Annotated in this window: 56 protein-coding genes and 2 tRNA genes; 7 read left to right on the top strand and 51 right to left on the bottom strand. The window is 38.5% G+C overall.

From position 1 onward, the window contains the following. Window positions 1–70: 70 nt before the first annotated feature. The 22 genes from AC2VNP_RS21410 to AC2VNP_RS21305 all read right to left on the bottom strand — a co-directional run bounded on the left by AC2VNP_RS21410 (window position 71) and on the right by AC2VNP_RS21305 (window position 20,155). Entirely contained in the window at window positions 71–1,402 is a 1,332-nt protein-coding gene (locus AC2VNP_RS21410; RefSeq protein ID WP_486919368.1) for a recombinase family protein, read from the bottom strand. Next, entirely contained in the window at window positions 1,347–2,633 is a 1,287-nt protein-coding gene (locus AC2VNP_RS21405; protein WP_486919365.1) for a recombinase family protein, read from the bottom strand. Before AC2VNP_RS21405 ends, AC2VNP_RS21410 begins: the two co-directional genes overlap by 56 nt. A gap of 78 nt (window positions 2,634–2,711) precedes the next feature. After that, window positions 2,712–3,689, bottom strand: coding sequence for an N-acetylmuramoyl-L-alanine amidase (locus AC2VNP_RS21400; RefSeq protein ID WP_486919363.1), 978 nt, complete (start codon window positions 3,687–3,689; stop codon window positions 2,712–2,714). Then, window positions 3,673–4,101 (bottom strand): phage holin family protein, encoded by a 429-nt coding sequence (locus AC2VNP_RS21395; protein ID WP_486919366.1) that lies wholly within the window; start codon window positions 4,099–4,101, stop codon window positions 3,673–3,675. Before AC2VNP_RS21395 ends, AC2VNP_RS21400 begins: the two co-directional genes overlap by 17 nt. A 97-nt stretch (window positions 4,102–4,198) precedes the next feature. After that, entirely contained in the window at window positions 4,199–5,254 is a 1,056-nt protein-coding gene (locus AC2VNP_RS21390) for a hypothetical protein (RefSeq protein ID WP_486919362.1), read from the bottom strand. A gap of 4 nt (window positions 5,255–5,258) precedes the next feature. Continuing rightward, window positions 5,259–6,416 carry a hypothetical protein gene (locus AC2VNP_RS21385; protein ID WP_486919361.1) on the bottom strand — a complete coding sequence of 386 codons (1,158 nt, stop codon included), beginning with the start codon at window positions 6,414–6,416 and terminating at the stop codon, window positions 5,259–5,261. A 36-nt stretch (window positions 6,417–6,452) separates the two neighbouring features. Then, window positions 6,453–8,726, bottom strand: coding sequence for a phage tail protein (locus tag AC2VNP_RS21380; RefSeq protein WP_486919359.1), 2,274 nt, complete (start codon window positions 8,724–8,726; stop codon window positions 6,453–6,455). Window positions 8,727–8,964: 238 nt separating this feature from the next. Continuing rightward, entirely contained in the window at window positions 8,965–9,390 is a 426-nt protein-coding gene (locus tag AC2VNP_RS21375) for a hypothetical protein (RefSeq protein ID WP_486919358.1), read from the bottom strand. A gap of 26 nt (window positions 9,391–9,416) precedes the next feature. Continuing rightward, window positions 9,417–10,298 carry a major tail protein gene (locus AC2VNP_RS21370; protein ID WP_486919357.1) on the bottom strand — a complete coding sequence of 294 codons (882 nt, stop codon included), beginning with the start codon at window positions 10,296–10,298 and terminating at the stop codon, window positions 9,417–9,419. Next, window positions 10,298–10,642, bottom strand: coding sequence for a hypothetical protein (locus AC2VNP_RS21365; RefSeq protein WP_486919355.1), 345 nt, complete (start codon window positions 10,640–10,642; stop codon window positions 10,298–10,300). The genes AC2VNP_RS21370 and AC2VNP_RS21365 overlap by 1 nt, the downstream gene beginning before the upstream one ends. Continuing rightward, window positions 10,639–11,073, bottom strand: coding sequence for an HK97 gp10 family phage protein (locus AC2VNP_RS21360; protein ID WP_486919353.1), 435 nt, complete (start codon window positions 11,071–11,073; stop codon window positions 10,639–10,641). Before AC2VNP_RS21360 ends, AC2VNP_RS21365 begins: the two co-directional genes overlap by 4 nt. Window positions 11,074–11,077: 4 nt before the next feature. Beyond that, the gene (locus tag AC2VNP_RS21355; RefSeq protein WP_486919352.1) at window positions 11,078–11,413 is read right to left on the bottom strand and encodes a head-tail adaptor protein; all 336 of its coding nucleotides are present in this window, start codon (window positions 11,411–11,413) and stop codon (window positions 11,078–11,080) included. Next, window positions 11,410–11,721 (bottom strand): head-tail connector protein, encoded by a 312-nt coding sequence (locus AC2VNP_RS21350; RefSeq protein ID WP_486919351.1) that lies wholly within the window; start codon window positions 11,719–11,721, stop codon window positions 11,410–11,412. The genes AC2VNP_RS21355 and AC2VNP_RS21350 overlap by 4 nt, the downstream gene beginning before the upstream one ends. A 15-nt stretch (window positions 11,722–11,736) precedes the next feature. Beyond that, window positions 11,737–11,958 (bottom strand): head fiber protein, encoded by a 222-nt coding sequence (locus tag AC2VNP_RS21345; protein ID WP_486919350.1) that lies wholly within the window; start codon window positions 11,956–11,958, stop codon window positions 11,737–11,739. A gap of 16 nt (window positions 11,959–11,974) precedes the next feature. Beyond that, on the bottom strand, window positions 11,975–13,165 hold the full coding sequence (locus tag AC2VNP_RS21340) for a phage major capsid protein (RefSeq protein ID WP_486919349.1): 1,191 nt from the start codon (window positions 13,163–13,165) through the stop codon (window positions 11,975–11,977). Between the two features lie 14 nt (window positions 13,166–13,179). Next, complete coding sequence (locus tag AC2VNP_RS21335) at window positions 13,180–13,866, bottom strand: head maturation protease, ClpP-related (protein WP_486919347.1); 687 nt, start codon at window positions 13,864–13,866, stop codon at window positions 13,180–13,182. Window positions 13,867–13,869: 3 nt separating this feature from the next. Further along, window positions 13,870–15,093, bottom strand: a complete 1,224-nt coding sequence (locus AC2VNP_RS21330) for a phage portal protein (RefSeq protein WP_486919345.1) — start codon at window positions 15,091–15,093, stop codon at window positions 13,870–13,872. 166 nt (window positions 15,094–15,259) lie between these two features. Then, window positions 15,260–15,616, bottom strand: coding sequence for a type II toxin-antitoxin system RnlB family antitoxin (locus AC2VNP_RS21325; RefSeq protein WP_486919343.1), 357 nt, complete (start codon window positions 15,614–15,616; stop codon window positions 15,260–15,262). A gap of 26 nt (window positions 15,617–15,642) precedes the next feature. Next, the gene (locus tag AC2VNP_RS21320; RefSeq protein WP_486919341.1) at window positions 15,643–17,358 is read right to left on the bottom strand and encodes a ribonuclease H1 domain-containing protein; all 1,716 of its coding nucleotides are present in this window, start codon (window positions 17,356–17,358) and stop codon (window positions 15,643–15,645) included. A gap of 256 nt (window positions 17,359–17,614) precedes the next feature. Further along, window positions 17,615–19,204, bottom strand: a complete 1,590-nt coding sequence (locus AC2VNP_RS21315) for a terminase large subunit (protein WP_486919339.1) — start codon at window positions 19,202–19,204, stop codon at window positions 17,615–17,617. Continuing rightward, window positions 19,152–19,925: a phage terminase small subunit P27 family gene (locus AC2VNP_RS21310; RefSeq protein ID WP_486919337.1), complete on the bottom strand. Its 774-nt coding sequence runs from the start codon at window positions 19,923–19,925 to the stop codon at window positions 19,152–19,154. Before AC2VNP_RS21310 ends, AC2VNP_RS21315 begins: the two co-directional genes overlap by 53 nt. Then, window positions 19,925–20,155, bottom strand: a complete 231-nt coding sequence (locus tag AC2VNP_RS21305; protein WP_486919335.1) for a hypothetical protein — start codon at window positions 20,153–20,155, stop codon at window positions 19,925–19,927. The genes AC2VNP_RS21310 and AC2VNP_RS21305 overlap by 1 nt, the downstream gene beginning before the upstream one ends. 150 nt (window positions 20,156–20,305) lie before the next feature. Between AC2VNP_RS21305 and AC2VNP_RS21300 the strand changes: the two genes are divergently transcribed. From AC2VNP_RS21300 to AC2VNP_RS21290, 3 genes are read left to right on the top strand one after another with little or no spacing between them, the layout of a single operon-like run. After that, entirely contained in the window at window positions 20,306–21,547 is a 1,242-nt protein-coding gene (locus AC2VNP_RS21300; RefSeq protein WP_486919333.1) for a site-specific integrase, read from the top strand. Continuing rightward, the gene (locus AC2VNP_RS21295) at window positions 21,540–22,514 is read left to right on the top strand and encodes a tyrosine-type recombinase/integrase (protein ID WP_486919331.1); all 975 of its coding nucleotides are present in this window, start codon (window positions 21,540–21,542) and stop codon (window positions 22,512–22,514) included. Before AC2VNP_RS21300 ends, AC2VNP_RS21295 begins: the two co-directional genes overlap by 8 nt. Further along, window positions 22,501–23,484 (top strand): site-specific integrase, encoded by a 984-nt coding sequence (locus AC2VNP_RS21290; protein ID WP_486919329.1) that lies wholly within the window; start codon window positions 22,501–22,503, stop codon window positions 23,482–23,484. Before AC2VNP_RS21295 ends, AC2VNP_RS21290 begins: the two co-directional genes overlap by 14 nt. Before the next feature lie 56 nt (window positions 23,485–23,540). Here the strand turns inward: AC2VNP_RS21290 and AC2VNP_RS21285 are convergent, their stop codons facing one another. The 11 genes from AC2VNP_RS21285 to AC2VNP_RS21235 all read right to left on the bottom strand — a co-directional run bounded on the left by AC2VNP_RS21285 (window position 23,541) and on the right by AC2VNP_RS21235 (window position 31,640). Further along, complete coding sequence (locus tag AC2VNP_RS21285) at window positions 23,541–24,269, bottom strand: hypothetical protein (RefSeq protein ID WP_486919327.1); 729 nt, start codon at window positions 24,267–24,269, stop codon at window positions 23,541–23,543. Between the two features lie 126 nt (window positions 24,270–24,395). Further along, window positions 24,396–24,710: a hypothetical protein gene (locus AC2VNP_RS21280; RefSeq protein WP_486919325.1), complete on the bottom strand. Its 315-nt coding sequence runs from the start codon at window positions 24,708–24,710 to the stop codon at window positions 24,396–24,398. Between the two features lie 7 nt (window positions 24,711–24,717). Next, window positions 24,718–24,915, bottom strand: coding sequence for a hypothetical protein (locus tag AC2VNP_RS21275; RefSeq protein WP_486919323.1), 198 nt, complete (start codon window positions 24,913–24,915; stop codon window positions 24,718–24,720). A gap of 75 nt (window positions 24,916–24,990) precedes the next feature. Next, window positions 24,991–26,247 (bottom strand): site-specific DNA-methyltransferase, encoded by a 1,257-nt coding sequence (locus AC2VNP_RS21270; protein ID WP_486919321.1) that lies wholly within the window; start codon window positions 26,245–26,247, stop codon window positions 24,991–24,993. Beyond that, the gene (locus AC2VNP_RS21265; RefSeq protein ID WP_486919319.1) at window positions 26,237–26,500 is read right to left on the bottom strand and encodes a hypothetical protein; all 264 of its coding nucleotides are present in this window, start codon (window positions 26,498–26,500) and stop codon (window positions 26,237–26,239) included. The genes AC2VNP_RS21270 and AC2VNP_RS21265 overlap by 11 nt, the downstream gene beginning before the upstream one ends. Window positions 26,501–26,849: 349 nt before the next feature. After that, on the bottom strand, window positions 26,850–27,203 hold the full coding sequence (locus AC2VNP_RS21260) for an HNH endonuclease (RefSeq protein WP_486919318.1): 354 nt from the start codon (window positions 27,201–27,203) through the stop codon (window positions 26,850–26,852). 354 nt (window positions 27,204–27,557) lie between these two features. Then, window positions 27,558–27,986, bottom strand: a complete 429-nt coding sequence (locus tag AC2VNP_RS21255; RefSeq protein ID WP_486919316.1) for a DUF1492 domain-containing protein — start codon at window positions 27,984–27,986, stop codon at window positions 27,558–27,560. Between the two features lie 41 nt (window positions 27,987–28,027). Next, on the bottom strand, window positions 28,028–28,381 hold the full coding sequence (locus AC2VNP_RS21250) for a pathogenicity island protein (protein WP_486919314.1): 354 nt from the start codon (window positions 28,379–28,381) through the stop codon (window positions 28,028–28,030). Window positions 28,382–28,676: 295 nt separating this feature from the next. Beyond that, window positions 28,677–31,061, bottom strand: coding sequence for a virulence-associated E family protein (locus AC2VNP_RS21245; protein ID WP_486919312.1), 2,385 nt, complete (start codon window positions 31,059–31,061; stop codon window positions 28,677–28,679). 70 nt (window positions 31,062–31,131) lie between these two features. Beyond that, on the bottom strand, window positions 31,132–31,386 hold the full coding sequence (locus AC2VNP_RS21240; protein WP_486919311.1) for a hypothetical protein: 255 nt from the start codon (window positions 31,384–31,386) through the stop codon (window positions 31,132–31,134). 56 nt (window positions 31,387–31,442) lie between these two features. Then, complete coding sequence (locus tag AC2VNP_RS21235) at window positions 31,443–31,640, bottom strand: helix-turn-helix transcriptional regulator (protein ID WP_486919309.1); 198 nt, start codon at window positions 31,638–31,640, stop codon at window positions 31,443–31,445. A gap of 185 nt (window positions 31,641–31,825) precedes the next feature. On the opposite strand from AC2VNP_RS21235, the gene AC2VNP_RS21230 reads away from it, so the two are divergent. Then, window positions 31,826–32,446 (top strand): helix-turn-helix domain-containing protein, encoded by a 621-nt coding sequence (locus AC2VNP_RS21230; protein WP_486919307.1) that lies wholly within the window; start codon window positions 31,826–31,828, stop codon window positions 32,444–32,446. 123 nt (window positions 32,447–32,569) lie between these two features. Here the strand turns inward: AC2VNP_RS21230 and AC2VNP_RS21225 are convergent, their stop codons facing one another. The 8 genes from AC2VNP_RS21225 to rlmD form a co-directional block, all read right to left on the bottom strand. Next, complete coding sequence (locus tag AC2VNP_RS21225) at window positions 32,570–33,394, bottom strand: DUF3800 domain-containing protein (RefSeq protein WP_486919306.1); 825 nt, start codon at window positions 33,392–33,394, stop codon at window positions 32,570–32,572. Window positions 33,395–33,750: 356 nt separating this feature from the next. Continuing rightward, window positions 33,751–34,377, bottom strand: a complete 627-nt coding sequence (locus tag AC2VNP_RS21220; protein WP_486919304.1) for a hypothetical protein — start codon at window positions 34,375–34,377, stop codon at window positions 33,751–33,753. A 111-nt stretch (window positions 34,378–34,488) separates the two neighbouring features. Next, window positions 34,489–36,318 (bottom strand): hypothetical protein, encoded by a 1,830-nt coding sequence (locus AC2VNP_RS21215; RefSeq protein ID WP_486919303.1) that lies wholly within the window; start codon window positions 36,316–36,318, stop codon window positions 34,489–34,491. 29 nt (window positions 36,319–36,347) lie between these two features. Next, entirely contained in the window at window positions 36,348–36,560 is a 213-nt protein-coding gene (locus AC2VNP_RS21210) for a YdbC family protein (protein WP_486919301.1), read from the bottom strand. Between the two features lie 23 nt (window positions 36,561–36,583). Continuing rightward, window positions 36,584–39,553 (bottom strand): type I restriction endonuclease subunit R, encoded by a 2,970-nt coding sequence (locus AC2VNP_RS21205; RefSeq protein WP_486919299.1) that lies wholly within the window; start codon window positions 39,551–39,553, stop codon window positions 36,584–36,586. After that, a complete protein-coding gene (locus AC2VNP_RS21200; RefSeq protein WP_486919297.1) occupies window positions 39,553–40,947 on the bottom strand; it encodes a restriction endonuclease subunit S in 1,395 nt (464 codons plus the stop codon). Before AC2VNP_RS21200 ends, AC2VNP_RS21205 begins: the two co-directional genes overlap by 1 nt. Next, entirely contained in the window at window positions 40,947–43,079 is a 2,133-nt protein-coding gene (locus tag AC2VNP_RS21195; protein WP_486919295.1) for a type I restriction-modification system subunit M, read from the bottom strand. The genes AC2VNP_RS21200 and AC2VNP_RS21195 overlap by 1 nt, the downstream gene beginning before the upstream one ends. A 261-nt stretch (window positions 43,080–43,340) precedes the next feature. Continuing rightward, window positions 43,341–44,729, bottom strand: a complete 1,389-nt coding sequence (gene rlmD / locus AC2VNP_RS21190; protein ID WP_486919293.1) for a 23S rRNA (uracil(1939)-C(5))-methyltransferase RlmD — start codon at window positions 44,727–44,729, stop codon at window positions 43,341–43,343. Between the two features lie 386 nt (window positions 44,730–45,115). Here rlmD and AC2VNP_RS21185 point away from each other — a divergent pair, with 386 nt between their 5' ends. After that, on the top strand, window positions 45,116–45,475 hold the full coding sequence (locus AC2VNP_RS21185; protein WP_275119360.1) for a GAF domain-containing protein: 360 nt from the start codon (window positions 45,116–45,118) through the stop codon (window positions 45,473–45,475). A gap of 147 nt (window positions 45,476–45,622) precedes the next feature. Here the strand turns inward: AC2VNP_RS21185 and pdaA are convergent, their stop codons facing one another. From pdaA to AC2VNP_RS21155, 6 genes are all read right to left on the bottom strand, one after another. After that, window positions 45,623–46,456, bottom strand: a complete 834-nt coding sequence (gene pdaA / locus AC2VNP_RS21180) for a delta-lactam-biosynthetic de-N-acetylase (protein WP_486919291.1) — start codon at window positions 46,454–46,456, stop codon at window positions 45,623–45,625. 120 nt (window positions 46,457–46,576) lie between these two features. Further along, complete coding sequence (locus AC2VNP_RS21175; RefSeq protein WP_486919289.1) at window positions 46,577–47,335, bottom strand: hypothetical protein; 759 nt, start codon at window positions 47,333–47,335, stop codon at window positions 46,577–46,579. A 427-nt stretch (window positions 47,336–47,762) separates the two neighbouring features. Continuing rightward, entirely contained in the window at window positions 47,763–49,307 is a 1,545-nt protein-coding gene (locus AC2VNP_RS21170) for a fumarate hydratase (RefSeq protein ID WP_486919287.1), read from the bottom strand. A 99-nt stretch (window positions 49,308–49,406) separates the two neighbouring features. Then, a complete protein-coding gene (locus AC2VNP_RS21165; RefSeq protein ID WP_486919285.1) occupies window positions 49,407–50,321 on the bottom strand; it encodes a DMT family transporter in 915 nt (304 codons plus the stop codon). A 20-nt stretch (window positions 50,322–50,341) separates the two neighbouring features. Next, window positions 50,342–50,989, bottom strand: a complete 648-nt coding sequence (locus AC2VNP_RS21160) for a histidine phosphatase family protein (RefSeq protein WP_486919284.1) — start codon at window positions 50,987–50,989, stop codon at window positions 50,342–50,344. Between the two features lies 1 nt (window position 50,990). Further along, a complete protein-coding gene (locus tag AC2VNP_RS21155) occupies window positions 50,991–51,191 on the bottom strand; it encodes an SE1561 family protein (RefSeq protein WP_275119354.1) in 201 nt (66 codons plus the stop codon). Between the two features lie 181 nt (window positions 51,192–51,372). Here AC2VNP_RS21155 and yfkAB point away from each other — a divergent pair, with 181 nt between their 5' ends. Continuing rightward, a complete protein-coding gene (gene yfkAB / locus AC2VNP_RS21150; protein ID WP_486919282.1) occupies window positions 51,373–52,518 on the top strand; it encodes a radical SAM/CxCxxxxC motif protein YfkAB in 1,146 nt (381 codons plus the stop codon). Between the two features lie 64 nt (window positions 52,519–52,582). On the opposite strand, the gene AC2VNP_RS21145 is transcribed toward yfkAB, so the two are convergent. Together AC2VNP_RS21145 and AC2VNP_RS21140 are read right to left on the bottom strand one after the other, a co-directional pair. Continuing rightward, on the bottom strand, window positions 52,583–53,386 hold the full coding sequence (locus AC2VNP_RS21145; RefSeq protein ID WP_486919281.1) for a YfkD family protein: 804 nt from the start codon (window positions 53,384–53,386) through the stop codon (window positions 52,583–52,585). Window positions 53,387–53,490: 104 nt separating this feature from the next. Next, the gene (locus tag AC2VNP_RS21140) at window positions 53,491–54,093 is read right to left on the bottom strand and encodes a YczE/YyaS/YitT family protein (protein WP_486919279.1); all 603 of its coding nucleotides are present in this window, start codon (window positions 54,091–54,093) and stop codon (window positions 53,491–53,493) included. Between the two features lie 86 nt (window positions 54,094–54,179). On the opposite strand from AC2VNP_RS21140, the gene AC2VNP_RS21135 reads away from it, so the two are divergent. Then, a complete protein-coding gene (locus AC2VNP_RS21135; protein ID WP_486919278.1) occupies window positions 54,180–54,794 on the top strand; it encodes a DUF421 domain-containing protein in 615 nt (204 codons plus the stop codon). Between the two features lie 114 nt (window positions 54,795–54,908). Here the strand turns inward: AC2VNP_RS21135 and AC2VNP_RS21130 are convergent. Next, window positions 54,909–54,992, bottom strand: a tRNA-Leu gene (locus tag AC2VNP_RS21130). Window positions 54,993–55,005: 13 nt separating this feature from the next. Continuing rightward, a tRNA-Lys gene (locus tag AC2VNP_RS21125) sits at window positions 55,006–55,081 on the bottom strand. Between the last annotated feature and the right edge of the window lie 17 nt (window positions 55,082–55,098).

Genomic DNA, 55,098 nt, shown 5'->3' with positions numbered 1-55,098 from the left:
TTCTTTTAACACAACTTCCATAGAATCAACCCAAATAGCAGAATACAAACCCTTCAAGACCAATAATAATCTACTCAATCTCACATTCTATTTCCGTACCATCTAACAAACCCACAATAATCCTTTCACCTTCAAACACTGTCAGCTTTTCAATCAATTTAAAATATAACCCTAAATCAAATTCTGTTATTGGCTCTGCTTTTTCAATGAGCTTAATAAACTGTCTTACTCTATATTTTTGTAAATAATCTTTACTATCCATGTTCTGCTGCCATTTTTCTAAAAAATAATCTTTGTTTTCTATTATGGCATTAAACGTGTTGATAAAGGCTTGATATAAGACCTTGTCATCAATATGCTTGTTTTCGCAGCTTTTCTCTCCTTTGACACTGTACTTTTTATTGCATCTCCAAACGATTCTTCTAAGCCTTTCATCGGTAGAGTTCCAAACCTTTCTTCCAAATGGGCTACCACAATGCCCACAAATAACTCTACCTGCAAATGGATTGTCAACTGTTGCGTAATCAACCTTTGATATTCCATGCTTTTCTGCAAATGTTTTTCTTCTCTCTATTTCTAGCTGCACCGCTTCCCACATGTCTTTATCAATAATGGCCGGGTGATTGTCTTCCACATAGTACCTTGGAATTTGTCCAGTGTTGGCTACCCGTTTCTTTGTTAAGTAATCGACTGTGTAGGTCTTTTGCAAAAGGGCATCGCCTTTGTATTTTTCGTTTTTTAACATATTCCTAATGCTGCCTTCATACCATTTTGTTTTCCCGTTCCAGTTGGGAACCCCCTCTGCTTCAAGTTCCCTAGCAAGTCGATTTGGTCCTTTTCCATTCAAATAGTCGGTAAAAATTCTTTTAACAATTTTGGCCTGTTTTTCATTGATGATGAGGTTTCCATCTTCATCTTTATCGTATCCTAGAAATTTTGTATGGTTGAGTGCGACTTTACCTTGCTCAAATCTTCTTCTAATTCCCCAGGTAGAGTTCTCTGAAATGGAGCGGCTTTCATCTTGAGCCAGGCTCGAAAGGATACTGAGGAGCACTTCACCCTTTCCGTCCAAGGTATTTATGTTCTCTTTTTCAAAAATCACGCCAATCCCTAAATCTTTCAACTGCCTCACATAATTCAAGCAGTCTAATGTGTTCCTCGCAAACCTTGATATGGATTTGGTGATGATCATGTCTATTTTCCGGTCTAGACAGTCTACAATCATTTTATTAAATTGCTCTCGCTTTTTCGTGTTAGTGCCTGAAATCCCTTCATCTGCATAGATTCCTGCTAAAACGTAGTCGGGATGATTGCTGATATAATTTGTGTAATACTCCACTTGGGCCTCATAACTTGATAACTGTTCTAATTGGTCTGTCGACACTCGGCAATAGGCTGCCATTTTCTTTTTCTGGGGTTCTAGCTGTTCGATACTGTTCTTCTTGTTTGTGTTTGCGGGAATAACTGTAATGTTTTTTGCCATTCTTCATGACCTCCTTCACAACCGTTTCTTCCTTTATATTGAGCTCGCCAACAACTTCATCGTCAATTCTCGTTCCTGGACAAGCGTTTTTTCCGTTTTTAATATAGTTGCTGCATTGCCATACGATTTTTCTACAGGGGAGCTTACTATTCCATGTCCTGCGTTTCAAGGTCGAGCCACACTTGCTGCAATAAAGCATGCCTGTTAATGGATAGCGTTTTTGGTATTTATCCTCCTGACCCTTGATGTTCCCCTTAGCTTCAGCCCTAGCCCTTAGTTCTTTCTGAACGTCATCCCACATTCCTTTTGGGATGATAGCTGGATGGTGATCTTCGATGTAATAGCTATCAACTTGTCCATTGTTTCGGATGGTTCCTTTCTTTAAATGGTCAGGAGTAAAGTATTTCTGCAGGATTACTGCCCCTTTATACTTTTCATTTTTAAGAATATTGAGGATTGTACTTTCTTGCCATTTGCCACCGGCAACTGTCGGAAACCATTCTGCATTTAATTCCTTTGCTATCGTAAATGCACCTTTCCCTTTTAGATACTCGGTAAATATTCTTCTAACAATTTCTGCTTCGTCTTGATTGATAACCAATTGGCCATTTTCATCTTTGTCGTAACCAAGAAACCGATTGGTGTTTATGAGCAATTCCCCTCGTTCAAATTTCTTCTTAATTCTCCATTTGATATTTTCACTGATATTTTTACTTTCTTCTTGTGCAAAAGAAGAGAGGACGGTTAGCATAATCTCCCCGTCCCCCGATAATGTGTTTATACATTCTTTTTCAAATCTTACTTCTACGCCTAACTCTTTAAGCTCTCTTACTTTTTGCAAGACCACGGTTGTGTTTCTGGCAAACCTTGATATAGATTTCGTAATAATAATATCGATAGCACCCTGCTCTGCGAGTTCTAGCATTCTTTTAAACTCTGGCCGGTTTTCAGTGGTTCCACTAATCCCATGGTCTGCAAAGACCCCTACAAACTCGAATTTTGGGTTGGTACCAATTAACCTTTCATAATAAGCAATTTGGTTTTGCAGTGATTCTCCTTGCTTTTCATGATCAGTTGAAACGCGAGCATAAGCACATACTCTTTTCTTTGTTTTTTTTTGAACAGTTGGCTCAATAATTCTAACTCGCATAAATGGCTCTCCTTTCTATCAATTTGGTACTACCATATATCACTCTGAAGCCATGAATAGTCAAGTTAATAGAGGGCATTAGTCAAACTTGATATAACCATCAAATCCCGCAGTTTTAAGCTTTTTTATCAAAGCTTCTGCATTATTTTTATTCGTGAATGCTCCCACCTGCACCCGGTAATATTTCTGTTTCTCTTGAGGACTAGTTGGTGAAGAACTAATTGTCCTCAGAGCCCCTTTTTCAATCCACGTCATAATTCCAGCCGATTCTTTTCCGCTTCCCTTATCCACTTTCCTACCTAACAACACACATTCCTTACCACCTCTAACAACAGGATTTCCATTGGACACTGCCTGCGTCACTTTGTGATAGGAATTCCTTTTAACCCAGTCTGGAATGCTTGGCCCACCGGGATAGTAGGTATTTGCTGATGCTTTCACTTCCACAACATCTCCTACTTTAAGTGAAGCAGAGGTTTCTGGCAGCCCACTTGAATTATTTAATGCGGATCTCACTGCGGCACGAAAAGTTTCTGTACTTTCTTTGTGCTTCACAAACCAATGCATAACATCCGCATGATTACTCGCAATGCCTCTTCTACTACCTTCTGAATGGCAAATGATATCCCTCTCAGTTAGCCCATACTTTTGACAGAGCATCACACAAAGTTCAACTGAATTCTGCCAAGCCTTTCTAAAATAAGCTTCTTGCTTCGAAACATTATAGCCGACCATATTTGACCCACCAGAATAAGAGAAGCCACCTGGTTCACAGATTTCAATGCCAATGTGAGTATTGTTCGCTGAACCACCGGCATGCCACCCACGATGGTCCCAAGGAAGGTACTGCCACACTTCTTTATTATCAACAAATGCATGAACACAAACTTGCCGATTGATTTCACCTGCTTGATACGATTTGTTCCAGCGATTAAACCAAGCTGCAGCCATCACACCTGGAGTAGCTGTTGAATGAATCATAATCCCTTTAGGGCTAATTTTTCTCCCAGCCTTATAACAATCGTTCCTTGTCATATACTTAGTTTTTAGGTTCATTCTTCTCATCTCCTTTTGCTTTTCCGTTTAGTTGTGATAAAACATCTTTAAGCTTTTGAGGTACTGGAAGTCCTATTTTTGAGGAATTTTCGATAATACTGATTCCTTCATTCGACATATAAAAAAAGATGACCGCAGTACGTATCGCACTACCGTCACCAATTATCCGAGTGTCAATAATATGAGCAACACCGACAAGAATGAAAATAAGTATCTTTTTAAAGATGCCTCTTGCACCAATTTCGCTCGAAAGTTCCCGATTAATAATTGCAACCATAATCCCTGTGATGTAATCAACAACCACAAAGGTAATAAGAGCATATAAAAAGCCGTCAAAACCACCAAGAAACCACCCTAACCAACCACCGACTGCTGCAATCGCAATCTGCACATATATCCATAGTTCTTTAATTGCCACGTTACCTCCCCACTCTCTTTTAAGTTATATCTATAAAAAAGACGCCTCTGACCAAGTGGGTCACAAAGCGACTGAGTTTTCTATTCATATTTTAATAAGGAGCATAATAAACAAAGCCATTCACCTTCACATAAAATCCATCACCCGGTACATAAATGGCACCACCGAAAGTATCATAGGTAGTTGTCGTGAACCCCGGTTGTTCTACTCCTTCCCAAGTTACGCCATCATCTGATACATAAAGCGTACTTTCATTAAACAGTGCAAACTTCCCCCAAGCTTCCATCCAGATGATATTCTGTGGGTTAGCGATACGGTTATCAGCAAGATCACCAACATGGGAAAGGTTCGTTTCTGTTAATTGGGTCGCACTATCATTCAACACACAAAGCCTTACATGGTAAGTGTTATTCACATATCGCCATCTCATCACAAACAGTTTTCCATTAACGGAACGGATGAACATATAGCGGCTATTGTAACTATCTTCGGGTACTGTTGTGTTCCATAATGTCGGACTAGAGGAACTGGATGCTGCAATGGAACGATCTCCACCAACCACACCGACGAATTGCCCTTTATGGGTAGTCATATATCTAAAAATTGGAACACCGCTACCACTGGCTAAAGGCCACTCTGTTCTTTCAGTTAGTGAATCAAAACTATAATAAATTGGGGTTTGATTGTACCACCAACTCACAACTCCACTGCCACTTTCAACATCATAAGCACCCGTCGTCATCGCATTTTGAGCCCCAACACAGTACCCAGCATTATGCCAAGTGATGCCATCAAAGGAAGCGATGATGTTTGCAAAACCTGTGATTTTCGCTAGGAAAACACCTCCACCTGCATAAAGAATTTCAGGCTCTCCATGTGCCCACCATGATACATCTACCACTGTCCATTGCCTCGTGGTTTTGTTGTAATAGGACATATATGGTGTTTTTGCATAATACACAGCAATTTGTACATTCCCGTTGTCGTGGACGTTTATTTGTCTTTCGCTTCCATATTGACTGTAACCAAAATCGTAATAATATTTCCTTTGCCAGTTCAAGGTAGGGATAGGTAAAACAATTTCACCTCTGCCACCAAAGGCAGTCCAGATCGCTAATGTATTATTGAAATTTCGATCATAACTCATGAAACTATCCTCCCTCTACCTTATCAATCGCAGTAATCCTTCCACTGCTATCTGTCGTATAGTTATAATTAGCAGTTGTACCATCCACATAAGTAATCTCAAACATTGAAGCATCCACTAACAACGAAGAAACTTCTTTTAAGAGTAATTCTGAAAATATATCTTCAAGCGTAATCGATGTAATTCTTCCATTACTGTCCGCAGTGTAACTGTATTGGGCATGATACTGATGTGTATCCCCTTTTTCCACTTCATAGGTGACATTAATAGAATTAGAATCGACGGTCAGGTTCTTTACAATGGTATAAGAAATGCTTAGTTGATTCACTTGATACTGAAGGCCATCGACAGAACTACCAACTTGAGTTAAAGAAGATTCTACTGTACTCACGGAACTTTCAATCCGATAAAACGTGTCAGAAATGCTCGGCCTATACCTTCCCACTTCCACACGAATGTTGTACCGGTAAAAAGGATTGTACTCTAGTGAAATAATCCTCGTCTTCACATTGATACCTAGCGGCTTAAATACAATATGTACATTGTCACCAACAGCTAGGTTCAAAAGCTTAAAGAAAGATATGTCATAAGAAGAGGCGTTTTCCCTCGAGTCATAAGAAACGGAAACATTCGTTACATTTTTTGTGTCCATCACAGATTTATGTTCATCACTCCCTCGGTGGCTTCGAATATTAATCTGGTAGCCATCATACTCTATCTCTCCACCTAATAGAGCAATAAACTGCATCAATGCGGCTCGTCTTCTAACCAATTGGTTGATTTTCATATTAATAGTATTCGTGAATTCAACCACACCGACAGAAAAAGGAGTCCCAACTAGCAGTAATCCGAGTCCTTCTGCTGGATCCCCGGAAAAATCAAAGTCATCAATTCTGTATCGGTCATCATTTAAGGTGTACGACACGTGTTCACAAGTTACTGAACAAATCGGAAGACTACCTTGAATGGATTTATTAATTTGAACAATTTCAAAGAACTGCTCGTTTATCTTCGCCACTTGTTTTGTTTTTAGGGCAAGGGCAGATTTGGCCAAAACCGTAAAAGATAGGATAAACTCACCTTCAAGGGTTTCTCGGATGTTCGCTGTCATTACCTTTTTCACAGTTTGGATTAGAGTGTTTCCTGCAAAAATCTCAATCATTACCTATCTGCCCTCCCTTCACAATCTGAGGTTCATCTATGTTCTAGCCACTCCTAAGTTCCTAATGGTGACAGTGTTTTGGTTCCATTGAAGCTGGGCAATAATTCGAGTTAATACCGTTCCGTCAATAGTTAAAGGAATGGTTACATCAAGTAGCGAACCATTCGCTCCTTTGGCTGTGGCACCAACTTCACTATTTAGATCAAGGTCAAAGTCAGTAGGGATAGCACCTTCCATGTCTTTTTCCACATCTCTCATAGCACTACTAAAACCTTCTCCAATCCCTTCACCCATGTTCTCACCTATGCCAGCAAAGACTCTTGAAGGGGAACGAATACCGAGGACTCCTTTCACATTGCTGACAATCCCACCGACAAATCCACCAATTTTATCTTTAATCCAACCAATCATGGAGGCAATCCCGTTCCAAAGACCACGAACAATTTCACGACCAATGGAACCTATTGATACAACAGCTTTGCCTAATCCTATGAGAAGAGCGGAAATGACCCGTGGCAGTTGAGCAACGAGTTGAGGAATAGCTTGAAGAATACCAGCTGCCAATTGAACAATTAGTCTCACTCCCATCTCGACAATCTTCGGTAAGTTCCCAGTAATAAAATTGATAAGCGTTATAATAATCGTCGGCAGTGCTTCAATCAGTTTTGGAAGTGCATTAATTAAACCTATTGCTAGACCTTCAATAATTTTAAAAGCAGCATCGAGCACCATATCCAAGTTGCTGATGATTGTATTTACAATGACCATAATCGTTTCTACGATGACTGGAATAAGTTCAGGGATGGCTTCTCCAATCCCTTCTGCCAATGTAACAACCATTACCAATGCCGCCTCTACTAATGAAGGTAGATTTTCGACGATGCCATTAACAAGAGCGAGGACCAGTTGAAGGGCTCCTTCGGTGACCTGAGGCAGTGCTTCGATAATGCCGCCCACCAAAGTCATAATGATGTTCGTTGCAGCAGTAATTAACGTCGGTAAATTCTCAATAATTCCGTTTACCAGAGCCATCACGAGGTCCGGGGCTACTTCTGCAATCGCTGAAATCAATCCTGTTACAACATCAAGTATTCGAGGAAGTATCACTCCAATCTGCTGAACGGTTTCTTCAGCTCCTTGTTTCAGCTTTTCTGAAGCATCTTCTTGTCCAGTGATAAGACCCGTTAAACCATCAAGGATCATCGTAAATCCCGGTAACAATTCTGAAGCAATGTTATTCTTTACAGCCTGGAATGTTCTTGTGAAGTTATCCATCGCATCGGTATATTCAACTGCTGCATTGACTGCATCTTCACTCATGACAAGACCGAGTTCATGAGCTTTTTGCCTTAGCTCATCCGTACCTTCTGCTGTCTGATTTAGTAGTGCTGATAATTCTACAGAAGAACTCCCGAGTAGATCATTGGCTACTGCTGCCCTTTCACTTTCATTCGTCATCCCTTGAAGACCACGAACGGTCATTTCAAAGATTTCTTCCCGGCTTTTCCCTTGAAGATCATCCATGGAAATACCTAACCGTTCAAACCTTTTAGCCGCAGAATCACTTCCGTTAATCGCATCATCGACAGTATTATTGAGCTTCTTCATACCGTTATCTAATGTATCGATACTGGCACCATTTTGGGATAAAACATAATCCCATTCTTGATATGCCTCTTTTGAAAAACCGACCCTTTGACTGGCTTTGTCAATTTCATCGCCGGCTGCGGCTGCATCGTTGGCCATATCATATAACTTCTTTCCAGCTGTAACTGCAGCCGTACCAATGGCAGCCATGGCGACACCAATTCCAACTGCTACTCCTTTTACAATGGAGCCTAGCTTTTCAAACTTCCCACCTGCATCATCTGCGGTATCTGCTGCGTCACTGATATCATCACCAAACTTCTCTGCTTCATCTCCAGCTTCATCAAAACCATCACTCGCTGCTTCTAACGCTCGGTTATTTTCCTCTAATTCACTTTCCATCCCATTCAAAGCAGCTTTCGCATTGTTCAACTGAATTTGCCAGGCTTGAGTCCGTCTATCATTTTCACCGAAGGAAGATGCCGCATTTGCTAGGGCTTTTTCCAGCATGCCAATTTTGTCTTTCTGGGCATCAATCTCTTTATTGAGTACAGAGTTTCTCGCAGTAACAGCCTGAACCGATTTATCCTGCTTATCAAATTGAGAGCTTACGAGTTTCATTTCACTGCCTAGTACTTTAAAGTTACGATTAATATCCCTTAAAGCGTTTTTAAACTCCTTCTCTCCCTCAACACCAATCTTTAGACCGAAATTATCAGACACATTTCCACCTCCTCTCTTTTAGGCATAAAAAATACACTCCTCTCAGAGTGTTAGAGCCATGTCGGAATTACATCGTCAATCCATGTATCTTGTTTCGGCTGTGCTATCCCAGTAAACTGTTTGTGACATTCCCATAGATCTAGTAAATAGCCCAAGGGCAAAAGCCAGACTTCTTCTTCCCTGCGATTTAAATGGGCCGTGCCGTAATAAATAAGTCGGATAAACAACTCTTCGTCATTTACCCGACTTCCACGTTTTTTGCTGGTTCACTCTCGATGTGCCTTTTTGTACCTTTCATCATGCTGACCATGATTGCGTTTTTGTACTCCGCTAATTCAAAAGGTGTTGTTAACAGCTCCACCTCATCTTCTTGCAACAACTCCTTTTTATCATCCTTGTTTCGAATGTTATGAATGAGAATGGACTGATTGGCGAGCAAAGTAACAAGCCAGACCACTTCATCTAATGCTAGTTCAAAATCTTTACTCTCCATTAACTTAGTACCAAGGTTTTCTAAACCGCCATACCGTTTAGCAATCTCTTTCGTTGCTTTCGTCGTAAGAATTAGCTTATATTTCTCTCCACCAATTTCAATCGCAGCACTTCTCTCATTTGCCACTTCATCTACATCAAGTGGTTTCGCTTCAATTTGTTCATTTGTCATTTTCCCTCACCCTCTCGTATAACCCTCTATGAAACTACGACTGTAGCAACATCCGATTTAACATCTGTTGCACCCACTGAACTAAGTACACAATAGTAATAATATGTTCCAGCAAGTAGGTCTGTTGGAAGATTAAAGCTCGCTGAAGTTTCTCCATTAATAACCGTTCCACCGACTGTGCTATCAGTCGTGTTTTCATACCACTGATAAGTGATTGGGTGACTTGTATTCACACTTGCTACAACAGAAAGACTACCTGAAATATCTCCCTCTACTACTTCCGTCAGTTCAGATGGCTGGGTCGTAATTGTGATTACTGGTTCTACTGGAGTAAAGTCAGGTTCATACACTTTGTTGAACCATTCTGTAATCGTTGATGTCGCTACACCTGAATCCCCTTCTGTTACTTCTGCTTTCCAAGGGTGCTTGCTTTCTCCATCTAGTTTGTTTCGTCTAAACACTGTCCCTTCAATGGTTGGACTGCTAAACGTAATCGATTCTCCTTTTGTTGCAAGACTAGTAGTTGGAATGCTGAAAATCACACGATACAGCCAGAAGTAGCGATATCTTCCATTCGATTTTTTCGCACGAAAACCGATAGCGACAGGCTTTCCTCCGTCTTCACTTCTTGAAACTACGACGTTATTACTATCAATCTTACATCCTGTTAAATCTTGAGCGGCCAGCGGACCAATGTCATCAATGCCCAGATTTAAAGTCCCACTTTGAAATTCCTTTACAATCTCTGACGCCCCATCATCGGCATATAGAATGGCTTCTATCAGCTCAACACTTAGTTCAGCTGTCATTGCCTTTGCTAGAACCTTTGGGGTTCCATAACTCTCAATGCCATTTTCATCTTCCGTAATGTTGGCATAATATAAACGATCGAGTCCTATGGTTGCCATTAATTTTCCTCCATTTCATATTCTTTCATTACGTCTAAAGCATAATGATGATATTTTGTTTCGTTTTCAAATCCGATGTATCGCCTATCAGTAATTGTGATCTCATTTTTTAGCAGTTTTTTCGTTAGCTGCTTTTTGATAGGCAAATAATTCTTTTTTGAAAACACAGATATTCTTACTTCTTCAATAACAGAATGAGCTTGATTATCCGCAAATAAATCAAACCTATCAGAGAGGGGCGTGAGGACCATATATTCATCTGGAGGTAAACCAGAAAAGTACCCTGTTTCAATAGGAATGGCCATAGGATGAATAATGGAATTTAACGCTGCTAATAGCTTCATAGTTTATCAATCTCCTTATCCAGTGCCTCTTTCATCGCTTCAATGCAAGCTTTTCTTGTCGCTGATTTTGTTGATTTTAGCCATGGTTTAGGTGGTTGACCCGCTTTCCCATACTCCATGACCGCTGCTTTTAAAGCGTTGGATACACCTTTGCTATCTTTGGTGGTTGGAATTCCAACACGCAGGTTCCAATTCCCCTTATAGTCCTGGACAGGCTTTGTCGTTTCTAAGGACGCAATCAGTTCACCCGTACTCTCAGAGGGATTTTTCGTTCCAACACCTATCCTTGCAGCCAGATTACTCTTTGCTTTTTTAACAACAGGTTCCGTACCTGCTTGCAGGACTTCAGGGACAATCCGGTCAAAATGATAATTCAGCTTAGACAGTTTTTCTAAAAAGTCATCAGGCATTTTAAAAGTTGCTCGTGCCATCCCCTCACCCCTTTGAACTTACAATATTCTCTGCTAACACTTCGAGATACATTCCTCTTTCCTTCAAGTTTTCAACGCTTAAAATGTTATATCGTTCCTCTTTGCAAACAATCTTCAAACTTGTTGTCACCGTAATGTCATGAGGTTTCCTAAAACGAAAAAGTGATGTAGCTGTTGAAAAACTTGCCCGATTCTTCCATGCCTCATTCCCGTGTCTGTCTTCTTTATAGGCACGGGTGGAAGCTAGGGTAAGTTCTTCTTCGGTTGTAAAACCATCTTCGTCTTTAATGGACTGTGTTTGAATGATGTCTATCATCGTTCTCATTTTTCCAAAGCTCATATAACCACTTCCCGGTTTAACCTAAGAAGCATATTAACAACTTTCCACACCTGCTGACTCGCCTCTACTTTATCTGCAAAAAAGCCACCAGTACTACCGTCTCGGCTTTCATAGAAATGAGACGATAGCATGATGACTGCTTGTTCTGTCGTTGGATGCATTGGATTTTCTTTATAATACCCGTCAGGCTTCTTCTGGTAGTTTTCTGCATAAGAAGTGGCAGCAGCAATGAAACTTAGTAGTAAATCATCATCCTCATTGTGCGTTAGAATTAAGTTGCTTTTCACCTTAACAAGTAATGATTCCATTGCCGCCCCTCCTTATTATTCATTTGCCATTAGGCCCGCTTCCTTGAGTTTTGCTAACAGAGCATTGAAATCAGCAACAAGTCCTTCCACATCGGTTGCTGTACTATCCTCTTGATTTACTGCTGGGCTTACTTCTATACCAGCAAAGGTCAGTTTTCCATCTTCGGATATTTCAAGCGTTCCTCCAATAACGGTTCGTTCTCCACCTTGTTCTGTATAATTCTTAACGTTAATCATTTCTTCTCACCTGCCTTTATTTTTGCTGAAGCACTTTAATTGCTTCAGGAAGGGTTAATTTTCCGTCTACACGTTGGCTTCCTTTAAATCCAACTTGCCCCGTTGCAGCGTACAATTCGTTTAAGCGTTGGAACGAACGGCCTTGTCGATCTGCAACCCAGTAGTAACCAAAGTCACCAAAAGCGATCGTCTTCGCCCCAGTAGCGACTGTTGGTACATACGCTGATGTTTTCACTGGACGATTTAAAATCGTATCTGGTTGTCCAGCTTGAATGGAAGGCTGCCATAAATATTGCCCGTTTCCGTCTTTTAGCTTCCGAATCAGTTTCACGGTCGCATCGTTCATGACAAAGACTGCATTTTTACGATATGGCGAGCGTAGAGAATAGAATAAGTCCATAATCTCATCAACAGAAATGGCCGTTGCAGAAGATGAAGTAATGCCAAGTTCTGCTCCACCTGTGGCATTAAAAATGCCAGTCGGCTTTCCGGTACCATCTCCTACGAAGAACGCTTCCTCTTCTTTGGCACCAATCCGTCTGGCAAATTCTTTTGCAATATACGCTTGTAAGTTGAACACACTGTCGTTTAATAGTTCTTCAGATACTTTAATCATGGTGGCTAGCTTATAAGCACCAATTGAAACTTGGCCAAAGCTGTCATCTGACTCTGGAATAAGCCCTTCTTCATCGACCCAAGAAGCCGTTCCTTTTGAAGCAACCACTGGGATTTTACGATCCCCAGAAGAAGTCGTAATGACTTTAGCTAAGGAACGAAAGATGTTTTCTTCTTCTAATGCTTCAATCAATGTACGTTCAAACTCGTCCGGTGCTAAATAACCGCCCTCAGAATCCGTACCAACCTTTAATGCGTTTTGAACGTCAAAGTTGCTTTTATTTCGCATCGACTTCCAGAAAGCATCTTTATACTCATCCGTTGCTCGTCCTGTTTTATGCTCACCAGTTCCAGTAGGTTTCGACGTAATCGGCTGGTTAATTGGCTTAGATAACTCAAAATCAATAGCATGTTGGCGTTCCAATCGGTCGATTTCCTTCCCAAGATTGACGACCTCTTCTTCCATCTTTTCATAAGTGGATGTATCTTCAGCTGAGAGTAGACCATCTTTTCCTCTTTTGGAATCAAGAAAAGCCTTAGCTCCTTCCCATGCTTTTGCTCTTTTTTCACGTAGATCTAATACTTTACTCATTCAAATCTCCTCCTTTAATATTTCAAGAGTTCTAATCTCTTGTCTAAGATTGTGATGGCGGTACCTTTTTTCTCCTCTTTTTGTGGCAGTTTGTGTAAGAACGAATTCACAACAGCCATTTTGCTATAGATGATCCCTTCCTCTGGTGATTCTGATTCATTTTTATTTACAAACATGACTTCATCAGCAAACCCCATTTCCACTGCCTTTTTGGAATTAAACCAACTTTCAGCATCCATTAAGTCAGAAAGCTCTGTCCTTGAAAGACCCGTCTTCAATTCATAAGCATTAATGATACTCTCTTTAACTTCACTCAGCATATTGATGGCTTTTTCCATTTCAGCAGTGTCTCCAAAGGCAATGGTCATCGGATTATGGATCATCATCATGGAAACAGGAGACATATGTACTTCTCCACCTGCCATGGCAATAACTGATGCAGCACTTGCAGCAACACCATCAATTTTCACAGTGACCTTGCCATTATAATCCATCAGCATGTTGTAGATCTGACTCGCCGCAAAAACGTCGCCACCTGGGGAGTTAATCCAGATAGTAATATCTCCGCATTCATCAATTAACTCAGATTTAAATTGCTTCGGTGTCACTTCGTCACCAAACCATGACTCTTCTGCAATCACTCCGTCAAGATGAAGCGTTCGACCACTCTCGTTCTTGACCCAGTTCCAAAATTTCTTCAAGGCTTATCCCTCCTCATATTTTTCTGTCCAAGCACCAGCCTTTGACATATCAACAAAGTTACCGTTCACTAAATATTTCGATCCACCCTGTTCTTCAGGGATTAAGTTCATCTCTTCTAGTTCTCGGATGTCATTCGCCGACATCACACCATTTTGACGCATGATCTGATAGAATTGAGCTCTTGAACCTGCATCTCCTCGAAGTCGTCCGTTGAGGTTAAACTTAATGAAATACTCACCCTTTTCAGATTCACTCAACAATGATTTCTTCATCGATTGCTCAATTCTTGTGACCCAAGGCATGATCGTATTATCGATAAAACTAATGGACTGATGTTCGATATTACTAAAGGTCGCTTTATCAAGGTTCGCAACAAGGTGAGGTGGAACTCTAAAAATTCGACAGATCTCTTCCGTTTGAAACTTTCTCGTTTCTAGGAATTGAGCCTGTTCTGGTGGAATACCGATGCTCTGAAACTTCATCCCTTCTTCAAGAACCGCAATCCTATGGGCATTACCGCTTCCCCGATAAACAGCATTCCAACTTTCTCTTATCTTTGCAGGGTCTTTCACCACCCCCGGATGTTCTAACACTCCACCAGGATTGGCTCCGTTAGCAAAAAACTTAGCTCCATATTCTTCAGTGGCTAGTGCCATTCCAATCGCATTCTTAGCCATAGCAATTGGTGAGTAACCCACAAGACCATCAAAACCTAGTCCCGGGATATGAAGAACCTCTTCACTTCTAAGAATGACTGTCCCACTGTCCTTTAAGTATTTATAATAAAGCTCACCTGTTGAAGTCCGGTCCACCGCCATCTTATCAGGAAGTAAGGGATAAAGAGAAAGCACATTTCCTCTACCATCCCTGATGATTTGAGCATAGGCATTTCCCCATAATAAAAGATGACTCATCAGTGTTTCCCTAAACACAAACGAAGTCATCTCGGAGTTCGGCTCATCATGGAGGATGTTATATAAATGGTGTTCTAGTGCTTTTTCTTTTCCGTTATCAGTGTATTTATATACGTGCAGCGGAAGACTCGCGATCGTTTCAGCTAAAATTCGAACACAAGCATATACTGCGGTAGTCTGCATAGCAGTTCTTTCATTAACCGCCTTTCCACTTGTTGTACCACCAAAGAAAAAACTGTAGGTACTTCCTAAAAAACTGTTCTTTGGGCTAGCCCTTGATTGAAATAATTTTGATATAACTGGTATCTTCATCAGCTTCACCTCCGAAATTGGCATAAAAAAAGCACCCACTTCTCAGTAGATGCGCGAATTTATTATATTCTTGTTCATATAAAAGGAGCAAGACATACAGTCTTACCCCTCCCGCAAATGGAATATTTGGATTAAGGCACTACCCAAGCCTTCCAACAGTTTTTTGCTAAATAGCATCACCGGTTGTAATTAGGTACTGAAGGGCTTTTGGTAGTACACTGTTTTTTACGAGCTGTTCATTTTCCTTAAAAAACGATAAGCTCTTTTGACGAATATTTTCGTCAACATAATCTGCAATTTTTATTGATTGTCTTTGGCAAGCATCATTTACAACATTGCATTCCACAAAACGGTTCTTTTTGTTTCCATGAATTAACATAAAGTCAACCAAAATCTTACCTTGCCCTATACTCACTGCACTGTCTAGCTTTGCTAAATCACTGAGGGAGCTACGAAAACTTGTCGCGATAAACAAGTAGTCATATGGGGCATTATTAAGTTGTATCACATCAAAATTAGCCATAGTAACCACCTTCTCCCTCAGTTATTTTATGCTATAAGATACGTATATGTTCGTTCAATCAGATCAATGACTTCATTTACAATTTGATCTGCTTCTAGTTTATCCTCTAAAATGCGAGTAGTAAATAATATTTGTTCTGAATGAAACAGTGTATGACGGTTTTTATTTAAATAATTGTAAACTTCCGTTATCGGAACTTCACTCTTTGGATTCTTCAAATTCTGTACAGTATGTTTTTTCAAGTGAAACACACCAGTCTTAGTGTCGTGCCCAAAGTGATGTCCATAGCTATGCCCAATTTCAACCTCTTCTATACTAAATAAGTACTTCAAGTAACCTTCCAGTGCACGTAAAGCAGGAAAGGCGTAACAAGAATAATCTTCGATTTCCATTTTTACTTTTTTAAGGGACACTGCCGGAGAAAGTATCTTGATTAGCGTATCGTCAATATTCTCAAACGCATTAGGCATAAGCTTATGAAGTTCTGTTCTAGTATCTGTGACTGTAATATCTACTTCGTAGAATGAATTATTTGCTTCAACAACATCATTGATACTAACTTCTGGGCAGTAAGATAATAAGGAAAGAGCTTCAGTATAAAGATAAGCAGGTTTCCCTTGCAAAACAACTTTACCTGTTTCGTATATGTTTACGTTTAATCGATCGCCCCTACCACTCACAAATTTGTACTGTTCATATTTAGGGTTTTCGTAGCTTTTTTGGTCTTTATCAATACCTTCTAGTCCACCTAAGAAGTTCACTAGTTTATTTGCCCATTCTTTGTTAATCCTAAACGTATGCGATTTAGAAACACCCGTATCTGTATATTCACTTTGCTCGATAATTCGGTCCCTAAGCACCGAGGAAAGTTCAACATTTTTCCCGATAGGAGTCATAGTAGTTGTTCCTTTATTTGTTCTGTAATAAAAATCCAAGGAACCTTGTTTATCATTTACGGAGAAGATGCATCGTTTAGCATTCCCAACTTTTTCAAAAGAGAGAAGTTGGAAATCCTCCCATTCACTTTCTCCAGCAGAACAAATAGCTTCTTCTAACTTATTTGGTTCTACAAAGATACCGATATTTTTTGGTTTTTCGGAGACACTATCTACTGAGTTCTCTACAGATTCTGTTTGCAAAAAAGCTTCTTTAGCCAATTTATCTGCCAAATCGTTAAATTCATCACCTGAGTGGCTTTTAACCTTAACAAATTTAACTTTCACATCATTTTTAATGCTGTCAAAATATTGTTTGTAAGCAATAGTGCCTGTTTTTTTTGCTTGCCATTCACCTGTACACCATTTAGAAATGCCTTCATAATCATGATGAATTGTCAGGCTCTTGGCTTCTTTTTCGACAGAAAAAGCCATGGCTCTTTCTGAACCCTTAATTTCTCCTGCTACATTCCTCATGGAAACTAGGTCAGGATCACTAAATTTTTCAGCAAAATGTGTTTGTTCCCCTTGGTAAAAAATAACTGCACCGTAAGAAAACTCAGAGCTTACTTCATTGAAGCTACCATCAACATAAGCTACAACTTCAGCTTCACTTTCGTTTGCCTTATCTTTTTCGGGATCGCCAGTTTCTTGTATACCAGTTAAATAGTTTTCTGCCTGTGCTTTACTCGTAAAGCTTTTATATTCTGCACCTGGGTATCCGTGTACATTTTGTTTGCATTCATCCCATGTAGTAAAGATCCCAGTTCTTTTGCCTTGTTTTACTGCATAGTATTTTTTAGCCACCTGTATCACCGCTCCTGTAAGTGCAAATTTCTTTGCAAGTTAATTAATGAAAAATTTGAAAAAGTGCCTTACAGAATGGAGATTTAAAGAAAAAACTATCTTTAACCAAATAAACAACCAGTTTCTAATCAAAAAAACTAGTTGCCCAGGCACATATGAAATATTAAACTATCTGTCTATTAATCTAAACTCTTATAATTATACGTTAGTTAGGGACAGTTTGCAATGAAAACAAATGCAATGACTGATTCTGAACTCATAGTATCAATATTCCCCTACCATCATAAACACTCTCACGATTTTCGTTCCGAATAGCACGATCCAAAGCCATAATCATTGCTACAGCACCATCAATTCGCTCTGTACTTTTCTCTTTATCAGGCTTTATGTTTCCAGCAGGGTCAGTTTTGACGAAAATGTTGTCCATCATCCATCTGAGAACCGGATTTCCACCATGAACAATCCTTTTTTCAAGGGTGATTTTCATTAATTCCTTTGAAGCTGGAGACATATCTTTATATCCTTGACCAAAAGGAACAACAGAAAAGCCCATTCCTTCTAAGTTCTGAACCATCTGCACTGCACCCCATCTATCAAAGGCAATTTCTTTAATGTTGTACTTTGTTCCTAGTTCTTCGATAAATTTTTCAATAAATCCATAATGAACTACGTTTCCTTCAGTGGTTTTGATATAGCCTTGCTGTTCCCAGATATCATAAGGAACATGGTCTCTCCTCACTCTTACCTTCAAGTTTTCATCTGGTATCCAGAAGTAAGGTAAAACTGTGAACTTTTCATCTTCTGTCCTCGGTGGAAAAACGAGCACAAAAGCTGTGATATCCGTTGTGCTCGAAAGGTCTAAGCCACCAAAACACTCTCTACCACGGAGCAAGTCCAAGTCAACCGGTTCATCGCAAGCGTCCCATTTCTCCATTTGCATCCAACGGGTTGATTGCTTTACCCATTGATTTAGTCGCAGTTGTCTAAAAATGTTCTCTTCCGCAGGGTTTTCCTTTGCACTTAAATAAGCATTTCTCACTTTTTCTATGTCAATGGTATGGCCAAGAGATGGATTGGCTTTGTACCAGTTTTTTTCGTCAGTCCAGTCATCGTCATCATCAATTCCGTAAATGGCAGGATAAAAAGTAGGGTCAATTTTTCTCCCTTCCAAAAGATCGACTGCCTTTTGGTGTACTTCATAACAAATCGAATTTCGATCTGTGCCTGCTGTAGTAATTAAAAAGAACAAAGGTTGCAAGCGAGCATCACCAGACCCCTTTGTCATAACATCGAATAAATCTCGGTTCGGTTGAGCATGTAGCTCATCAAACACAACGGCATGAACATTCAGACCATGCTTCGTATAAGCTTCTGCAGATAATACCTGATAAAAGCTATTTGTCGGTTTATAAACCAAACGCTTCATAGACATAACCGGTTTAAATCGTTTCTTCAATGCAGGTGACTGCTCTACCATTTCTACTGCAACATCAAATACAATTGATGCCTGTTGTCTATCAGAGGCACAGCCATACACTTCGGCTCCCCACTCCCCATCACCACAGGTCATAAGCAGTGCGAGTGCAGCTGCAAGCTCGCTTTTACCATTCTTCTTAGGAATTTCAACGTAAGCAGTATTATATTGTCGATATCCATTTTCTTTCACAGTTCCGAAAATGTCCCTCACAATTTGGTCTTGCCAAGGCAAAAGGTCAAAAGGAACCCCACGCCACTGCCCTTTCGTATGCTTTAAGCAGTTTATGAAGTTGACGGCATGCTGTGCTTTTTTCTCATCATACACCCTTACCACCTCCACCTTGAAAGAGCATAAACTCCATTGGATCATTCGCATCCGTTGGTTTGTCCGCCACAATTCTACTTCTCGATGAAGGAGTTAACCCAAACTGCTCACAGAAACGATTCATGATTTTGAGATAGCTCTGAGCAATGGACACCTGTGGCACCTGTTGCCAGTATCCTAAGGGGGTTTTTACAATCGTTCCATGCTTTGTGATAAATTCTTCTGCTTCTTTCCATCTTGCATAAGCTTGGCAGTATCCCGCAAAGGCTGCCATATCTACTTCTGTTAATATCCCTAGCTGTTCCAATTGTTTCACCATTCTCCGCCATTCTTTCTTTGCTTCAGGTTCTAACCAAGCTGGACATCTAGGTGCTTTCTTTTCCGGTTTCGGTTCATTTTGATTAAGGTCTCTCTTTCCAGGGTTACCTTCTAATGCTTTAATCGCTGTTGGTTTAGGTTTCCTTCCACGTTGGGCCACAGGCTCCACCTCCTTTCCGCTAGAACAAAATAAAGAGCCTACATTAAGATAGACTCCAAATATTGAATCGTATATTAAATATTGGCCATGAAGCCCTTTATAATTGTAATTCCCCTTCTTTATTTCCTCATGATCGGCTTTAACCGCCTCACCATAATCAGGTCTTTTCGTCTCTTTGTCTTTGCAATCCATGCATAGGCATTCCGTTGAATACATGGACATTATTCGCCCGCCTTTCAAGCTTCCACCACATCGGTCACAGTGTTTTTGAGTGAAAAATGTATCCATCAGTTACCTCCCAATGTGTACTTTTCTCGAGTCTTATCGATGAACTGCTGAAGGTGTCCGGCATTCTCTTCGAATTCCATGTCGCTGTTCCAGAAAAGGTCCAAGTCCTCAAGCAAATCCAAAATGGTTAGTACACTTTCCTTTGCATCAGCTTCGCCAAGCACTACCTCTTTTTCAATGATGGTAGCAATCAACCCTCGAATCATTGCCCGATAGGTTTCTCTATTCATTTGGATCACCTGCTTTTCTAAAGGCTCCGTTATGTGAAGCTTTACATAATGGAGCTTATGCGAAGTAAGTAATTATGCAAACAAAATCTTGATAACTGTATAAACGCGCTAATTCCCGGCTACAATCTTCGCATAAGGAGGGTTGTGCCTATGATTTCCAAAAATCAAAGTCTACAAGAGTTTTTGGTATCATTTGCCGATGAACTGCGGCGAATGCAGTACACTATTACAAACATCAGTGTTTTGACGAGCAAATGCCATGAACTTGAAACCTATGCATTGTCACAGGGAATCAATGAGTACTGTGTTAAATTAGGACAGAAATTTTTAAGTACTTGGTATCCGATTTCCGGTAAGTTTGAAACATATGCCGATGTTGATTTGCACACTAAAAATGCATACTGGACAGTTGGACTATTAAACGATTACTTGCTTCACGGTGTGTTCACAACGATGAGAAAAACTCGTGTGACCCCACTATGCGATGAGCACGAGAGAATCCTCTTCGCGTATCACAAATACCAGTTGGAAAACGGCTATGCTGACCAAAGCGCTAAACGATGCAGATACTCAATGAGAACTTTCCTGTTGTATCTCAGCGCTAATAAGGTCAATGTTTCTGATATCAGCGAACCCAATATTATTGGCTTTTTGTCAGCTTACATTGACAAAAGTAAATCGTATATTGAATCACAGATTATCGCATTAAAAAGGTTTGCTGTATTTGCGAGCGATACTGGGCTAACGAGCACCGATATTTCAACATATATACCTCCTTTGGCAAGGGTGGCGAGTCAGCGGATACCGTCAGTTTGGGAAAACTGCGATATCGACAAGCTGTTATTAAGCGTTGACCGTGGCAACCCGTTAGGGAAGCGAGATTATGCTATTCTTTTGCTTGCGGCAAAACTTGGCCTGCGCACTAGCGACATTAAGAGTCTGGAGTTTAAGGACATCAACTGGGAAGACAAGCGGATTGACATAGTTCAAAGGAAAACTCAAAAACCACTTTCCTTGCCTTTGCCCGACGATGTAGGTTGGGCTATCATCGACTACTTAAAATACGGTCGTCCCAAGTCCGAATTCCCACAGATATTTTTGCGACATGCTACTCCAATAGGTCCATTTGCTGCATCATCATCTTTGGGAGGCATTATCTCACGGTACAGAACCATCGCTGGGATAGATGTTGGAGATAATGTCCGAAAAGGCATGCATTCTTTACGTCACACATTCGCCACTCGTTTGCTCCGAGAAAAAGTACCGCTTGAAACGATAGCCGAGTTGCTCGGACACGTTGGAATGAGGAGCGTGGACATTTATCTTAGTGTAGAAACGGAAGCTCTACGCTGTTGTGCATTAAACCCCGACGGGGTGTTCAATTATGACTGATAAAATAAAAAAAATTAAATCATTGTATGAGCAGTACGATAATTATATTGCTTTCAAAAGAGCTTCTGGTATAAAAGCCAATAAGGAAGCACAAGTACTTCGCAGATTTGTTTTGTTTGCTGAACAATGGGAACCAGGTGTAACCACGGTGTCCAAAGAAATTGCTGAGCGTTGGGCGACCATATCACCCGAGGAAACCCCCGCAAATCAAATTCAGCGGAAAGGGATAGTGCAGCGTTTTGCCAATTATCTCTTATCTCACGGTACAGAGGCTTACGTATACCCAAAATACAGATACGAGCCGACAAAATTTGTACCGTACATATTTAACAATGAGGAATTAGCTCAATTTTTTACCGCTTGCGACAACACTCGAACACCAAATTTGATACGTAGCCACGTGGTCGAGTTGATTTTCCGTATGCTGTACTCTAGCGGTATGAGAGTATCGGAAGCAATAAATCTCAAAGTTCGTGATGTTGACCTTGAACAGGGCGTAATTCGCATAAATGACGCAAAGTTCGATAAGGAGAGGTTGCTGCCCATCCATGATGCGTTGCTAATACGAATAAAGAAGTATTCCAAAAAAGTCCTTACGTTTGTTGGAAATGACAGTCCATTTTTCCCCAACTCTCAAAAAGGACATTATAGTCCCGGCGGGATATACCATATGTTTCGTGAACGTCTGTGGGCGGCGGATATTTCCCACGGTGGCAAGGGCAACGGTCCTAGAGTTCACGATTTGCGGCACACATTTGCCGTGCACTGTTTGCGCCGCGCCGTACTGAACGGTGACGATTTAAGCGTAATGCTGAAATATTTGTCCGTGTATCTGGGGCACTCCGACACATCGTCTACCCAAGTGTACCTGCGCCTTACGGCGGATATGTACCCAGATATCGTCTGCAGGATGGAAAAGGATTTTGATGTTCTTCCAGATTTAGAGGTGCTGAATGAAACCTACTGATTTCGCAATACATCTCACCACCTATCTTTCGTCATACCTGCCCGGTCAACGTGGTATCAGCGCCAACACTATAAAATCTTATGGAGATACGTTCCGATTGTTGTTAATATACTGCCGTGACCAAGCTAACATCGCACCTGAGAGAATGACACTTCAGCTTTTTAACGATTTGCTGATAGCCGGATTTCTCAACTGGCTTGAAACAGATCGAGGTAACGCGGTTTCCACAAGAAATCAGAGGCTTGCTGCAATACACTCATTTTGCCGTTATCTACTGACCGAAGCACCTAATCATATGGCTCTTTTACAGAAGAATTTGAGTGTACCGTTTAAAAAGTACGTAAAACCTCAGATCGGATATCTATCTGCGGATGAGATGACAGAGATACTTACCCAGCCCGACTTGAAAAATGCTAACGGCCGGAGAGATCTCGCCATTCTTTCATTACTATATGACAGTGGTGCAAGAGTGAGCGAGTTGGTGAATCTGCGTGTCCGTGATGTCCGACTTGATGAGTATCCAACAGTTACGCTGAATGGGAAGGGGCAAAAAATACGCTATGTGCCCCTTATGAGCAAAACTGCGGACCTAATCAGAAAATATATCTCAGAAAATTATCTCAATAAACCGGAACGGTTGGATAATCCACTGTTTGTGAACCGACAGAAGCAGAAGCTCACTCGTGCAGGAGTTTCCTATATTTTGAAAAAATACGCTAGTGGACGCGATATTTCTCCGCATATACTTCGCCACACAAAAGCAATGCACTTGTTGCAATCAGGTGTGAACATCGTCTATATCCGTGACATTCTCGGACACTCAAGTATAGAAACCACGGATACCTACGCTCGTGCCGATGCTGAAATGAAGCGTAAAGCAATTGAGAAACTTACCGCTCAAGTAACGCCTGATATCCCAGACTGGCGTTCGGACAATTCTTTATTAGATTGGCTCAAGGATTTAAATTGAAATAATTATGCAAAGTTAATTGTGCTAAAACGTCATTAATTTGACTGTTTAGCGCATTAACTTCGCATTATATTTAACTTCGCATAAGCCCCGCTTCCTTCGAGGTTGGCAAGTAGCACCTTCCTTGTTGTTTTATACTCGCTCCCGTTCATCCCAAGGCGAATGAGCCAAGTTCGAAAGGCATATTTCGGATTGTCATCCTGTGCTTGCTTAAACGATGCTCGCTTTTGCTTCAGGGCACTTTTGTTGATAAATGCAATTAAATCTTGAAAGGCTGCAATCTGATCCGGGTTTAGGTTGGTTGCTTTTAATTTGATCGTGAAAGTTTCTTCTTCAAAATCAAAGGCTATGCCTGGGATCCTTTCTGTTCCAAGTTCATCGAGCGCTTTCTGAAACTCTTCAAAGGTACTTATCTCTTTGAAGCTTAAGTCCTCTGCAAAAGTGCCATCCATCAGCGGTTCGGTTAGCTTGAAGACTTTCATGATCAAGTGTTGTTTGCTAAAAAGCATGTTTACTAGATTGCGTAGCGTGGTTCCTGAGTGTCCTTCTAGCGGAAGCGTAACTTCTAAACCGTCAATCTCTAAGGGCTCATGCTCTTCTTTTGGCTCTATAATCTCTTCAAAAGTCTTTACTTCGCCTGCTGAAGTTGTGATTGTTCCTTGTCTGTCGATTGTGTAGGTTTCTTCAGGCATTTCAATTTCGTAGGCAAAGGTTGGAGCATTCAAATACTTCGGCTTTACTCCGAAAAACTCGCCTAGTTTCTTTACCATTTCTTTTCGGTTCATTTTAATTCCCTCCTGTGTTTTGGTGTAGTACATATATCACTCTAAACACAGGTAATAGCAAGTCATTCCGGCCAGATATTCGCATTTATTTTTAATGTAAAAAGCAAGACCCTCAAGGCCTGCCCATTAATCATTTTCAATCCCAACATACCTTGCATAAGTATAACCCTCGTTATTAACAAGAATCTTTTCACCGGTATCTTTGTTAATCACTCGAATGCAACGAACCTCTCTGTTTTCATTCACTCCACCATCTTCCTCGGTGATCCAAGGCTGGTCGTTGAAAAAGTCATTTGCAAAGGAATGAAATTCGTCGTCCTCCAATAGCACCTCTTTTATCACACAGTAACTTTGACCCTGCTGCCCGCTCTCTATCGCTTGTTCAGTCAATTCCTCCAACTCGGTCAGGTCGCCTATTTTTCTACCGAAGATTGCTCTCATGTACTTATCACTCCACTTCAACGTATTCCATCATAATTTGCAGGGCCTCATCATAGGAACCAGATAACATCACTCGCTCACTTACTTCCTTCGCTTCATCAGCTTTTCCGTTTTCCTTTAAGGCTCTGCTTATCCGACCGAGTATTGAAAAGATATTTCCATCTTCACCCACAAGTTTGCAAGTTGGCTTGGATTGTTCTTCCATTGCTACACCTCCAATCTATTAAGGTAGTAGCATATTGCCATACACGTCGAGGTATAGCAACTAGATTCATAGCTATTACTGTAGTAACTCCTCTTCTTCTACCGACTCTGGTTTTGGTACATCAGCAAAGGCAATCTTTTCGCCATTTCTCAGTAAAAACACTTCTTTATCCTTTCCAGCCTGTTCAATGTATCTTTTCACAATGACATCAGAATATTTTTCATCCAGTTCAATCGTGTAGCATATGCGATTGGTCTGTTCACAGGCAATAAGTGTAGAACCACTCCCACCAAAAGGATCGAGCACGATACAATTGCTCATGCTGCTGTTTTGGATCGGGTAAGCACACAGTCCAACTGGCTTCATTGTTGGGTGAAGGGCATTTTTAGAAGGTCTATCAAAATTCCAAATGGTACTTTGTTTTCGATCTCCATACCAGTTGTGCTTTCCATCCTTTAACCAACCAAATAAAACAGGTTCGTGCTTCCACTGGTAAGGACTACGGCCAAGAACCAGGCTTTGCTTTGCCCAAATACAAACACCAGACAAGTAAAATCCTGCATCTTTAAATGCCTTTCTGAAGTTGTATCCTTCCGTATCTGCGTGGAAAACATAAATGGATGCATCCTTCTCCATGCTTGCAGCCATGTTGCTAAACGCTTTGAATAAGAAGCTATAAAACTCTTGGTCTTTCATATAATCGTTTTTGATACTACCTGCTTGAGAAGAGTAATTTACATTGTATGGTGGGTCCGTTATCACTAGATTCGCCTTTTGCCCATTCATGAGTTCCTGGTATACATCAGGGTCTGTACTATCACCGCAGATTAACCTATGCCTTCCAAGCAACCACACATCGCCCTTATTTGTAATAGTAGGTTCAGCCAGCTCCTTTTCTACATCAAAATCATCTTCGTTAATATCTTTGTCATGGACTTCGTTAAATAGCTGATCAATTTCAGGTGGATCAAAACCTGTAAATCCAATATCGTAGTCCATTGATTGCAAGTCCTGAATCAAATCTGCTAATAACTCTTTGTTCCATTCACCACTTATTTTATTAAGAGCAATATTTAAGGCTTTTTCCTTTGTCTTATCAATATCGATAACAACACAATCAATCTCGGTATAGCCTAATGTCTTTAAGACAGAAGCTCGTTGATGCCCACCGATAACCGTCAAATCCTTATTAACGATAATTGGGTCTACATATCCGAACTCACTGATACTATTTTTTATTTTTTCAAATTCACTGTCTCCCGGTTTGAGCTTCTTCCTTGGGTTATAACTAGCTGGAACCAAGTCGTCTATTCTTAATTTTTTAAAGTTCATCTTCTTCACTCCAAAATCTTGATTTTATGTAACAGTCATGGCTGCAGAACTTTCGTTTCTTGTTCCCGTAAGTGCTAAACTCTTTTCCACAATGTGGACATGTATAGTGGTAGATTGCAGTTTCACTTTTGTTTCTCGCTTGCGGGTTTTCTTTCCACCATTTCCTGCGGCATTCATCAGAACAAAACTTCCTAGCTCGGCCACGCCCTTTTAACCGAAGGTCATATATAAGTTGCTTTTCTGCTTCCGTCATCTCTCATGCTCCTTTCTGCGTAAACAGTATTAAAAACAGCAATAAAAAAACGCCTGAATTAGCCATTTACTAAACTAATACGGACGTTTCATCGCCATTTCTTATTTAAGTGTTAAATGTCCCTCAAAACCAATAGCACCAAGGCTTTATCAGTGTTTTTATAACTTTTCCAATTGTACTATTTCGCAAATTAGAAAATAGCTCAAACCCTTATTCTTACTAAAGATTTTCACCTTGGACTGTCGGCAATGGATACCCCCCTTATTTAATTACGCGAAAATTCACGTGAAGGGGGCGCGCGGTCCCCAGCCAAAGGGTTGTAGAGATTTGACCTCCCCTAGGGGGGCCATCAAAAGGTGTACACCGGGTGCTGGTCTTCCGTTCTCGTCTTTCGGTCATGGCACTTCTTACATAAAGGTTGCCAGTTGCTTTCATCCCAGAACAATTGTTGATCTCCTCGATGAGGTGTAACATGATCCACAACCGTTGCAGGTGTTATCTTCCCTTTCTTTTCACAATGTTTACAAATGGGATAGGCGTTCAAGAATTGTTTTCGTGCTTTCCTCCATCTACTGTCATAACCACGCTCGCTTGCCCCAGCTCGATCGTCTGCATAAAGCTTCGTATGAAACTCACAATACGAGTGGTCCGTTAACAATGGACACCCTGGGTGCTTACATGGTTTCTTTGGTTTCATAGGCATCTATCTCAACTCCGTAATTTACTTTATAAATTAAGAAAGCCCAAGAAGATATTCCTTCAAGGGCTGTTGTTATGCTATTTCTACACCTTATACTTTAGCACACACACAACATGGCTTATAATGGCTTTTCATGGTTTCTTTTATAATTCATGATTTTTGATGCAGCATAAAGCCAAGGATTTTGATAAAAAAGGTATAGAAAAAGCCCCTATGATGAATAGGAGCTGGGTTATCAAGAATGTTGCGTTTCCTAAGATTCGTAACGATATAACTTAGGCATATGCTACAACATATGGAATTCTTGTAACTTCTATACCTTTACAGCTTAATACTACTACACTTTTCGAGTGACATTCAATGACATTTAGTGCCCTCTTTTATTTTTTCAATTTCTTTTAGTGCTTGCCCATGAAGTCTCAAGACAGTTCTTCTATCATATCCCATTGTTTCCGCAACATCTTCCCAGCTTTTCCCCGCAAGATACCTCAACTCTAGTAACAACTGATCGTGTAAACGACTCATCTTTCTAATCATTTTCATGATGTCAGTCTTTACATTTACCATGCATACAATATCTTCTTCAATTTCATATTCTAATTCCATCACTTTAACGATAGTACTTTCCATCATACTATTCTCCGTAGCTCCACTGCCCACATTTGTATGAGAATAGTTTGTCGTTACTTTCATGGACAAGCTCTTTAACGATTGAAGCTGCTCCAGTTTGTTCTCAATCACTTGATCTAACCACATGGCTTTTGACAAATATGCTTTTACATTCATTCCATTCAACCCTTTCTATTAATCATCATAGCTTTTCTTTACTAGATTTCTCTTGTTAATAACATGGGCATCCAATGATCCGTTTGGTAATCCTTTGCTTTAGCTGCTATAGGAAGTTTTATCACCTCACCATCAATCAAGTAATTTACATAACTAGCTGGTTGCAGGCAGATTTGATTCTCTTCCAGAACACTTGCTAAAAGATCAATGGCTTCTTCATTCCAGCCACCCCAAAATTGAATATTTGAATACATACTATGATAGATGGCTCTATTTCCTTTGTAGGAAAATTGGTGGTCATCAAAAATGCTCTCCAGTTCAATAAAACTGACATGATTATCATTTAATACTTTTGCAATAATCGATTTTTTCACTGCTTCACATGGTTGATTCATTTCAGCTGCTCCTTTCATTTTGCGCTTATCATCTAAGCCGGTTGCCTAAGTCTTTGAAAAAAGGGACAAACTATCTCTACAGGGGTAATTCCTATACTGTATAGCTAGTACATATACTCTAAATAACATCTACTATTCTTTATAAAAGAAATGACTTTAGGAAACTAAGTATCTTTAAAACCTTATAAATAACGGGTTTAAACGGGTTTCCTATCCGGTTGCCTAAGTTTTTTTAGGAAACCTTGGTTAACCGATCTGGGTTGCCTAAGTCCTGTCATTTTTGCCTTCTGGTTGCCTAAGAATTTTCTTGGGCTTCCCTTACATACGTGATTTGCACACCATAAATAGGATGCTTCATCTTACCTGACTTGTTCCCATCGTATCGTTTCCAACCACCTATTTTCACGAGTATCCCCTGAAGTTCAAAAGAGACGCTTCGTTTCAAATCTGATTTATCTTTACCGAAACATTCACACCAAATCTCTTGAAAGCATACTTTGGTTCGTTTCTTCGTTCCTACCGGTGGTGCAGCATCGAAGCCTGTATCACCTGCCAGGTAATTGCGTCGATCAAATAGTTTCATATCATCCCAGTTTTCCGGCAATAAAGTTTCTAAGTATTCTTTGACAAGGCCTTCTCGGTCATCTTCCTCCATAGCTTCTTGTTGGTAGCGATAAGCTAGCTCTGCCGACTCACCTTTAAGAATCAGCTTCTCGCCCTGCTTGTAATACACGATCGCCTCAGCCCAAATTTGATTGACTTCGGACTGTGTCAAATCTCCCCAAATACTTTTTTCCCCTTTGCTCACATGGACCGGCCAATACCTTCTGTTCCCGGTAACATCTCTTAAAATGCCTTTTTCTGAATTCGTCGTTCCTACAATAATGCACTGCCTTGGATGACTTTCTACGTAAACACCATAGCTATGTCTAAACTTATCATCGAGCCTAGTGATAAATGCTTTGACCAGTTCCAAATCGACCTTCCTTAAACCAGCTAATTCACCAAGCTCTAAAATCCAATAGCCCTGTAATTTTTCAGCAGATGCCTTGTCCCTCATATCCGATAAAGTCAAACTATCAGAAAACCAGTTCATCGCAAGTTTAGAGAAAAAAGTAGATTTACCTAATCCTTGATCACCAATCAAGATTAAAACATTGTCATATTTAATCCCCGGCTCATAAATTCTTGCTACTGCTGCACATAAGGTTTTTCGCATGACATCCCTTGTATAGCTGTTGTCCTCGGAACCAAAATAGTCGATAAGCAGTCGATCAATTCTTTTGGTACCGTCCCAAACAGGTAACCCTTGAAAATAATCTTTTATCGGATGAAAGGCTCTTTCCGAAGCTGTCGTTAAAAGGGCATCCTTAAACTTTGCTGGCGAATAGATGCCATACTTCTTATCCAAAACCACTTTCGCATTCGATAAGTCGGCATCATTCCAACCAGGCTTTACTTGTTTCCAAGTTGGCTCACCTTTAATATCCAACCGATGAGATAACTCGTTATAAGCAATAGGAGTAAAAAGCTCATCATGGCGAAGGATTTCTGTTATATTACTGAGCGTATCTTTGACACTACCATTCTTATTGACTTCTAACTTCAACTCCCAATTTTCATCGTCAAACTCGTCTTTCGCCTGTTCCATCCGTTCAAAAGCGAGTTGCTTTCTCACTTGCTCATCTTCTGAGCAAAGCTCCAACATTGCTCTATAAGATGGCCGACTTGTAGGTGGTGTCTCTTCTTTTGTCATCTCATCAAGCTCATGGAATTTATGAATGCGAACAAGATCAAAAGCATTTAACAATTTTCCACAAGCAGGATCTGTCGCGTGGTGGGAGTAGGCATACTTATCATCATAGATCATGACACCTGCTGATGAGTCAGCTGGTATATAGTCATAACGCCCTTCCATAACACTTGGGGTATAAAGATCTGATAAAAAGATTTCAATGACCCCAGTAATGCTGTAACTTCTACAAAAAGCTCCCAACATTCCACTCTTGGTTAATGGATCTTCTTGCTTTTTCACCTTTTTTTCAATCACCTTTGTCTGTCTGGAAGACACGGGCCAAGTAGAAGTATCCTTCCAATCTTTATAAAGCTGCAAAATGGTGTTCGGATCTAGAAATGGACCATCGATTTTCCTAAAGAAATACTCACCATCCGACGAAGTGCTTGGCCAATACATAAGGCGATTCGGTTCATAGGTTGTATCATCAAACAGTTCGATACCAATTTCCTTTGCAATCATTCTACTGATCGCTTGGTACTCATCAGGTGAAACTGACCGGGAAAGTGGGATGATAATCCTAAGCCTAGGCTTTTCAGACGTATGTTTATGGGTAGAATAAATGCAGCAAGCATAGTCTTGAAGCATGTCTATATTAGAAGCAATCGACTCCGCATCATCAGCATAATCCATATCAAGTGTAAGCATAGAGCGAGACAAAACATTTTCTTTCCTACGCCTTCCGTCTTTTAGTTCCCCAGCAACAAAGCCACCGACATCTTTGACATTGTCCTGTTGGTACTTTTTCATTTTGCGGTACTCTTCCTGTGTTTCACTGGTGACCGTAGTTTGGGAGAGCTTTTTTACAAACTCATCCCAAGATACCGCTTGTTGTTTCCAAACTTTATCTTTCCGACTGTTCCCCGTTGATATGATGAAGTTCATGGCGTCCTCCTTTTCTTGAAATAGTGGCAGGACTAATCAGATGATAGCAAACTAGTCCCACCACACTATGCTACATATCTTTTTTGTTATTCCAAGGTGAATCGGTAACGTGAACCTGGTCTGAAACAAACGTTGCTAGATTCGTATATTCACAAAGCGTATAGATGTACTCCGTATCACAACCAGCACTTTCAATGAGCTCTTTTACTGTTTGTACTACCTCTTCGTCTTTACTATGGGCGAGCAGCTTCAGTTGCTCTAGAACCCTTGCGATGATAACTTCTGTACCATATTTCTCGGTCAATAATGTTAATGTTTCATTCATTTTATTTGCCTCCATTTTTATAAAATTTCTCCCTTACTGCTTTCCCGTGTGTAGGCTTATTCTCCATTCTTCGGAAAAACATCATCGATATTAGCATCTAGTGCAGCCGCTATTTTTCGTGCATTCACTAAACCCGGTACTGAGTTGTTCGCAATCACATCGTATAGATAGGATTTTGAAAGTCCCGTCGCTTTTATGACATCGCTAATTTTGATGTTTTTCGATTCGATGACTTCACGTATTCTATTTTCCAATGACATCCCCTCTCTTTCTTAAAAATAATTGTACCATTTTACCGGACAAATGTAAAAGAAAAAGTTCGTATTAATGGACGAATATAATGAATTTACACTTTTATGTTGTGTTTTTATCATTTTAGGTTTACTTTATCGGACAAAAAGATATAATAGGGATAAGATGTGGTGGAAGGAGCGCTTTTATGTTAAGTGAAAATTTGAAAAAGATACGAAAAGAACGGAAATTAAGTTTGAGGGCTTTATCAGAAAAAGCAGAGGTATCAAAAAGCACGTTGAGTGATATCGAAAATCATAATGTGAAGAGCACAACAATGGGGACATTGGAAAAAATAGCTGAAGCACTTGAGGTATCCGTTAGTTATTTAATTGGAGAAACGATCGAACAAGTAATCAAAACAAGACTTGAAGAACTCGGAAAAACTTTAGAAGAATTTGCTCAACAGTCCGGATTAAGCGTCAATTATCTAGAAAAATTAAGTGATATTGTTCCTGATGAATGGGATTATCAAAACGCAAAAAAAATTGCAATTCACTTAAAACTTAACCCTGAAAATTTAATTACTGCATTGGCAAAACAAGAACCTCCCACGATAGACTACCCAAATACAAGAGCTACAGCTGAAGAAGATTTTGGTTCAGAGGACGACGAAAAAGGTGATGGTAAACCTACACCTTCTGTAGAGGAAGTATTCACACTAGCTGCACAATTCGTTGACTACGAAGAACCACTAACAGAATTAGATATTGAAAAAATGAAAGTGGCATTAAAAGTGGCATTAAGCCAAAGTAGTAACAAAGGATAAATTTTTTCGAGAAGAAAATGGATATAAAGAAGGTAACCCTTGGGCTATCTTCTTTATTCGCTTTAGAATTACTTTCTTGATTTACGAACCTGACACAGTGAAGTTAAATTATAAGGGCCCTTGTTAATCAAAAAAGGTTGAATTGTGCATTGCTATAAATGGTATTAGGTAATTGTTGAAGTCTAGCTCATTTAATTCATAAGTATTACTCCATTCATAATATTTAATATTTTTTAGGAAGCTATGGAAGTTACTATCCTTTAATAACTTTATTACTAATGAAACCTGTTCTCTATTTTTTCTACTATCTTCGCTATTATTAAAGCCTGAGTTTTTAATTATCGTCCTAATCATTCCTAATAATAAATCAATTGTCTCAAGACCAACCTGTTGCTGTTTTGGAACATATTGACTGCTTTTAATTTTATAATTTTCTCCCCTATAAATAGCTTGTACATTTAATTGCTTAGGTAATGTTTCAGCCAACTGAACTTCTTTTTTTCTATATTCCTCAGCATCCTCAATAAAAATATGTGTATTAACCTGCAAATGTGTACCGAATTTACGTAAAAGTCCATACACAATTCGTTCTGGTAATTTCATGTATATAGATGAAAAGAACAGACTTGGATCTACATCTGTAAAATCTCTTGCATTCATCTTAATAATCGTTTGATCATAATTAAACACATTCATTTTTATTAATTCTTGATAGTTCATCATTTGTTTGATTATTTTCCAAATAGCATTTCTTTCCCTACTGTCACCCTTATAATCAACCCAATGTAACTTTTTATTTCTAATAATTTGATTCAGATCTTCTATTTCGCTTCTAAGATAAATTTCTTCTGGAATAGCTAATGCACCCATTAAATGAGGACGATCGCTACTATTTTTTCCACTTTCATCAAAAAAGATGTTTAAATTAAAGACTGTTTGTCCATTCATATACTAATACCTCTTTACAAAAGTTATAAAATCATACATAATAGTAACTAACAAATAATATACTAATTACATAACTCATCGTGCCATTGAATTAACGATGCGTTAAGTTTTACTTAAAACTACTTGTGGAGCCCATGTATTTCCGCACGTAGTTTTTTTAGTTTATACTTAATGTTGATAAAACGAATGCAGATAAAGTGTAACAAACAATCTTCTGAAATTGCTGTGGATAAGCTGCCTCACAACCATTTTTGTGGACAAGTTTGTGGAGTAAGGTAGTTATTTTTGGATAAGTTCATTATGATTGTCATGAAAAAATAAGAGCGATCACTTGAAAGTGTGGATAAACTAAAAACTTAACCTTCTTTATTCAACCTCTCAAATTCTTCTTCAAAACACATAAACCAATAGCCCAATTCATCTTCCTTACAAATCGCATGCCTAACTTCATTTCTCCCATCTATTCCAAAATGATATGCCGATACTCTTTCAACTTGAACATCCTTATCAAAGTAACGATAAACCATTAGAGCATTCGATTTTTGAATTCTGTTCTTCTGTGTCACCATATTGTTGAGACATGCAATTCTTTCTTTCGATTCTATGTTTTGAATTCCAATAACATTATGAGGGATATAACCTTCTTCCGTTTCAGAAAACAGTTTTTCAATTGTATCCTCATCCTTGTTCCATTGGTTTTCCCGCTCCAAGTGCAACGCCAGATAAACATAGTTTTCACAGTCCACCCTGCTATCCCATTTCCACCAAGAAAGATCCATTGGTCTTGATCGGCCTTTTACTTTATCAAACTTCGAATCTTCAACAAAAGAATCAAATCCTAGCATTTCACCTAGATTTGCAAAATAATCAATCTCTCTCTTGGTAAACATAGAGCGATTATGTACGGTCGATAAGTTTAGACGCCTGTAATTTCGAACATATCCTTCAAAGAACTGAATTAAATCAAAATATTGCTTTTCCAAATCATCGCATCCTTAATATATAGATCTACCTTCCTTACGAACACAAAGATGTGATCCTTAAAGTGGGCCATTAAATTCATATGAAGCTTTGACATCAAAATTAATATATGTTCACTTTGTGATAGGTGTAAGCTCTGAATTCAAATAATGATAGTCTTGTTGAATCCAATAAGCGAAATGATGAATTGCTACTCCAGAAGATTTAAAAGCATTTAAGTGCTCTTCCGCCTTTTTCAGATTTCCAAGTGTAAAATTATACTTGGCGAGTCTAATATACATTTCAACAACTATTGGATATGATTTTAATTTTGATAGATTGTCTTCAGCCATCTGGACATGTTTTTTCATTATTTCTAATGGTTCTGTCCTAATTTTTGTGCCATCCATATTATCAAAGGCAAAACATTCATCAGCAATATCGAGATCTTGTATAATCATGTTAATTAGTAGACCATTCTTACTATAAATGTCTTTTACATCGCACATCGATTTATAAATACGATTAAATTCATAAGGTTTATCGTACTCTTTTAATACTCCTATTTTCTCCCTTTCGATATTGCATCTTTCATTAATTTCATACTCTTTCAAGGTTTGAATGTATTGTTCTAAATCCTTTAGAGCCTCTGTACTCATATAGCTCAATACTACATTCGGTATCATTTCAAAACGATGGGAAGGCGGAAAACGAATTTGTCTTAATGCTATATCGATTTCTTTTATACAAAAGTATCGTTCAGGCATTTCTAATCTAAAATATTCATCTAGGTTAGTATAAATCCGGTTCAGAACCTTAGTTATATCTATCTTGTTATTACAACGAAGCCGTAAATCACTTTTGTCGAAGAGCAATTGGTGTTTGGCGGATAGTCTCTTTCGGATTTCAATTTCTCCATGTTCGACTGCTTTTATCATATTCACTTTGTCAGAAGTTTGTCTTGCTACTTCCATCTGGAGGTTATAAAATTCTTGCAAATCTTTTATCACATTACTATCAATTAATTCGCTATATTCATCTAATCTTTGCTCACTTTCCTCCATCCTGTTTTGGCGAATACATAAATGGATTAAATTTTGATAAGACACATGGATCAAGGTTTTACTCTTTTGCTGTTTTGCAACATCACAACTTAATCGATAATAGTTTATAGCGTCTGTATAGTTTCCTTCTATAAACCTTAAGCGCCCGTAGTTATTATAAATCATCGCTTCTAATAACGGATCTTTACCCTCGACCATACTCAGTGCATTTTGAAAATGATTTGCAGCTTTATCTAAGTTCATCCAGTTTTCAGAAAGTATACCTCTAAGCATTTGATAATTGGGTTCATTCTTAACTTCAAGATTATCGAGTATATACTTTGCTTTATTTAAATCACCCAGCTCATATAAGATAAAGGCCTTTTTTCGTTGCAATATATTCTTTTCAGGATCGAATAGGTTCTTTTCGTCAACTTTATTGTATAGTTCAAGTGCTTCTCTTAATTTCCCTAATTCCCTCAAATGTTCGGCATGAAGCATGTCGTATTCATATTTTTCAAGGAAATCAATAAAGTAAAATGGTCTTTTATTAAAAAGGTCTTCTCGGTTCCAGCTATATTCTTGTTGTACTAATTTTTTTAAACGACCTAACTTAACCTTGGAATAACCGATCGGTTTCTTAATAGCTAAATATGAAACTGTACTATAAAATACTAAGAGGAACAACACAGCACACAAAACCAACCAATTATTTAGCCCTATTACACCAATTAATAATGCATTAAGTACTAATAGAAGTAGAATAATCAGCGTAATGTATCGACTTAAATATCTGGGGTGTCTGATTCGCTGAACTTTAATGGGTAATAAAGCCGATACGAAGAGTAGTGAAAGATTCGCTGCTAAACTTTCACCAAAGTGCTCTAGAAGAAAGTTAAATATACTAATAGCATCCCCCATGTGACACCCCCACAATTAATGTCTTACACTTACTTTTGTAAAAACTTTTTCAAACTTTCCATTTCCTCTTTTGACAAAGTAACACCTTTCCCCATCTTCTCATGGTTGGGGGCCCAGTCACGAATATCATACTTTGGTTCTCGCCCATTCCAGCTGATCATGTTTAACTCCTTTGTCCAGCCTTTTGGTGATTCGGATAAAACAGCGATGTGTTCTGTGATTTCAAATTTAAGATCAGCCAATATTTCCACTCCTATTTCAATAATTAAATTTCAGGTGGCTTTTCAGTAAAAGGGGTTCCTTCCGTATTATATGTTAAGGTAAACACCATATCGGATAGCCACTTCTTAAAAGAATCATTATCATTATACTGTTTGAAAATTTCCATGTTATCAGCCATCATGTTTATGACCGCTCGATTTAATGCTTTTTCACTTTCTATTCTAGCATTTTGTTTGTCTGAGTTTTTCATTGCATTTTGATAATCCTTATCCTTTGAAACAGTTTCTGGAATGACAGCAATTTGCTTTTTAACCTGTTCCTCGTCATTCCAATTGATATTTCCAAATAAATCATGGAAACTTGCTAAAATATTGCTGAGTAAATCTAACTCTACATCAGATCTTCCTCCACCAGCTGTTGTTGGTACCGGAGCAATTTCATATTCCTCTGTATCTTCTAATACAATCGACATTTTTGCTTGAGCTTCTGCCCGGTAACTATCTAAATCAATCGCTTCTAATATACCTTTTGACAAATCCTCTTCTTTAGGTGCAGGGAGTTTCGGAATTAATAAATTTAAAAAGATAGATAGCTTTTCCCAATCAGGGTTTCCATACGGTAAAATTGATGCCAAAAATCCGTAAGTTCTGGTAAAAGCCTTAGCTTTACTCTTAAAATCTACTTGTTCATCTTCATCTAAATGGTCAATATAGAATTGCGAACAAACATCTAAAATAGGATCAAGTTTATCTCTTTGGGCACCATTTAAAAATAACTCCACGATTGAATCTACGTTTTGTTCTGTAAATACTTGATATTTTCTAATATCACTCTCTAAGTCATTTAGTTTGTCAGGGTCCGTTTCATCAGATAGCACAGTCGTACGAAAGTATTTTGAAAATGCATCTTTTATCGTATCTGTATCATTCGCAAAATCTAAAACAAACACATCGGCCTTATCTGGGTGCGCTCTATTTAATCGTGATAATGTCTGCACTGCCTTAATGTCAGTCAAAACTTTATCAACATACATGGTGTGTAAGAGCGGCTCATCATATCCGGTTTGAAATTTATTAGCAACAACTAAGATTCTGTATGGATCTTTTTTTAATTTCTTTTCTATCTCATTACTAGGAAAATCATTTATAATACTTTCCGTTAACTTTTTACCACCAAATTCTTTTTCACCTGAAAAAGCAACGATTGCCTTATAAGCGCTTTTTCTCTTTTGCAAGTATTCAGTGATTGAATAATAATATTGAATTGCCCTTTCAATGCTGCTTGTAACGACCATTGCACGTGCCTTACCACCGACTTTACGTTTTGCAATAAGGTGGTCATGAAAATGGTCTACCATGATTTCAGCCTTTAATCCAATAGCTTTCTCATTCGATTCTACATATTTACGTAATTTCTTTTGTGCCTTTTTCTTATCAAACATCGGATCATCTTCAACAATTTTGGCAATTTTATAATAGCTATTAATTGGCGTATATTCTTTTAATACGTCCATAATGAAGCCTTCTTGAGTAGCTTGTTTCATAGTGTAAACATGGAACGGTCGATGTTTAACTTTACCTTCTTCCTCATAAGGAACACCAAACATCTCCAGTGTCTTATTTTTTGGCGTAGCTGTAAAAGCAAAGTAACTTGCATTTGTGAGCATTTTTCGGCCTTCTAAGATTTTAATAATCTTATCCTCAATCGTTTCTTCTTCGCCATCTTCGTAATTTTCCGATAAAGCCATATTCATTTTTGCAGACATGCTACCACTTTGACTAGAATGAGCTTCATCTATTATAATCGCAAATTTATTCTTCCTATGCTGGTTTCCAATTCCCTCTAAGATGTATGGGAACTTATGAACAATTGTTATAATAATTTTCTTTCCATCTTGTAATAACTTCTTTAGATCGCTAGAACTAGCAGCGTGACCAACTGTATTTGATACTTGCATAAAACTTTTGATTGTGTTTTTAATTTGCTTATCCAGATTAATACGATCTGTTACTACAATAACTGTATCAAAGATGTCATTTCCATCTCTTTTAAGAGATATTAACTGATGAGCCAGCCAAGCAATTGAGTTTGATTTACCACTTCCGGCACTATGTTGAATAAGATATTTTTGGCCTGTCCCTTTTTGTTCAGCATCTATTAAGAGTGCTTTTACGGCAGATAATTGATGGTACCTGGGGAAAATTTGCTTTCGCTTTACTTTCTTAGTCTCTTCGTCTTTCTCCACTACTATTTGTGCATAGTTTTCTATAATATTAGAGAGCTCATCTTTGGTTAAGATTTGTTTCCATAGATAATCTGTTTTGATACCATTAGGGTTTGGTGGATTTCCTGCTCCATCCTTATAACCTTTATTAAAGGGAAGGAACCAAGAAGGTTTTCCCTTTAATTCAGTACACATCTTTATTTCATTATCATCTACTGCAAAATGGACCATACACCGACCAAAGTAGAATAAAAGTTCCCGTGAACTTCGATCATTTTTATATTGCTGAACAGCATCATCTACATTTTGCTTAGTTAATCTATTTTTTAGCTCACACGTTATGATAGGAAGGCCATTAATGAAAACAGCAAAATCTAATGCTAATTTCGTGTTATCTTTGGAATACATAAGTTGTCTTGTAACACTGAATATATTTTTATTATAAAGCTCTACTGCTGTTTCATTTTGAAGTGAAGGTGTTAGGTAATACAAATCTAAAGTGACAGGATAGACTTTTACTCCATTTCTTAAAACCTCAATGACACCATTTTTGGTAATTTCCCCTTGTAAACGATTAAGAAATTTCACCTTATCCAAATCACTTTTGAAAACTCCTAACTTTTCTAGCTTGTCTGGTTGAGTGTCCTGTAAAAATCGAAATAAGCGAGTTTCATCTATAGCATAATCTTTGTTGTAATCTTGGTTGTTTCCAAGCTCATACCCATTATGATAAACGAGATGTTCAACAATTAGCGTTTCTAACCCTGACTCTTTCGTATTAGACGGCACTATACCTCACACTCCTCACTTTCCAAGACTTCATCATTGATTCTAACTTCTTCGATGTCATTTAACTCACTTTCAACAACTTCAATATTACGAATATCAATTTTACCTGTTACTACGTTTGAGATTAAACAAGTTCGGTATTCAGTTATTAACTCTATTTCTTTTTCTACTGTTGTAACACTTTTATCTATAATGTTTAACTGTTTTATTATATATTCAACTATTTCATGTTGTTCATTTATGTCTGGAACCCCAAGAGTAAAGTTTGAAATAAAATCGGAAGGAACACGCTTTTGTCCTGCAGCCCCTGTCATTACCTCGCTACCTAGAATCCTAAAATAACTAGTTCTTGTTATAAAATAAAGATATTTTGGTAATATATTTTTTAGAGCTCTCAAGACAATTAACTCTGTGGTTCCAAATCCAAATTCTGTTTCTAAATTATCTAAACAGGCACCCTTACCATTTTCAAAACATGGAGTTATTTTTGCAACAACTACATCATTTCTTTCAAAATATGAAAAGCCATCTTTTACGTCTTTGATAGCTCTTTTTTCTGTATTATCGACCTTACCGTATATCGATATTTTTTCCATAGGCAGAAATACAACCTTTTTATCAAGAGAAGTTTGTTTAAATAGTTTATTTTTACCAGGTCCTAATTTTGTAATTCTCCTAAGCTTGATGCAATTCCAATCGTCGGGTATATCCCCTAACCACTCTATACCCGACGGTTTCATCTTTATGTTCGGATTTAACCCTTTTGTTACTGCCTCGTTTACAATTGCTTGTTTTTGTTCTTTAAGAGTTGAAATAAGTTTTTTCTTTACCTTAATATATTTATTTATCTTCGCAAGCTGATAATCTAAATATTTTACAATTTGATTTTGCTCTTCAAGAGGGGGAAGTAATGATGGTATTTGTTTAAAGTCGTCCCAGTATAACCTATTACGGTCTGCAACAATTCCATGTGAATACTTATTTACTTCCTTCATGTAGGTAGGAGTACGAAACAGATATGAATAGTATTGACTGTTCACTTCTAATGATGGACTTGCAACTATATATGCTGGACTAATCAATCCATCGATAGGAGCAACTCCGACTGCACCTTGCCACATCCTCATCATATTATAAGCAATATCACCCTTAACGGCACGTTTATAATTTTCTTTATTGTTTAAAATTTGTTTTCGCTTCGATTTATCAAAATCTCTTACACGAACTCCGGTATTCAGAGACACCTCCAAAATTGGTAAATTGGGGAACCCTGTCTCATTACGTTGTGAAAAGATTTGATTATTCCTTAGGATTCTCCAATGTTTTGGAATTTGTCCAAAACATGTGTGTTTACTATCTTTATACTCTAAATAAGGGGAAAGTGATTTTAACATTACTCTTTCCTCCCAATTATCTGCTCTAATAATCCTTCAGTTTCATTCTCAAGTTTAAAAATATCTGCTTTAATTTCATCGAGTGTGCGTAGCTTTACTGGTTTGTAAAAATATTTTGCAAAGTTAATTTCATAACCTATGAGGGTTTTACTTTTATCAATCCAAGCATCTGGCGTAAAGGGTAAAACCTCATCTTTAAAAAATTGCTCTATTCCACCCTCATGTAATAAAGGTATAAATTCTGAATCTCTTTGATTGGCATCTGGCTCATACTCCACAACACACTTTTTTCCATCAATGGTTGCCTCAAATAAACCATTTATAAAGTTTGGCTTTACTTTTGTGGTTTTATAGATTTTCTTGAATACTTTTTCAGCTTTCCCATCCACTTCTGCTAGTTCACTTTTTAGTAGATTTAGCCTTTTAGCAGGTAACTTTACATTTGACCGCTCGGCTATAATTCTTACTTCTTTTATGAATATATTAAAATCAGTTATGGTATTATAATCGAGTTTCTCAGCTATTTTACTAATAACATTAAATAAAGGCGTTTCCTTTTTCTCCATGCAGTTTTTTTCAAAGGCTTCTAGATTTTCTTTTGATAAATCTACTTTTAAACGTAAAGGTCGTTCTACTGTTATCTTGTGGTAGCCAAACTCCTTATTATCAAATATTTTCGACTGCTCTGTTTCTTCAATTGAAAGTAACATGTCTGATATTTGCTCTCTTATCTTAGGAGTCAGTTCACAGTTCTTCTGTCCCAAATTCTTTCTTAGTGGGCTCTTTAAATCAGTAGCATCAATTAGTTGAACTTTTCCTTGTCTATGGGATGCCTTTCTATTAGTAACTACCCAAATGTAAGTAGCAATACCTGTGTTGTAGAACATATTTTCAGGTAAAGCTATAATCGACTCAAGCCAATCATTCTCGATAATATATCTTCTGAGGTTACTCTCACCTGAACCTGCATCCCCTGTAAATAATGAAGAACCATTATGAACTTCTACGATTCTACTTCCTAGTTCCGTATCATGCTTCATTTTGCTTATTTTGTTAGCTAAAAATAAAAGCTGTCCATCACTTGAACGAGGAATCATTTTAAAATCAGGTTCTCCTGCATGATTTACAATAAAGCGAGGGTCTGATATATCTGATTTTCCACCTAGTCGTTCCAAGTCTGTTTTCCAGCTCTTACCGTATGGTGGATTTGATAGCATAAAATCAAAGTTAGTTGCAGGGAACCCATCATTGGATAAGGTAGAACCGTATGCTACGTTATCATTTTGTACAGCCTCACCCTTAATAAGTAAATCAGCTTTCGTAATTGCATATGTTTCTGGGTTAATTTCTTGTCCATATAAATAAGTGGTAATACTTTTTCCATGTTCCTGTGCTAATTGATGTAATCTCTCATCAGCTATCGTTAACATTCCACCTGTTCCACAAGCTCCATCGTATACCAAATAAGGAGCATCTTTGATTTTATCCGCTATTGGTAAGAATGTTATATCAGCCATAAGCTCAACAACATCACGCGGCGTGAAGTGTTCTCCAGCTTCCTCATTGTTCTCTTCATTGAACTTACGGATTAACTCTTCAAATATTACACCCATCGTATGATTATCCAGACCTGGAAGTGTAATGTCCCCATTATCCTCAAGAACCGGTTTTGGACTTAAATTAATAGTCGGACTTACGAACTTTTCAATAACCGCACCTAAAATATCAGCTTCAACCATAGTATCTATTTGATTTCTAAATCTAAACTTTTCTAATATTTCTTGTACATTCGGAGAAAATCCATCTAAATAAGCAATAAAATCGTTTTTCAATTGTTGTTGTTTTGCTCTAGATTTTAGATCTTTTAATGTAAATGGTGATGAGTTGCAAAATGCTTGACCAGCAACATTACATAATGCATCTGTTTGATTAACAATTTCTGCTTCATCTAATTTTTTCTTCATATCTAATACTGCTTCTTTAGTAGGTTCTAAGACTGCATCGAGTCTACGAATAACTGTCATTGGCAAAATAACATCTCTGTATTTTCCCCTTACATAAACATCACGAAGGTAATCGTCTGCTATACCCCAGATGAAACTAACGATTTGATTGTATATTTGATTAGTCATATATTTTCCTCCAAAACTAGTATAATTCCATTATATCTTACCATATTATTTACAATAAAAGGTTTGGGATATAATCTACTCAATACCAATATTTTTAACTACTTATTCAAAACGATTTTACAAAACCATCATTTCTGTTAAATAATTTTCGCGTAAAAGTAAGACCCCCGGGGGTCTAAAAATCCCCCGAACCAATAGTCCGAGGGAACATAAAACACACTTCAATATTTAACTAAAACCGCTAAACCTATTGATACCAAGCTATTTTAACTCTATCAACGCCACGCACTCGACGTGCGATGTATGGGGAAACATATCCACTGGTTGCAAATACTTCAACTTAAATCCAGCTCTCGTAAGCTGATTAACGTCTTTCGCCAGTGTAGATGGATTACAGGAAACGTACACCATCTTCTTCGGTTTTACCTTGATAATCGTGCGTAACAACGCATCGTCACATCCTGTTCTTGGTGGATCGACGATGACGACGTCTGGTTTCCAGCCTTCTTTGACCCATTTTGGAAGAAGCTTTTCAGCTGGTCCAACGACGTAGTGAGCATTACTAATCCCCTGTTTTTTGGCGTTCGCGTTCGCATCATCGATAGCTTCCGCAATGACATCCATGCCTCTGACTTCACCTGCTTCTTTTGCAACCCACATCCCGATTGTCCCTACCCCGCAGTACGCATCAACGACTTTTTCTTGACCCGTAAGCTGTGCAGCTTTTTTTACTTCATCATATAGATTGACTGTTTGAACAGGATTGAGCTGGAAAAACGCCCTAGCTGATAGCTCAAAGGAGACGTCACCTAGTGTTTCTTGAATGACTTCTTCTCCAGCTAAGTGGATCGTCTCGTCACCAAAAATAATTGACGTTCTCTTCCCATTTACATTTTGAAGGATGGACGTGACTTCTGGTATTCTCCTCTTGATCTCCTCAAGAAGTAAGTCTTTTCTTGGAATTTCTTGTTGGGTTGTAATTAACACGAGTTGAATTTGACCAGTGGCAAATGCGACACGCGTTACAATTGTACGAATAATGCCCTTATGCTTTTTCTCATTATAGATCGAAATGTTTAAATCCTCTAATATCTTCTTTACTTGTTGTGTGACTGTATTCGTCATCGGATGCTGGATCATACAGTCGGATATATCGATTAATTGATGCGAATTCATTCCGTAAAGTCCTGCTAATACTTTTTCTTTATGCTTTCCAACTTGCAATTGACTTTTATTACGGTAATTCCACGGATCCTCCATTCCAATCGTATCCTGTAATGGTAACTTATCTGGGTGGATCTTCGTATGCCGCTCGAAAGCTTGTCTAACGATATCTTTCTTTTCCCGCAACTGCCCCTCATAGCTTAAATGCTGAAGCTGGCAGCCACCGCATTTATCGTAAACAGGACATGGTGGCTTCACTCGATCCACTGCTGGTTTTCTAATTTTTTTAATTTTTGCTTCTGCAAACTTTGGATTTACTTTCGTTACTTCAGCTACAACAACTTCACCAGGAAGAGCACCTGGAACGAAGACGATCTTTCTTTTATAAAAACCGACCCCTTCACCATTAATTCCAAGTCTCTTAATCGTCAGTGGGAATTGTTGACCTTTTTCAATCGTTACAGCTTCAGTTTTTTTATCTGTCATCTGGTTCACTCCGTCATTCATTAAAATCGTGTACTTATTATAGCACGGACGATGCAAACTTCCTAAACAGGTGCAGGTGGGATTGGTTTGTAATGTTTATGGCAAGTGCCTTCTATTATGATATTCGTGAAATGGAGCGTACTTTATCTTAATAGTTGCCATTCTCCTAAATCCTAGCAACACAATCAATCACGCTTACGGGTTCAAACTTAATGAGAAAAAAATCGTTTTTTATTAAAAATGAATATTACCATAAAAGAGTGGTAAGAACAGTTATTGAGTTCTATGCCAACCCCTCCCCCCACTGCCTAAACTTACTAGTTCGTAAACGTATATTATTTGCTACAATAGGAGGAGTAAAACGTTCTACGAAGGAGAGATATTTCATGTCGATTGCAACAGATGTAGCTTCCCTACAAATAATGGCCCATGTATACAAAAAAATGAGCCTTCAATCCGTTTTTGAAAAAACTTGTGAGAGTTTAGTGAGCGAAGTCCCATACATAGATTGGGTCGGTATCCTAATTTTTGAAGAGGGTTCAAGCAACTTAGTCGCTGCATCAGACGAAGATGATCTCCAGTGGGAAAGTAATGCTGAATTAAAGTTTCCAATTACCAATTCAATGGGTCAAAAAATTGGAGTTATGATTGTTCGTAGCATGCAGGCGATTGCCTTTGACGTTACCGATGTAAGTACATTAGAAACGATTGCAGAAGCGATTGGTCAAGAAAGCTTTGCCAACTAGAGATTTTATGTACAAATAAAAGGCTGACATGTATTTGTCAGCCTTTTTGGTATTGTTTTGATACACTGACCTCTAATTTAGTATAGTATTGCCTTTTAATGAACGGACAATCATATTAGAGTAAATTAATTCGTGCTTTTATTTTAGCTAGAAGCCTAATTTTGTCTTTAGCTTGCCTCGTTTTTGATTTCTTGTCTCTTCTAACATCATGCGATCTAAGAGGAGCTCGTCTAAACTTTTAAATGTGTATCCTTGTTTACGGCAATCCTCAATGACACGTCCCAATGCCTCAGCATTGTCTTTTGAGACCGAATGTAGAAGCATAATCGCACCCGGGTGAATCCTTTTCATAATTTGATTATAGGCATAATCTGCGCCTTTCTGCTTGTCGACTTCCCAATCTTTATAAGCCATCGACCAAAACACATTCGTATAACCCAACTCATTAGATAATGCCAGCGATTTTTCGCTGAATGTACCTCTTGGCGGTCTTAAATAGTTCATATCTTTTTGACCCGTAATGTTTGTATATTCTTCTTTTACCTTGTCTAATTCTCGCTTTAATCTTTCTTCACTTACTTCTGGCAAGCTTGGGTGATGGTACGAATGATTACCGACGATATGCCCTTCGTTTACCATCCGCTTAATGAGATCTTGTTCCGTTTTTAAGTAATGTCCTGTTACAAAGAAAGTCGCAGGTACTTTCTTTTCTTTTAATACATCAAGAACTTTTGCCGTGTAGCCATTTTCATACCCGTTATCAAATGTTAGGTACAATTCTTTTTTATCTATATTTCCGATAAAATAACCGCCATACTTTTCGAGCAACTCTAAGTAATGGGGTTCTGTCGTTACTGGTTTATTTTCTTTTTCCGGCTTGTAGCTCCAGTGGTATACTTTAGTGTCGTAGGCTGCGGCTGTTGATCCGAGACCCGTAAAAATGAACGCAATGATAGCTATAATCGTTAGTAGTTTTTTCATTTTCAACACCTGACTCCCCTAAGTTTTTTATTAGCTTTTCACATAAATAAAAAACTATGCAGGCGTTAACGTGCTGTTGTGTATTTGATAACAAGCGGTATGGAAACAATTTGTAAAAACTCAGCGTCGGATACATGATCGCGCTGAATGTCGACAATGTCTCCTTCCACAGTTCCAAGGTATACCGCCCATTCGAATGAACATGACTTCTTTTCCGGCCTTCATCTTAACAGTGAATGCAGACTGCGAGCCGACATTGGTAACATTCCCAATGTACTCCCCAGCTGCATCAAAGATATTTAATGTGTAGCGTGCCATTATTTTTTTACCTAATTCAATATGGGATAGAAGCTGCTGATTCTCGTCATACACTTTGTACGGACGAAAGAAGCCTCCCCGCTTTTCAATTGTAAGTGTTTGTTTTGTTGTCTCTAAATGCAGTACGCGCGGAAACAAATCAAATGGCAGTATCATCCGTGTGATAAAACGTAAGACTTGCTGGGCTGATGTAATTTCCTCTTTAAACTTCCCTACGATTTGGCCATCTAATGAATAGTACGTATAGGGCTCTCTTAAGCTTACTGAGGAAACAAACATCAAGCGCCGTGCTTTAAAAAGATCTTCAGTAAGCTCTAATTCATTGGTTTTTGGTTTCTTGGACTGGACTTCTTTGATTTGTTTCATTCGCCAGTACGCAATTAACAATGAAGCGGTTCCCAGTCCAAATGTGATAAAATAAATGAGTATTCTCTCTGTCGTAACACCTTGCGTACCTCTACCTAAATTATAAAATAAAGCAATCAACCCTAAAAAATATAAAATGATTGCAGACCAAAATAGAAAAATTGCCATTTGCTTATGATGTTTTTGAAGTGCCATTCTATTGCTCCTTTCGCTAAGATACCGTGCTTCTGGAGTGATCCTTGTATGTACATATACGTTTTATCCTCGTGAAAAGTTTCTCCTGTGGTAATGTACGGGCATTTTAGTTAATACATCGGCAAAAAGCACTTCATTTGGTAAACAGGCTGCTTTTTTCTCCATCATCTTATCCAGCTATTTTTTCGTCTTCGATTCTTTGCTTTTCAATTTGTTATTTTCAACTTGTTGCTTTTATTTTCACCTTCATCTGATTTATTTTCAACTTAACTTCATTTATTTTCAACTTCTCATGATTTATCGATTTCTCGACAATATTAATTAAACATATTTCGACTGCGTTCCTCTTAACTACTTCATACTCTGCTTGGGCACCCAAAAAAAAGACAGGTAAACAAGTGTTTACCCATCTTCCTCCCGTTCTTTATTAAAATACACGCTCAGCAAATTGAGATAGCTTTTCTAAAGAAGATTTATCGACATCTGCATGTAAGCTGTTTCCGTGTGAGTCCATCGTTACGATTGCTGCAAAGCCTTCAACTTCAAGGTGCCACATTGCTTCTGGAATACCGAATTCCATTAAGTCCACACCTTTAACTTTCTTAATACAGTCAGCATAATATTGAGCTGCTCCACCAATCGCATTTAGGTAGACACCACCATGCTCTTGTAACGCTTTTAACGTTTTCGGTCCCATTCCACCTTTACCGATTACAGCACGAATACCGAATTTTTTCATGATATCCCCTTGATAAGGTTCCTCACGAATACTTGTCGTTGGTCCAGCAGCTTTAACGTGCCACTCGCCTTGATCGTCTTTTAACATAACTGGTCCACAATGGTAAATAACCTGACCATTTAAGTCAATTGGAGCATCGTGGTCCATTAAGTGGTGGTGGATCGCGTCACGGCCTGTATGCATCATTCCGTTAATGATAACAACGTCACCGACTTTTAACTCACGAATTTGCTCTTCAGTAATTGGAGCTTGAAGTACAACTTCACGAACATCAGAAGTCACTTCAGCTGTTGCTGCCGCTTCTTCTTCAGCAAGTGCACCAAAGTCGACTTTTTCACCATCTTTATATAACCACTCGTTAATTTCTCCTGTTTCCGCATTGACTTTTACACCTAAGCGACGGAATGCCCAGCAGTTATAAGCCACAGATACGAAGAAACTTGCAGGAAGACGGTGCATAACACCTACTTTACAGCCTAGTAATGTTGCTTCTCCACCAAAGCCCATTGTACCGATACCTAATGTATTAGCATTTTCCATTACATAGTCTTCTAGTTTACGAAGATCTTCATTCGGGTTCACATCATCAACTGTACGGAAAAGTTGCTCTTTTGCTAATAAGTAACTAGCCGAGCGGTCACCGCCGATTCCTACACCGATAAATCCTGCACTACAGCCTTGTCCTTGTGCTTGATATACGGAGTGCATGATACACTTACGAATGCCATCAAGGTCACGACCGGCACGGCCAAGTCCGTCAAGTTCACACGGTAAGCTGTATTGAATATTTTTATTCTCACAGCCGCCACCTTTTAGAATTAAGCGAACATCAATATAGTCCTCTTCCCACTGCTCAAAGTGGAATACAGGTGTTCCTTCACCAATGTTGTTACCACTGTTGGCACCCGTTAGTGAATCAACCGAGTTCGGACGTAACTTTCCGTCTTTCGTTGCTTGCTCGATCGCTTCTTTTATTGCTTTTTTCATTTTAATTTGGTTTACACCAACTGGAACTTTAATCTCAAAAGTCGGCATACCTGTATCTTGGCAAATCGGTGAGATCTTATCGTCTGCCATTTGAATGTTTTCAGTAATCGTTGAGAATGATAATGCAGCACGTGTTCCTGCATTTTCTTTCGCTTTTGCCGCCTTAACTGCATGGCGTACATCGTATGGTAGATTCGTAGATGTCTCTACAATTAACTCGTACATACTATCTTTAAATTTCTCCATCCTGTTCTCTCCCCTCGGAATTACAGATACGAATTTTAACACATCTACTATTATACGCCTTGTCAAAAAATTTCGAAAGGGGTTATGAAAGCGCATTATTCAATTTCCTAATTTTAACGGCTCATTTACTTTTACTACAGACCTTAGTTTGGTTGTTAGAAGAACACCGACAATCACTAGCAACCCGCCAAATAGTTGCTCGATATAAATTCTCTCATCTAGTATTAAAACCGCTTGAATGGTCGTAAATACCGGGATCAAGTTTAAAAACACTGCCGCCTTAGAAGCACCGATTTGTTCAACCCCTTTATTCCAACAAATAATTGCGATGATTGAAGGAAAAATACCGAGGTATAAAACCGATAGGATCGTTGGAGCATTCCAAACAATCATAATATCTAATAAAATCCACTCCATAATAACAAAAGGAAGCAGTGTGAGACATGCCATCCCAAGCATAACCATGAGCGTTCCTCTCGTTGGTAATCCCCCCATATGTTTTTTGACGAGAATAGAGTAGATGCACCAAGCTAATACGGCAACTACCATCAGTAAGTCACCCACATTCAATTGTAAAGCTAGTAATTGTTCGATCGAGCCGTTGGTAACGATCCACAGAACACCAACAAAAGAAATGAGGATCCCTGTATATTGCACGGCTAAAAGACGTTCTTTTAATAAAAATAAGCCTAAAATAGCTGCAAATATCGGTGTAGAAGCTTCTACAATTGAAGCATTGATGGTCGTCGTAAAATTTAATGAATAATAGACTAAGCCAATAAAAATAACAATTCCCGTCAGTGACAAAGCATAAATCGGCTTCCAATTTCGTACTAATACTTCTCTATGATTCTTCCAATCTGTTCGAGCAATAAAAACCATAATCAAGAAAGCTAGACTGCAACGAAGAAATGATAACGTAAACGAAGGAATGTTACCAACCATCAGCTTTCCAACAATAAAATTACCCGAAAAAAATAAGATGGCAATGGTGATTAATAGATACGATTTCAAATCATTCCCCTTTCTAGTTGCTATGCCTCTTTATTCAATAGTGAATGATTTTGTTGAAGCGGTTCAACCTCTAAATGTGTCGTCCTATTAATATAATGAATGAGCGGCTTTCTATCACTCTTAAGTTCTACTAATGTAATGCTCGTATTTTCAATCTGGAATGGCCTGTGGTGCATATGCCATTGTTCTCCTAGAAGTATGTACATAAGGATTATACTGATTAAACCACCATGAGCGACTAAAGCTACATGCTTACCTTCATGAGCACGTTGCATTTGTTCGATCAAATACTTACACCTAGCCGTAATTTCATCAATACTTTCAGTTCCCTCAACTCCAGAAGTAAGGATCGAATGCTCTTTCACTTCTGGAAATTGAGAATAGATTTCTGTACGTGTTTTCCCTTCTAAAGGACCTAAATTTATTTCTCTTAACTTTTCCCATTTATGTGCAGTTAGCTCTTTTCGCTGAGCAATTGCAGTGGCTGTTTCGTATGCCCTTGTAAGATCGCTACTGTAAATATAATCCAACTGCTGTTTTTCAAAATAACGAGCTACTGACTCTGCTTGTCTCTGACCTAGTTCCGATAAAGAAAAGTCTTTTGTTCCTTGAATAATTCCTAATTTATTTCCTTCTGATTCACCATGACGAATAAAATATAAAAACAACTTACTCCGCTCCCTTTGATTCCCAAGAATGGCGGAATACTTTACATTTACCCTCTAATTGATCAAGCATGTCTAGAATACGATCAATATCTTCTACAGTGGTATCTTCAGGATCAATATTATCTAGTAGATCACCAATCATTTGTATTTTTTGATTTAAATAATTTAACTGTTCATTTTTATCGTTTAATGCTCCACCCATGTTTACTCTCTCCTTTAGTTCATGTCATCGTAACTTTAACAAAAATAATAAACACACTCAAGAAAATCAGTCCCGTTGTGATACTCTTAAGACTTGTTCATACAGTAGTAGTATTGGCAATTCAATCTATTTTCAATATAGTTCTTTTGCTATTTCTTGAATTCAGTTATCATTAATAGATATGAATCATCAATTAAAGGAGTTACTTAACTTGATTGAGCAAAAAACGTTACAAATTAAACCATCTTATGATCCATGGGAAGCTTATTTAGATATAGAGGAATATGGAAAGCCACTTTTAACAAATGTAGAGTTTACGACAACAACGCTTTGTAACATGCGTTGTGAGCACTGTGCCGTCGGTTATACCTTAACTTCGAAAGATCCCAATCCATTACCTTTAGACGTTTTCATTCGCCGGTTAGAGGAAGTTCCTCACCTTCGGGCATTAAGTATTACTGGTGGAGAACCGATGCTGTCATTAAAATCAGTTAATGATTATGTCGTTCCACTTTTAAAATATGCACATGAGCGTGGTGTCCGAACGCAAATAAATTCTAACCTCACCCTGGATTTAGCACGATACGAGAAGATTGTTCCTTACTTAGATGTTCTCCATATCTCTCATAACTATGGAAGTGTGGATGATTTTGTGGATATCGGCTTTGCTGTCATGGAGAGAAAACCTAGTTATCAACAGCGTGCCAATTATTTTGAGCGAATGATCGAGAATGCCAAGGCATTAACGAATGCAGGAGTCATGGTTTCTGCTGAAACGATGATTAATAAGAGGACATTACCGCACCTAGAGGCGATCCATCAACAAATTGTCGATATGGGCTGTCAGCGCCATGAAGTTCATCCGATGTACCCGAGTGATTTTGCAAGCAGTCTACAGGTAGCCACTCTAGAAGATATTCGGTCTGCTGTCCATCGACTGCTCAATTACCGAAAAGACGATATATGGATGTTATTCGGGACCCTTCCTTTTTATGCATGCAGTACGAATGAAGAAGATCTCGAGCTCTTAAAACGTTTATATGCCTCTAAAAATGTAACGGTTCGAAATGACCCTGATGGACGTTCTCGGTTAAATGTGAATATCTTTGATGGTAGCATCATTGTGACCGATTTCGGTGACGCTCCACCACTAGGAAACATTCAAACGACTACATTAGAACAAGCATACGAAACGTGGAACTCCTCAACCCTAGCTGATGAATTAAATTGTCATTGTCCAGCTGTTAAATGCTTAGGACCTAACATTCTGGTGAAGGATACCTACTATCAAAATGTCTCTTTCAAAAATAAGACATCCAATATTTAAAGAAGAAAGGAGTGCTAAGCTGCACTCCTTTTCTCTGGTTTGTACTTATAAGTTTTAATTGTGACTAACGTGGTTGGTTTGATGTGTAAAACTTAAAACCTAAATGATCTTGAACTGGTATCCACGCACCAATTCCTTGTTGAGTCACGTTTTTAACTTCTAGCTTTCTTTTCCCATTCTTAATGGTTAAATACACTTCTCCATAGGTTACCTTTCCCTTTTCATTGGCTGCTGGTACATACGCATATAAATAGCCAACATTTTTCGGTGCGATTTTATAAACTTGTCCTTTTTTTGTACCGTAACCGATGACCGTATCAAATGCTAATGGTAAGCCCGTTTTTTCTGCCGCCTTAATCATCATCATTTTTTTCACTTCTTCACTATTTGGAACTTCAGCTGTTAATCCACCTGAAATTTTCTTTTGTTGTTCTTGTGTATAAGTTAGCTTTTGAGGTGAGCGACCGCCACGGTTATCCACATAATTCGTATTCACTTTATTATATTCCCAATTCACATTAGTCTCCCCAGATTCGTAATTTAGGGGCCACTGGCCTAAATAGATGGAAGCTTTAAATAACAAAGCTGTCTTTGAGTTATTGATTGAGGATTCGTTTAATAATCGAATGAGTTCAGGATTTGTAATTTCGACCTCTGAAGAATCCAAAAGCTCCTGAGTCAATTCACTTGGTTGTAAATAAGGAAGGTCTTGTGTAGGGTTTGGGTACGTATTATCTTTAGAAATATCTAATACGTAATCAGGGATTTGAGTTTTCGTTTCTTCCCCCTTATTTTCTTCTGCTGCTAAACCATGTAACGGGAACATCAATAAAAATAAAACTAAGATACATAGCGATACCTTTCGCATCGACTTTTCCTCCTTCTTTCTCTAGCTGTACGATTTGATCTTAGTTTTTTCAATCTATAAAAATTTATCCATCTAAAAAAGACTTCATTTCGAAGCCTTTTTTCTTAAACACTCACTATTCTCTTTACTCTTTTATAAAACACTTGAATAAGTGGACCGATGCTTAATGTAACGATGATCGTTCCCACTCCTATGGGTCCTCCTACAAGTAGTGCAGCAATTAAAGCAATAATTTCAGCGACAGTCTTAGCCCCCATCAAGGGCAATCGCAATAACTGCTTTAAATTTAACATCAAGCGATCAATTGGGATGATGGCGAAATCTGCTTGGAGATATGTGGATATGCCGAGCCCCATTAACGTAACTCCCGTTAATAATACTGCTGCTTGAACGGGCAACTCATTTATGCGAATGTCTTGAAAAACGATTAATAGCCAAAAATCAATAAAATAGCCTAATATAATAACCGTCACTAATGAAAGTATTTCAGGGCGTGACCACGCTAAAAGAGCATTTACTACAATAAGGATAACTCCAATCAAAATGACCCAAGTACCAACGGTCAGGCCAAAACGAGCCGATAAGCCAACACTTAACGCATCCCATGCTCCCGCTCCAAGGTTTGAAATAATTGTAAATGTAATTCCAAAGGCTAATATAAACAATCCTAACAGATAACATAATCCTCTTCGTAATTTTATTGACACTTTGTTCTCACCTCACCACAGTTTATATTTTGCTATTTTTGCATAAGCTATCCACAACACCCTTACATAAGGTTGGAGGGATTATTTTGGATTTTCATTGGGTATGGAAAGCGATCATCATTGTTTTTGTTGGTATTATGATTTTACGCATCGGCGGTAGAAAATCAATCTCTCAGCTCACGGTCTCTCAGACAGTTATCATGATTTCAATTGGGAACTTAATGATTCAGCCTGTAAGCGAACGAAACATTTGGATCACTTTTTTAATTGCACTTCTACTCGTTCTTACGTTAATTTTTATTGAATTTCTTCAAGTGAAGTCAGATAAAATAGAGAGTTTTTTTACCGGTAAATCGATTGTTGTTATCGAAGATGGTGTAATCAATATTAAAAATTTAAAGAAATTACGATTAACGATTGATCAACTAGAAATGCGCTTACGACAATCTAATGTCCAACACATTAGTCAGGTTAAATGGGCAACTGTTGAAGTCAGCGGTCAGCTAGGACTCATCTTGGACGAACAGAGTCAAGTAGCTACAAAAAAGGATATTCAAGCCGTATTAGATTATATTCATTCCATGCACCCGGTAGGCCAACCTCCACCAAATATTACGCAAGGCAATAGTTATCCTACCCTATTTACTGAATCAAAACTACGTAAACACACAAATGGCCGCCCATCAAGACAGCTAGACTAAACCAACTATTATGGTACCAGGCACCTTTAATACATTAAAGCGGTCAAAAGAAAAAGGAACTATCTCAATGGAGATAATTCCTTTTTATATGTATGACAAACCTTAACTTCTAAATGGTGCGGGTGAAGGGACTCGAACCCCCACGTCAAAGACACTAGATCCTAAGTCTAGCGCGTCTGCCAATTCCGCCACACCCGCAAAAACTAAAAAATGGTGAGCCATGAAGGACTCGAACCTTCGACCCTCTGATTAAAAGTCAGATGCTCTACCAACTGAGCTAATGGCTCATGATGTAAAATCATGT

Source organism: Alkalihalobacterium sp. TH-98 (assembly GCF_057473385.1).
The sequence above is the reverse complement of the archived record's forward strand: the minus strand, read 5'-3'. Positions and strand labels throughout refer to the sequence as shown.

Excerpts from the sequence above, each read along its gene's own strand:
- AC2VNP_RS21325 (WP_486919343.1), bottom strand. The coding sequence starts at position 15,616 with ATGGCTAATTTTGATGTGATACAACTTAATAATGCCCCATATGACTAC.
- AC2VNP_RS21245 (WP_486919312.1), bottom strand. The coding sequence starts at position 31,061 with ATGAACTTCATCATATCAACGGGGAACAGTCGGAAAGATAAAGTTTGG.
- AC2VNP_RS21225 (WP_486919306.1), bottom strand. The coding sequence starts at position 33,394 with ATGAATGGACAAACAGTCTTTAATTTAAACATCTTTTTTGATGAAAGT.
- AC2VNP_RS21255 (WP_486919316.1), bottom strand. The coding sequence starts at position 27,986 with ATGAATGTAAAAGCATATTTGTCAAAAGCCATGTGGTTAGATCAAGTG.
- AC2VNP_RS21200 (WP_486919297.1), bottom strand. The coding sequence starts at position 40,947 with ATGTTAAAATCACTTTCCCCTTATTTAGAGTATAAAGATAGTAAACAC.
- AC2VNP_RS21300 (WP_486919333.1), top strand. The coding sequence starts at position 20,306 with ATGATTTCCAAAAATCAAAGTCTACAAGAGTTTTTGGTATCATTTGCC.
- AC2VNP_RS21330 (WP_486919345.1), bottom strand. The coding sequence starts at position 15,093 with ATGAAGATACCAGTTATATCAAAATTATTTCAATCAAGGGCTAGCCCA.
- AC2VNP_RS21280 (WP_486919325.1), bottom strand. The coding sequence starts at position 24,710 with ATGAGAGCAATCTTCGGTAGAAAAATAGGCGACCTGACCGAGTTGGAG.
- AC2VNP_RS21260 (WP_486919318.1), bottom strand. The coding sequence starts at position 27,203 with ATGCCTATGAAACCAAAGAAACCATGTAAGCACCCAGGGTGTCCATTG.
- AC2VNP_RS21250 (WP_486919314.1), bottom strand. The coding sequence starts at position 28,381 with ATGAATCAACCATGTGAAGCAGTGAAAAAATCGATTATTGCAAAAGTA.
- AC2VNP_RS21175 (WP_486919289.1), bottom strand. The coding sequence starts at position 47,335 with ATGGCACTTCAAAAACATCATAAGCAAATGGCAATTTTTCTATTTTGG.
- rlmD (WP_486919293.1), bottom strand. The coding sequence starts at position 44,729 with ATGACAGATAAAAAAACTGAAGCTGTAACGATTGAAAAAGGTCAACAA.
- AC2VNP_RS21375 (WP_486919358.1), bottom strand. The coding sequence starts at position 9,390 with ATGACAAATGAACAAATTGAAGCGAAACCACTTGATGTAGATGAAGTG.
- AC2VNP_RS21290 (WP_486919329.1), top strand. The coding sequence starts at position 22,501 with ATGAAACCTACTGATTTCGCAATACATCTCACCACCTATCTTTCGTCA.
- AC2VNP_RS21145 (WP_486919281.1), bottom strand. The coding sequence starts at position 53,386 with ATGCGAAAGGTATCGCTATGTATCTTAGTTTTATTTTTATTGATGTTC.
- AC2VNP_RS21345 (WP_486919350.1), bottom strand. The coding sequence starts at position 11,958 with ATGATTAACGTTAAGAATTATACAGAACAAGGTGGAGAACGAACCGTT.
- AC2VNP_RS21195 (WP_486919295.1), bottom strand. The coding sequence starts at position 43,079 with ATGACTAATCAAATATACAATCAAATCGTTAGTTTCATCTGGGGTATA.
- AC2VNP_RS21275 (WP_486919323.1), bottom strand. The coding sequence starts at position 24,915 with ATGGAAGAACAATCCAAGCCAACTTGCAAACTTGTGGGTGAAGATGGA.
- pdaA (WP_486919291.1), bottom strand. The coding sequence starts at position 46,456 with ATGAAAAAACTACTAACGATTATAGCTATCATTGCGTTCATTTTTACG.
- AC2VNP_RS21400 (WP_486919363.1), bottom strand. The coding sequence starts at position 3,689 with ATGAACCTAAAAACTAAGTATATGACAAGGAACGATTGTTATAAGGCT.
- AC2VNP_RS21410 (WP_486919368.1), bottom strand. The coding sequence starts at position 1,402 with ATGGCAGCCTATTGCCGAGTGTCGACAGACCAATTAGAACAGTTATCA.
- AC2VNP_RS21170 (WP_486919287.1), bottom strand. The coding sequence starts at position 49,307 with ATGGAGAAATTTAAAGATAGTATGTACGAGTTAATTGTAGAGACATCT.
- AC2VNP_RS21315 (WP_486919339.1), bottom strand. The coding sequence starts at position 19,204 with ATGATCCAATGGAGTTTATGCTCTTTCAAGGTGGAGGTGGTAAGGGTG.
- yfkAB (WP_486919282.1), top strand. The coding sequence starts at position 51,373 with ATGAATCATCAATTAAAGGAGTTACTTAACTTGATTGAGCAAAAAACG.
- AC2VNP_RS21295 (WP_486919331.1), top strand. The coding sequence starts at position 21,540 with ATGACTGATAAAATAAAAAAAATTAAATCATTGTATGAGCAGTACGAT.
- AC2VNP_RS21365 (WP_486919355.1), bottom strand. The coding sequence starts at position 10,642 with ATGAAGCTATTAGCAGCGTTAAATTCCATTATTCATCCTATGGCCATT.
- AC2VNP_RS21285 (WP_486919327.1), bottom strand. The coding sequence starts at position 24,269 with ATGAACCGAAAAGAAATGGTAAAGAAACTAGGCGAGTTTTTCGGAGTA.
- AC2VNP_RS21355 (WP_486919352.1), bottom strand. The coding sequence starts at position 11,413 with ATGAGCTTTGGAAAAATGAGAACGATGATAGACATCATTCAAACACAG.
- AC2VNP_RS21350 (WP_486919351.1), bottom strand. The coding sequence starts at position 11,721 with ATGGAATCATTACTTGTTAAGGTGAAAAGCAACTTAATTCTAACGCAC.
- AC2VNP_RS21155 (WP_275119354.1), bottom strand. The coding sequence starts at position 51,191 with ATGGGTGGAGCATTAAACGATAAAAATGAACAGTTAAATTATTTAAAT.
- AC2VNP_RS21385 (WP_486919361.1), bottom strand. The coding sequence starts at position 6,416 with ATGATTGAGATTTTTGCAGGAAACACTCTAATCCAAACTGTGAAAAAG.
- AC2VNP_RS21305 (WP_486919335.1), bottom strand. The coding sequence starts at position 20,155 with ATGAATAGAGAAACCTATCGGGCAATGATTCGAGGGTTGATTGCTACC.
- AC2VNP_RS21310 (WP_486919337.1), bottom strand. The coding sequence starts at position 19,925 with ATGGATACATTTTTCACTCAAAAACACTGTGACCGATGTGGTGGAAGC.
- AC2VNP_RS21230 (WP_486919307.1), top strand. The coding sequence starts at position 31,826 with ATGTTAAGTGAAAATTTGAAAAAGATACGAAAAGAACGGAAATTAAGT.
- AC2VNP_RS21185 (WP_275119360.1), top strand. The coding sequence starts at position 45,116 with ATGTCGATTGCAACAGATGTAGCTTCCCTACAAATAATGGCCCATGTA.
- AC2VNP_RS21370 (WP_486919357.1), bottom strand. The coding sequence starts at position 10,298 with ATGGCAACCATAGGACTCGATCGTTTATATTATGCCAACATTACGGAA.
- AC2VNP_RS21360 (WP_486919353.1), bottom strand. The coding sequence starts at position 11,073 with ATGGCACGAGCAACTTTTAAAATGCCTGATGACTTTTTAGAAAAACTG.
- AC2VNP_RS21265 (WP_486919319.1), bottom strand. The coding sequence starts at position 26,500 with ATGACGGAAGCAGAAAAGCAACTTATATATGACCTTCGGTTAAAAGGG.
- AC2VNP_RS21215 (WP_486919303.1), bottom strand. The coding sequence starts at position 36,318 with ATGGGGGATGCTATTAGTATATTTAACTTTCTTCTAGAGCACTTTGGT.
- AC2VNP_RS21405 (WP_486919365.1), bottom strand. The coding sequence starts at position 2,633 with ATGCGAGTTAGAATTATTGAGCCAACTGTTCAAAAAAAAACAAAGAAA.
- AC2VNP_RS21340 (WP_486919349.1), bottom strand. The coding sequence starts at position 13,165 with ATGAGTAAAGTATTAGATCTACGTGAAAAAAGAGCAAAAGCATGGGAA.
- AC2VNP_RS21240 (WP_486919311.1), bottom strand. The coding sequence starts at position 31,386 with ATGAATGAAACATTAACATTATTGACCGAGAAATATGGTACAGAAGTT.
- AC2VNP_RS21390 (WP_486919362.1), bottom strand. The coding sequence starts at position 5,254 with ATGAGTTATGATCGAAATTTCAATAATACATTAGCGATCTGGACTGCC.
- AC2VNP_RS21270 (WP_486919321.1), bottom strand. The coding sequence starts at position 26,247 with ATGAACTTTAAAAAATTAAGAATAGACGACTTGGTTCCAGCTAGTTAT.